Raw genomic sequence first — 57,671 nt, forward strand, 5'->3', positions numbered from 1 at the left:
GCTGGGTTTCTATGATTGCTTAAGCTTTTTCATCATATTTAAGTTAACAGCACCAACACAATATCATTACCAGCCAGACAAAAAATTCATTAAATCTTTTTCCATCTTTTCCAGTCGATGCATATAAGTATGTTTAGCTAATATCTCTTCTCTCCCCTGAAGAGCGATTTTATTTCTTTCCCAATCGTTTTTAAGAAAATAATCAACCAGTTCAAGGGTTTCTTCAGGCGAATTTGACCAGACCAAATGATAAAAATTTTTAAAAAGATTTGCATAAGCAGGAGTAAAGGGAGCAAGGTGAAAAGCTCCACATCCCATAATCTCATAGGTACGGCAACTGGTTTGAGTTAAAGAAGTGTTTACAGATTGCAGTCCCAGGACAATTTTAGCCGATGAATAAAGATAAGATGTTTCCCTGTAATCTATATAACCTGCATAAAATTCAGATGGAATAGTATAATCCGCATTGGGATTAGTCCAGTATGCTCCCCACACCTTAAGGTTATAGCCATGTTCTACCAGAGGTTTTAATACTAAATCTATCGATCTGCGGCGAAAATCCTTGTCAGGGGAAAACCAGTAGTAATTATTGGCAGCCAGAACAATATCATATTTATACTCATTTTTGGCAGGCATAGGCCTGAAAACCTCAGGATTACAGGCAAAAGTAAGAGTAGATGAAGGAATTTTTAGTTCTCTGTACCATAAATTACATTCTTCAGCCAGAGTAAAAACATAATCACAGTGAGGTGCAAAAACCAAAGATACTTCTTCAAAAAAAATCGGGTCTTCGGTAGCCCAGTAAATATGGGGAAGATTATATTCATGTATTATCTCGAGAAACTGCTCAGTTTCAAAGAGATTAATCGACCAGCCGGGAGTAAAAACAAAGTGTGGTTTAAATTTATCAAGCCAGTAAACCAAAATATCTTTTTGTTCAGCAGCAGGATATTCAGGTAAAGGCAAAATAAACACTTCATATCCCTTTTCTTCCATAGCCGCAAAAAGCCCAAAATTCAAATAATATAATAAATGGTTTACACACAAAACCCTTACCCTTTCTCCTCTTTCTTTTTCCTTTAAGGTGTGCAGCAGCTCATACATTTTAAGCTTTTTACTTGAATTTAAATTTAAAGTCATACCTCAAATACTTCCTTAAATCCTTTAATCATAAAATATGCCAATTTATTAACCAGGGTTACAAACTCAAAAAAATTTTTCAGAAGTAAAAAAATGAAAACTGCCCGATTAATTCGAGCAGTTAAAAATTAATGTAAAGCTTCTATCACCCACCATGTTAATCCATCCTCAATAAAATCAATAAAAGCTTCTTTAATTTATATTCTAACCCCCCTCATGTATTTTAAGATAGTTTTACTATAAAAACCGCTTTACTCCGGGTAATTTTAATGTAAAATTATTCTATAAAATGGAAAGCTTTTCTTAATAAATTATTTTTAGAGGTGAAAAAAATGCTGGCATCAGTAAATACTATGGTAATAAACGGAATAGAGGCCAAAAATGTCCGGGTAGAAGTTGACATTCAAAATGGTCTGCCCGGCTTTGAAATAGTAGGTTTAGCTTCAACTTCTGTCAAAGAAGCGCGGGAAAGGGTAAAAAGTGCCATCAAAAATAGCGGGTTTAAATTTCCAGGTCAAAAAATCATCGTAAACCTGGCTCCAGCCGATCTGAAAAAGGAAGGCAGCCATTTTGACCTTGCCATAGCATTAGGGATACTCAAAGCTTCCGAACAGATTGTCTCCGATATCCCCGACAGCTTTTACTGGGCAGGAGAGCTTTCCTTAGACGGCAGTATCCGCAGAGTTCCCGGAATTCTTCCTATGGCCCTTGAATTGGCGCGTTTTAAAAACAAAAATATTACTTTTGTAGTTCCCCAGGAAAACGCGGAAGAAGCCGGGCTAGTCGAAAAAATCAGATCTTTTTTTGCCCTGAATTTAAAACAGATTGTGGATTATCTGAAAAAAAACGATAAACTTTACGAAGTACCCCGAGGTAAAATAAAAAATATTTCAAACCAGAGCAATAAATACGACTTTGCTGATGTAAAAGGACAGGAAACTGCCAAAAGGGCTTTAGTTATTGCCGCAGCCGGAATGCACAACGTTCTCCTCATCGGTCCCCCCGGTGGAGGTAAAACCATGCTGGCGCGCCGGCTTCCCGGTATTCTCCCGGAAATGGAAAGGGAAGAAATCCTGGAAACCACCCGCATATACTCCGTAGCCAATCTGCTTACTGCCAAAAAACCGCTCATAGATACGCGCCCTTTTCGGGCACCGCATAAAAATGCCTCATCTGCCAGCATTATCGGAGGAGGCAGAATCCCCCGCCCCGGAGAAATAAGTCTGGCTCAAAATGGCGTGCTTTTTCTAGATGAACTGCCTGAATTTAGCCGTGATGTTTTAGAAGCACTGCGTCAGCCTTTAGAAGACAGAATAGTAACCGTAGCCCGAGCTCATTCAACCCATGTATTCCCTGCCGACTTTTTATTAATATGTTCCATGAATCCCTGCCCCTGCGGGAATTATGGCTCAGATATGGAATGCCGCTGTACTCCGCTGCAAATCCAAAGATATTTGAGCCGCATAAGCGGTCCTCTTTTAGATCGTATAGACCTGCATGTAGAAGTGCCTCGAATTAAATATGAACAGCTCAAGGAAAAAAACGGTGGGGTAACTTCCGCCTTTCTGCGGGAAAAGGTAAAAGAAGCCCGCAAAATTCAGGCAAAACGGTTTGCTGATGAAGGAATAAAACTGAATTCACAAATGGGGTCAGCTGAAGTAAAAAAATACTGTAAAATCGATGAAAAATCGGAAGAACTCTTAAAAACGGCCTTTAAACGGCTCAAACTCAATGCCCGGGCTTATGAACGTATTCTTAAAGTAGCCCGCACCATCGCTGACCTTAACGGTTCACCTCACATAAAAATGCAGCACCTGGCAGAAGCCATCCAGTACCGCAGCCTGGATCGAAAATACTGGGAACGCTGATATACAACTCTATGCAGGTTATTACTGTTGGAAATATATAAAGATGATAAAGCGGAAATAAGCAGAACACCCCTATTAATTAGCCCACTAAGACAGTAACCAATCTTAAATGTTATCTCCGCTTTTATCCAAAACTAAGATTCATGAAAAATCATCTGATAATCATTTTAATATTAAGATACGGTATTAAAATACTAAATATAAAATTTCTTAAAACCCGATATATTGTCTTCCCCAATCTTTATAAGTCCATTTTCTACTCCAATAAATACTTCAACCGTATAATCAAAATCTAACCGTAAATATGAACCCGGACTACCACCATTGTATAAAGTATTTCTTAAAATGTTTATCTCCTTTATTGAAACGACTGTTGGGAAATCAGCAGATGCTACCTCAATATCTCCTCCGAGTGCTTCCACCCAATAAGTATAGTGGGGTGGAGGTGGTTCAACATAATATTTGCCAGTAGCGAAATATCTCATAGTATAAGAGCCATAATCTGTGTCACTGTATACAGTCATAACTGGATAACTTTCCTTAACATTAGGTATTACTTCAATAAAAACATCCTCTGTATCAATCATTGTATGTGGCCTACGATTAAACTCCTCAATTTTTTTTTCTAAATCTCCCACTGTGACTATATTACTATTGCTATTTGGTTTATCTGTTTTTGTGAAAGCATTTGAATCTAAACCCACATATTCAAGAACCTCATAGATATTATCTTCTGTAATTAAAGTTTCAGATGATATCTGTTCTGATAACTGCGTATAATTAGCTTTTGAGGATAATACAGCCGCTGATGTAGGCAACGTAAATAGCAATACAAAAGCTACACATAGATTAAGTATTTTATACACTTTACTTATCATACTAACACTCCTTAATTTACAATCTGCTTTTTGTCTCACCCAAAACACCTGTCCTAAACTATACATAGAATAAACATCCATGTATAGTTGTAAAATAGTTATTTTTTCATATATCACCTTCTTGTATATTTTTTTATATATTGTATAATTTTAACATAGTATATATTTATTATTATATTTTATCAAGGTATTAAATGATTTTTTCGGTGAAAAAAGAATTTTCTATTAATCTCCGGATATTAGTGATTTATACATTAATTTGAATTTAATTCTATTTATTTAAATGATAAGAGGGATTGAAATATGGATATTTTATGTTATATTTTAAAATTTTTGATTCTTTTTTTTGCATTAATAATTATTACAAGAACTTTTATGAATTTAGCAAATTGGACGGGTGAATCGTTAGGCATTGGAGACTTTGTTATAAAACTATTACAGAAGATAGGTAATCTTGCTGTGAATTTATTGCAGAAGATAAAAAAAACTAGAACTAAATAGATTCTGTTTTTTGCTTAATTGCTGCACAGAACTCGGATGGGAAGTTAGGTTATTTAATGCCTTATGTGACCGTAATTCGTTATAAATTAATCGCCAAGATTTAACTATTCTTCTTCCTTCACTAAGGGTTCTAAATCCCTGCCCTTGCGGGAATTATGGCTCAGATATGGAATGCCGCTGTACTCCACTGCAAATCCAAAGATATTTGAGCCGTATAAGCGGTCCTCTTTTAGATCGTATAGACCTGCATGTAGAAGTGCCTCGAATTAAATATGAACAGCTCAATGAAAAAACGGTGGGGTAACTTCCGCTCCAAATGTTTTTACTATTTGACAAAATATTCATTATTTGTCCATCATTATATATTGAAGCAGTTAGGTAAACAAAATCCGGCATAACTATTGAAGGAGAAGAAGCGACGGAGGAAATTATAGACTGGTGTGAGCTGATCCTCTCCACTGGCAGTAGTTTGGCTAATGTTTTTCATATTACCTGGAAAATCTGCTGTAAGCTAATATATTGAATTAATTTACAGTATTTTGTTTTAAATTGGTAAATAGATAACTACAAATTTTAAAATTTTTAATAATAATGTTTGTATTTTGTGCATCTTTAGGTTATGTTATAAATAATATGAGGATTTATATTCCATTTTTATTCAAGCTTGTATCATAATAAGCATGGGGGTATATTGCAATCATGAACAAATATGAGGAAGGCACCAGAAAAGTCGAAATAAATATGCGGCTTTCAGAATTTGAGGTGCCCCCTATACAAGATGTGCTTGTAGTAGGCAAAAAAGCACCTATAGGACCAGAAGCAGCCAGGCGCATGGTAGATGTCCTATCACCAGAACAATACGATATAATAAGAATTGATCATCCTTTTATTGAAGCAGTTATCATTCGCAAAGCGTTGTGCCGAATAATCTCTCCTGATAAAATATTGAAGCTCATTATCGAAGAAAGTGAAAAAATAATGGATGAAGATATGCTTATTAAAATGCAGATGGATATTTCACTTAATATAAGCAAGGTGGTCGATTTATGATAAATGAACTCATGAACATAACATCTGCAAAATTTAAATTTATCGACGCCTGCACCAGTGTCCGCAAAACTATTCAACTACTCGACAAAGGATTTGACTTTTTTGTGGTTACCGAAGATAACTCAATCCTTGGTGTCCTCAGTGCCAAAGAGCTGCTGAAAAGTCATCCCAATCGGATAGCGGCTGACGCACTTAAAAGCGAATATGAAATCGTCCCTTCCGCACTGACCGTATGGGAAGCATATGAAAAGTTGGAACAAAAACCGGAAACCTACCTTATCGTTGTAGATAATGGGAACAACATAACAGGGATAGCAGATTACAGTATCATCCGTTTTGCTATTTCAAAATATATAGATCCATTAACCGGCCTTTTCAAAAGTGATTTTCTCTACTATCAAGGCATTCAATCCCTTAAAAATCATGAGGAAATTTCCGTTCTTTTTCTCGATATAAACGAATTTGGACTTATAAATAAGAAATATGGACATATCAACGGCAATATAATTTTAAGTGAAATAAGCAGTCTTTTAAAACAAAATACCCCTCCGTTTTCTTCATGGTGCAGATTCGGTGGAGACGAATTTGCTATGATAGCATCAATGCAATTGGAAGAAAGCATGGAACTGGCACAAAAAATAGTTGAAAGCATTTCTGAACACCGCTTCAGTATTGGTGTTCCGATATCTGTATCTATAGGTATTGCAAGCGGTCGCCGTAATAAAAACCAGCAGCTCAATAACTATATTAAAATAATAAATAACCTCATCAATAAAGCCAGCTTAGAATCAACCAAGGCTAAGAAAGCTCTCACCTGCTATCTTTCTTCATGTGGATGTCTCGATATAAACGAAATCGCTTAAAAAGTCCTATCTTAAAGAATAGGACTTTTCTTTATTATTTTTTCAAGGCTTGCTGCCTTTCCTGTTCCTGTTTCAGATATATCAGATTATTAAACAATTCTGCCACGGTTATAAGACCTACTCCCCCAGGAACTGCACTGGCAATTTTTGCTTTTTCTTTAGTCTCTGGATGAACATCTCCCACCATTTTCCCTTCTTCATCAAAATTAATCCCAGCATCAATTATTACCACATCTTCTGTTATCATGTCCGGCGTTACAAAATTAGGTTTACCGACCGCTGCTACCAGTATATCTGCCCTTCTTGTCTCTTCTTCCAGATTCACCGTCTTGGAATGGCACAAAGTTACTGTAGCATTTTCTGCCGTCATCATTACTGCCAATGGCTGACCTAGAATCGTACTTCTTCCTAAAATAGTAACCCTTTTGCCTTCGACAGTTATATTATGAGCTTTAAGCATGGTAAGAATGGCTTTAGGCGTAGCCGGTCTTATTCCCTGCTCATAGCTTATAAGTTTTCCCAGGTTGTAGTTGGTAATACCTTCTACATCTTTATAGGGATTAATTACATTAGCAAGAACCTCCAAACTGAAATTGGAAGGTAACGGTTTTTGCAGCATTATGCCGGTAATTTCAGGGTCATTGTTCATATATTCTATTATATGGACAATCTGTTCCTGGCTGTTGCCGGCTGATAATTTCAATATATCTGCATCAACTCCGGTTTCTTCCGCAAACTTGCATATTCCATTTACATACATTTGTGATGCAGGATCTTCTCCTATCTGAAGTATAACCATGTGCATTTTATTAAGCGTTGCATATCTTTTTATTTTTGCTTTGATGGAATTTCTTACCTCTTTGCCGTAAATCAGCATCAACATCATCTCCTTCCATTTCAGCAAAGATTACCCCAGCAACCTTATTTTCTCCCCTGCTTAATTTTTTTGTCAATTTTTTATTCTTAATCTATTCTACAAATCAAATATTTCGATAAGATTTAAGTTTTGCTATATCTTCACCAATTTTTTCATAAGGAGTTTCCAGAATAAAAGGAAGTTCTCTAAAAAATTCATTTTTAAACAAAGCTATAAAACCCTTTTCACCTATAAAACCTTCTCCGATATGAGCATGCCTGTCCCTTTTGCTTCCCAGCTCTTTCATACTGTCATTGGCATGAACAACCTTAACCTTCTCTTTTCCAAAAGTCCCTTTCATTTCAGATAAAATATTATTTATACCCCCAAAATCAGTACAGTCATACCCGGCTGCATATGTGTGGCAGGTATCATAACATATGCCAATATCATCCTTGCGTTCTATTTTCTCCATTATTTGATTTAATTCAGCAAAGTTCTTTCCTATTTCAGTCCCTTGTCCAGCCATAGTCTCCAATAAAACCATAGTATCACCGGTATATCTTTCTAATACACGGTTAAGAAGCTCTGCTACCCGTTTTATACCATTTTCTAAAGTAGAGCCCGTATAAGCACCCGGATGTAAAACCAGATAATCTGCCTTTATCAAATCACAGCGTTTTAAGTCTTCTTCTATTATTTCTTGGGCAAAGCTGTATAAATCTTCTTTAACTGAAGCAGGATTACATATATATGGAATGTGAACGACTACCGGACTTATATTATGTTCTTCAATTTTATCACAAAAATATAAAATTTCTTCATCTGCAAACTTGCGTGCCCCTCTTCTCCTAGGATTACGCAAAAAAATCTGCAAGGCCTCAACTCTCTTTCGAACTGCTTCATCTGCTACATTTTTCAGACCTTTGCCTATAGGAAGGTGAGCTCCGATAACTGGCTTAATTTTAATAATATCCACTCCTTCTTAAATTATTTGCTTAAAAACGAACATAGCTGGTATGCTCTTTGGGCTGCAGTATGATGAGCATAAACATAAGCCTGGCCTTCGCAAGCAATCTTATTTCTTATATCTTCATTATGCAAATAATATTCAACCTTTTCGATTACTTCATCGCTGTTTTTGACCCAATCCAAATGAATCCCTTTCTTAAACAAATGCTCATGGGCTTTAGTATACCAGGTGAGGTAAAAAGCTCCACATCCTAAAACCTCATAGGTTCGCATACTGGTCTGGGTAAATGAAGTATCATCCAAATGCATGCCTAAAACTATTTTAGCTGAAGAATACGCCTCAGGAAGCTTTTCATAAGGAATAAATCCTCCGTAAAATTTAGGATTAATCGTAAATGATTTATCCTGATTCAGCCACCAGTGTCCCCAGACTTTTATATCATATCCTCTTTCCATAAGCGGTAAAAGCATAGAGCGGGCAATTTTTTCCCTGTGTTCATAATTGCTGCCTACAAACATAATATCACATATATAATCGGAATTAGGTAAAGTTTTCTTATGAAAGTCCGGATTACAGCTAAAAAGGAGCAATTCCGACTTTTTCCCTCTTTTCACGTACTCGGGAATAAGCTCTTCGGCAGTTGTCCAAACATATTCTGCGGGTAAGCTTCGCAAAATCGATATTTCCTTAAACCATAAAGGATCTTCCGTTGCCCAATAAATGAGAGGAATTCCAAAAAATCTGCTACTATCATAGACTGCTTTCCAGTTAAGATTAGGAGGATCCCCGTCAGTAAAAATATAATCAGGTTTGGTCTCCTCTAATCTTTTTTTCAAGACTTCCTCCTGTTTATCCCAGGAAATCATCCACAGAGGTATTATGTCCACCTCTTCTCCTATCTGTTTTAAACCAGCAGCTATACCATAAGTTATATAAGGAGGATTGTTAACAAAAATTATCTTCACTTTTATTCCTCTTCTAAATTTATATTTATTACATAATATGAGATAAAACTGGAGTCAGTGTCAGATAATAAATTAAATTATTTTTGCAAGACAATTACCTGGGAAATTTTTATAAATTACAAAAAAATAAAAAGGGCAACAGGTACGTACATTAACCAGATACCTGCTGTCCCAACTATTTTAAAAAACTAAAAACAAAATCCGTTAATTATTTTTGCTGATATTTATCCGGCAGCCAAGTATTAACCAGATCCATATTTTCTTCTACCCATTTACGAGCTGCAGCCTTGCTGTCTCCCATTTCTTCTGCCATATTCATCGCCGAGCTTATATCCTTCTGTTCCCAGTAAAACTTATCAAAGAATTCATATACCTCTGGCATATCTTCTTTTAGACCTTTTCTAACAATGGTATTAATGGTTTCCTCTTCTCCGTAACAACCTTTAGGATCCTCTAAATACTTAAGATCCCACCGGGCAAACTTCCAGTGAGGGCTCCAACCGGTAACAACAACCCAATCCCCTTTTTCTATAGCTTGCTTCAAAGCAGCAGTCATAGTTGCTCCACTGCCTTCAACCAGTTCATAATCAAGTCCATATTCATTTATAGCCTTTTCAGTTGCTTTCATAATGCCTGCTCCAGGATCTATGCCTATGATTTGCCCGTTAAATTTATCTTTTACACTATTCATTTCTTCAATAGAATTAATTTCAACATAACTGGGTACTACCAATCCAATTTTGGCACCTCTAAAATTAGGACCTAAGTTTTCAATCTTGTCTCCTACTTTTTCCATATAGTCTTTATGTGTCCAAGGAAGCCAGGCACAAAACATTGCATCTGCTTCCCCCGCTGCCAAACCTTCATACATTGCTGCTGCTGAAACTGGAGTAAGTTCAACTTTATACCCCATAAAATTTTCTAAAACATCCGCTATTACATGGGTTGTTGCCCGTGCACATGCCCATTCAACATATAACAACTTAATCGTTTCCTTATTCTGCGAATCCTTAGCTACTTTATCCCCGCTTTCAGGGCTCTCCCCACATCCTGCTACTAACAAAGATGCCAGTATAAATACCATCAAAAATGCCAAAATTTTTTTGTTTTTAATCACCCGAAATCCTCTCCTTTCTTAATTAAATCACTTACTTTTTCCTAAACTCTGGGTTATTCTGTCCAATATTATAGCGAGTATAACTATCGCTACTCCGGCTTCAAAACCCATACCCATGTTCAAGGTTTGAATTGCTTTCCATACATCACCTCCCAGTCCTTTAGCCCCAATCATCGCAGCAATAACCACCATAGAAAGCGAAAGCATAATACACTGATTTATTCCTGCTAAAATCGTTGATCTCGCCAAAGGTAATTCAATCTTAAGCAACATCTGAAAAAAAGTAGAGCCAAAAGATCTGCCAAGCTCTATCAATTCTTCCGGCACCTGTCTTATTCCCAAAGCTGTAAGCCTTATAACCGGTGGCATGGCAAAAATAACAGTAGTTATCACTGCCGGAACCACGCCCAGTCCAAAAAAAGGAATAGCGGGAAGCAGATAGACAAAAGCAGGTAATGTCTGCATAAAATCCAAGATAGGTGTAATAATTTTGTAGGCTGTTTTATTTTTAGCTGCCAGTATACCTAAAGGTAGTCCCAATAATATACAAAACAAAACAGCAGATATTATCATCGCCAATGTAGCCATGGTAGCATCCCACAGTTGTATATTGTAAACAAAAAACAATCCAATAAGTGTAAAAATCCCCATGCGTCTACCTGCCAACCACCAAGCCAATGCAGCAACTATAAAAATAAACAGTTCTGGAGGAATCATAACTAAAAAATTTTTTATCCCCAGAATCAACTTTTCAAGAAAATCAGCTATCGATTGAGTTGTATCACTACAATGTAAGGTTAAATATGCAATAAACTTATCTGTCCACTCAGCTAAGGGAATCTTCGGAATATAATTCATGACTTTCCTCCTTCTTTCCTGCTAATCCAGCTATAACCGATCCGCGAACCAATGTACCAACAAGTTTATTATCTTCATCCACAACCGCAACTGGCACCTTAGTATAAGCCAAGACTTCCAATAAATCAGCCAGTAAAGTGTCGGGATGCGCCACCGGCATATCTTTTTGAATTACACGTTCTAATTGTCTATCTCCCTGATTGGCTATCTCTGCTACATCCTCAGCTCTAATATACCCAAGTAAATGTCCATCACGGTCAGTAACAAACAACGAAGATATTCCGTTTTTTTCCATGCTGCGCAATGCTGTACGTGGCCCGTCCTTGGGGAATATTACCGTGCGGGGTTTCACCATAACTGCAGAGGCGGTAAGTGCCTTTGAACGGTCAACGTTCTCAACAAATCTGGCAACATAATCATTGGCAGGAGATAAAAGTATTTCTTCCGGTTCACCAATCTGTACGATGCGTGCATCCTTCATAAGAGCAATTTTATCACCAATTTTTATAGCCTCATCTAAATCATGTGTAACGAAAATTATAGTTTTATGGAGTTTTTTCTGCAGTTCCAGCAGCTCTTCCTGCATTTCATGACGTATGAGTGGATCCAGTGCACTAAAAGGCTCGTCCATAAGCAGCAAGTCAGGATCAGTGGCTAAAGCCCGGGCAATTCCTACCCGCTGTTGCATTCCTCCGCTAAGATTATGCGGATAGTAATCTTCCCAGCCTTTCAAGCCAACCATTTCCAAGGCTTTTTTAGCTTTTTCAGCCCGTTCCTGCCTGTTTATATTTTGTATTTCTAACCCGTAAGCAACATTTTCCAAAACAGTGCGATTAGGTAAAAGCGCAAATCTTTGAAAAACCATTCCCATTTTTTTGCGGCGAATTTCTATCAGCTGTTTATCATTTAGTTTGGTCAAATCTTCACCATCAAGCAGTATTTCGCCTGCAGTTGGCTTAATTAACTGATTTATACAACGTAAAAGGGTCGACTTGCCGCTGCCAGACAACCCCATAATCACAAAACTTTCTCCACTATCAACCGAAAAGCTTACATCCCTTATCCCCACTACCTGTTTAGTCTTTTTACGAATCTCATCATTTCCAATTTCAGGATTTTTCTGTAGTAAGGCAATGGCCTTGTCCGGATTGCTTCCATATATCTTTACCACGTTTCTTACTTCAAGCTTTTTCAATATCTATCACCTTCTTAACATTAATAAAAAATAAAAAAATAAAATTTAATAACTGAGCAATCAAAACATTCCAATTCTACATTAAAAGGGATTACAAAAAGGGGATTTCAAAAATAAAAGTGCCAAGGCGGAGAAAATCGGAAGGCAGACAAAATCCCCATTCTCCCTTTATACTGCTTACGAGGTTAGCTGACGGGTTCGGGCTAAAGGGCACCCTACCAATACGGATTCACCCCACGACATTGGTTCCCCCGCTCTCAGCCAAACGCTGAGATTCAGCATACGAGAATGGTATACAATAATATCATATAGCTTCATTCACATAATCTAATTATAAACATAATTCATATTTTTAAGCAACAACACACCGAGTCAACATATATAAGACATTTAAAAATTTATCCTAAATCCTCTTTTAAATTCTATTTTACCCAAAAATCATTGAATTTTGTAAAAATCAATCACATTGATGCTCAAAAACAATTTTAAAAAGCTTCCTTAATGTGACTTAAAGAAACTCCCTCTTCATTTATTAAAATACTTATCACATCAAACCTTATTTCTTTATAAAAAACATCGGTTTGGCTTAGATAAATACCAGCTGCACGGCGTATATGATTTATTTTTCTCCAGGTAACCGCTTCTTCCGGTTCTCCATACTTTAAACTCCTGCGGGTTTTTACCTCTACAAATATCAGCACATCTTTTTTCGCGCATATTATATCAATTTCCCCATATCTGGTATAGTAATTACAGCCCAAAATCTTATATCCATGCTTTTTAAGGTATTCAACCGCCAGATTTTCTCCCAGCTTTCCCAGTTCCCTTTTCACAAATATCACCTAATATTTCTTGTCCATACGATAAATAAAAGCTAATATCTCCGCAATTACGGGGTAAAGTTCAGGGGGGATTTCTTCATATAAGTCTAATGCCATGAGATAGTCAGCCAAACCTTCATCTCTATGAACAGCTACTCCATACTCTTCCGCAACTGCCTTAATTTTATCAGCTATTATTCCCCGCCCTTTGGCTACTACCCGCGGAGCCGCATCTTTTTCTTCATCATAGCGCAAAGCTACGGCTTTCTTTCTTTTTATATCTTCCATATCTCTGCAACCCCACTTTTACTAAACCACAATATCAATGCTGAAAGGCTTTATATCTTCAACTGCCGGAACCAGTTTAACCGATTTAAGGACTAACTCATCTTTATCTTCAGCCACTTTTATCCCCAAATTATTCACTTTATAACCTAATGCTGATAAAGAAGACAAAAGCTCTTTTATGTTCTTTTCTATATGGTCTTTTACCTGTTCTGATTCGACTACTCCTCTTATATCTAAAGTTGCATTTCTAGCCCAGTTTATATGAAAAAGCACTTTCCCCAGCTTGGAAGTATTAAGTCCAACCACCAGGCTTAAATTATCGGCATTACGCATATCTTTTTGCCTGGAATCTCTTCTAATCTTCATTTCCAAAAGATACATGCCATCTTCCATCTGCACTGGCAGGGCAAAATAGTAACAATTAAAATTATTATCCGGCATATTGCGGCTTATAAAATTAAATAACCGCTGACCTATAAGCTCCTTTTCCCCGTCATTAAGATTTTTTATAAGTTCCTGACCTATAAAGGTTTTATTTGCTGACTCTTCATTTTGCAAAATTTCAAGGCTTAAAGACAAAACTTTCAGCAATTCCTTCTCCCCGGGCAAAACTTGCCTCAGCTTAAGTGGTAAACTATCCAGGCCTTTTTCATCTTTTAAATCTATCCTTATTTCCTCCAATACCTTTTTTAAAACTTGCAGCCAAGGCTTGAGAGGTTGAAAAAACCTGTTTATCTCATTTTTAGAAACAGGCTTTGCTTCCAGCTCAGAAAAAGACAAGTTGCCTGTTTTTACTATTTTTTCACCCTCAGACAATGTCGAAAAAACAAAGTTGTTAGGGCTTCCTATATTGCCTTCTCCTTCCAAAAGGCTTATTATTTTTAAAATATTATCGAACAGCTGGGATAAATCCGTACCCTTACCTGTCCAATGGGCCAATGTCTCCAAAATATCCTTATTAATTGGCAATCCTTTAGCCAAGGTAAAAGCAGCTATCTCCAAATTCTTCCGATTAAACTCACCTAAGATTTTAACTCCCCGCAAAAGCTCTTTGATATTTTCCTGGGTAACAGGCAAATTGTATTGCATAAGCTTCCTAGCAGCCTCAATCTCCTCTTTTCCTGCCGTTATACCTGCCCGCGAAAGATGCAAAGACAGGCTAACATCCTCGAGTTTGGTAAGCACCTCCGGGGTCAATACCTTAAGATAAGCCCTATTATCTTTAAAATTTTCCACCATCAGATAAAGCTGGTCTCCCGGCTTAACCACAGCCTCGCTCAAAGCTTCGATGATCTTTCCTTTAAGAAGAATAATAACTAGACCATTATCCTTTACATCCTTAACCTGCCCTTTAATTATTTCTCCTTTTTTCAGGTTAAGGCTCTGTCCTTCAGGGAAAGTTATATTAAGCTGTATATTATTCAAAGAGACACATCTGGACATCTTTTCCTCCACAGACCATGGATTTTACCGGTTCAAAACTTTTGCGGTGCATTGAACAGACGCCCTGTTTTACAAGCTCCTCAACATGCTTTCTGGTGGCATAACCTTTGTGTTCACTAAATCTATAACCCGGATAAATCATTTCAAAATTCTTCATGCTGTTATCCCTTTCTACTTTGGCTAAAATAGAAGCACAGGCAATGGATATACTCAAACTGTCACCTCTGGTTATATTCATTTGCTCAATATATATATCGGGTATTTTGACCGCATCAGTTAATACTAAATCAGGTTTCAGGCTAAGATTTTCTACTGCCAGCTTCATAGCCAGCCGGGTAGCATTAAGTATATTTATTTCATCAATTATATGAGGCCATACATAAGCTACCGACCAGCTTATCGCCCGCTTTTTAATCTCTCCTGCCAGTTCGGTTCTTCTTTTTTCGGTGAGTTTTTTAGAATCATTAACCCCAGGAAGAAAAAAATCACGAGGTAAAATTACTGCTCCTGCCGCTACCGGCCCGGCAATCGTTCCCCTACCTACTTCATCTACTCCAGCTATGTATTTAAAACCTTTAAGATAAGCCTCTTTCTCATATTCACTTAAAAGTTTAAGTCTTTTTCTCTCATCCTCTAAATTATATTTGCGCATATCCCGACTCCTTTAGTTTAAATGTGGTTCTTCTTATCCCTATAAAACGGAGGTCCTAATATTGAAGTAGTCTGATTCAAAACTGATTCCAATATTGGAACATAGCTCTTATCTAAATAAGGTTCCTTCCCTGTCATTATATTTTCTATAGTTTTTTGTACCGGAACCACCCGGAACTGTATTTTTCCATCAACATAATATGAATGTGAAAAAGTCGGAGTATAACTCACTTCATCCAAAACAGTAACCCCTTTTTCCATATCTTTTGTAAATTTAAGCTTTACTACTATACCGCTGTTGCGCTCTATCCCCCTTTGATGGCTTATGAAGTTCCCCATAGAATAAAAAATCACCTTATCCCTGCCATCTATATTGATTACTTCCATCGGCTGAATTACATGAGGATGACTGCCTAATATTACATCTGCCCCTTTTTCCAAAAATTTCCGTGCCATTATCCTTTGTTCTTCAGTAGGTTTAGTGCTATACTCTACCCCCCAATGCAAAACGAGAATTAATACATCTACCTTGGGCCTTAATTTCTCAATATCACTCAGTATTTTGTCCTCCTCTATGTAATTAAAAAAATATGCATGCTCTTCCGGAACCGGAATTCCGTTGGTGCTGTAGCTGTAAGCTATATATCCCACTTTGACCCCTTTAATATCCTTAATTAAAAACTTTTCGCTATCTTCCCTGCTTTTATATGTACCTACAAAATCAAGCCCTGCCTTCTCAATTACCTCCATAGTCCTTAAGGCTCCCTTATAGCCTCTGTCCATTATATGGTTATTGGCGGTAACTATTAAATCATATCCCGACTTTTTGAAGGTATAAATAATCTCATCAGGACTGTTAAAAAGAGGATAGCCGGTATAACCGGCATCACTCCCTGCCACGGGAGATTCAAAACATACCGAAGTATAATCACCTTCATTAATCAAATCCTCTACTTCCCTGAAAAAAAAATCAAAGTTATAGCTGCCGTCCGCCTGCTTTCCGGATAAAATCTGGGTATTGTGCATAAGGCAATCTCCAGTGGCAGTAAGGACAATAGTCTGCATTTTTTTGGGCTTAAAGTCTTTATTATCTGAAGAATCAGACGAAGGATTAAATACAGAACTTCCCCCATCCAAAGCTACATATGCATAATATACTCCGAATAAGCCTAATAATAAAAGAAAGCAAAATAAAAACAAAAATTTTTTCAAATATCTTCCCCCCAAGCTACATCTGAATATTATCCCGCATAAATCGTGAGATCTTGCTGCCAAAATATCGCATATTCCTGTTTTTTTTCTCATCTTCATCCGATAATACAAAAACAATGATTTTGCGCAAAGAATTTGCATTACGGCTTAAAACATCTTGTTCTGCCGTAATAATTTCAAGCTCCTTATTTTCACCTATACCAAAAAGAGGAATAATCTTATCCTCCTTAACCAAGTTCAAATATTTTAATGCCTCCTCCTCTTCTTTTGTATCTATAACCTCAATTTCCCCCCCATTGTTAAACTGACTGGTTATAAAGTCATAATTCGTTCTAAAATCAAAAAGAAACCTGCCTCTGAGATGACGGGGAACCTGATTCTGGTTCCGTAAAGGCAGCTGATAAACATTAGCTGTTCCAAACAGGTCAGTCAATGATAAAGTAGCCAAAGAATTTACTTCATCATTAGCCGTCAAAGCCAAAAAACGGCCTATCCCATTCAAATCCAGTTCTTGAACCGCATTTTCTGTCAAAATGTTTCCGTCATTGGCAGGTATTCCTGCTTCCTGAGCAAGCTTTACATTATTTATATTGCTGTCTATTAAACAAACTCTATAACCCTCCTGTATTAACAATATCGCTAATTCCCTCGCCCACATATGAGCTCCGGCAATAAGCACTCCCTGCGGATTAGGCTGAGCCAAATCAAGTTTACGGGCTAGAGGCAATGCAATTATACTGTAAAGCAAAACTGTTCCGATTACTACCAAAAAAGTAATCGGCACTAAATAATCAGCCTGCTCACAACCTACTTCCTGCAAACGCAGAGCAAAAACAGAGGATACTGCAATAGCAACAATTCCCCGTGGGGCTATACAAGAAAGATAAATTTTTTCATGCAACTTTAATCCGCTGCGAACAGTCGATGCAAAAACTGCAAGGGGCCGCACTATTACTACCAGAAAAACAATAAACAACAAACCCGGTCCTAAAATCGTCTGAAATTCATTTATACTCAATCGGGCGGTAAGAATTATAAAAAGCAAAGATATAAGCAACACCTGCAAAGTTTCCTTAAATTCAAGTATCTTCTTTACAGAAACATAATGCTGATTTACCAAAACTACTCCCATAACTGTTGCAGCCAGTAAGCCCGCCTCCGGCTGCAAGAGATTGGCAAACATATCAATACCTACTACCAGCATAAGGACAACTGGATTTATTAAATAATCAGGCAGCCAAAAATTCCACAAAGCAATAATTAATATAACTGCTCCCAATACACCAAGAGATGTGCCTATCAAAATTGTACGAACAAAATCCAGCACAGCATTAATTGTAGCCGATGACATATCAGAATTTCCCATAAATACAACCTGAAAAACCAATAAAGCAAAAATAGCCCCTACCGGATCAATAACTATTCCTTCCCACTGTAAAATTGATCCAACCGCGCCGGAGGGACGCACATGGCGTAATAAAGGAATTATAACCGTAGGCCCGGTCACCACTAAAATAGCTCCTAACAGCGAAGCAACCCTCAAGTCCAGATTAAACAACTTATAAGCTGCCAAGGTGCTCAAAATCCAGGTTATTAACAGTCCGACACTCACTAATCTCCTGACCGAACTTCCTATAAAGCGCAGTTCGCCTAATCTTAGATTCATTCCTCCTTCAAACAAAATAATTGCAACAGATAAAGAAACAATCGGAAGTAAAATTTCTCCAAAAAGCTGATCCGGATTGACTATGTTTGTCAGAGGACCTGCTACAAAACCGAACAGAACCAGTAAAATAACTGCCGGCAGCCGAAAACGCCAGGCAATCCATTGAGCGCCTATCCCCAAAATAACTATTGCCGATAAGGCAATTAATGAACTCTCCGACATCATCCTCACGATCCTTTACAATATGTAGTTTATTATAATGCACATACAGAATTTTAAAAGCGCATGCATTTAATTTCCCAACTAGTGGAAAACGCTTTTTTCAAGTTCTAATATATCATTTTAGACTATAAGTAGAAAACCCTCCTGGTTATTTTTAAAATACATAAACAAGTTTTGGGTGTCGCTTCGGCTTTTATAATTATTATTTTTAGCATTTTTTCTTTTTTGCTTTCTAAGGGGGACTGCTACTTTCCCTATTTAGGACTTTCACCCTATAGCCAACACCCATGAGGCATATAAACCAACACCCATGAGGCATATAAAAAAGAGGAAAGCACCAAGTGTTCTCCTCTTTTTTATCTTAATATGTTTTAACCAGGAAAGTTATTTTCTAAGCTCCATTTCCCAGTTATCCTTATTGTCAACCTTCATTATAACTTCATAGCCTTGAGATCTGGCAAGTTTAGTAACATTTTCCTTGGATACCTGGCTGGTTCCAACTACTAGTATTTCCTTAGCTCCACTATCCATAACCTTCTTGGTTTTTAATACCGGCATAGGACAGCTCAAACCTCTTACATCCACCTTTTCCATACTTTTCCCTCCTATTCTTCCCTGAAGCTAAAGCCCAACCAGAACATAACCAAAATGCCTACAACACATGCAATCTGTCCGTAAATTCCTACACCTTGAGGAGAAGCTGCAAACATAAAATTATGAGCAATCCCCGCTCCTACGATCATTCCTATTACTACTGCGGCGGCATCCATATCTCCTTCCCCGGAAAGAATAAGCTGTCTTAACGGGCATCCGCCGAGAAGAGTAGCTGTCAATCCCACCAGATAAAGCCCCAAGAAGTTCCATACTGACATGGTATGAGCTATCGGCTGATCAGCAAATCCCGGTTTGAAGAAACCAAAAGCGATATTTAAAATTAAAGCCCCAATAAAAATACCTATGAAACCTAAAAGCAGATAGCTGTCTCTTATAAGTATAAAATCCCTTATTCCCCCGCTCATGCAGAGCCTGGTTCTCTGGGCCAAAAAGCCAACTACTATCCCGGCCAAAAGAGAAATACCTAACGGAGCAAATTTAGAACCAGGTCCTTCTGTGCTGAAGAAGAGAGGTCCTCCTGCATCCGGACTAAATACAGTACCTTTAATCAAAAGGAAAAGAAATAGCAATAAAATAAGAGGCAATACTAATCCACCTGCATTAGAATGGCTGTATTCAGCACGCCCTAAGTTAAAACCGCGTTTCAGGAAGAAAACTCCGGTTGCAACCCCGCAAACAAAACCTATAAAACCAACTACTGCATTATAGTCCCCGCCTGCCATGCGCAGAACATCGCGCAGAGGACATCCTAAAAATACAAGAGCGCCAATCATCATAAAAATACCCATGATAAAGCGAACAAAAGTGGCAGATCCACCACGGGCTTTAAATTCTCCCGCAAAGATCGAAGTCAATAAAGCACCCAGAACTATACCTATAATTTCCGGCCGCATGTACTGAACTACTGCTGCACGATGCAGTCCGATAGCCCCTGCAATATCCCTTTCAAAACAGGCAATACAGAAGCCCATGTTAGGTGGATTGCCCAGTTTCACCAAAACTGCTGCAATAGCACCGATAATTAATCCCGTAGCTAAAATAAACCACTTACTCCTATCCACTAAATAATACCTCCTCTTAAATTGTTTTATTTTTAATATAACTGAGAGGAATCTCAGTTATATATAACCATAAGTTATATATATGATTCCTCTCTTGCATACACAAAAAATATTTATTCTTTAAAGATTGCAAAATTCCTCCTTTTTTACTTCATTATTATCACAAAAAAATTAATAACTCTTTTTATTTGTCGAAATGTTACTTAATCCACTGTTTCTCTGCATAAAAGCACGACATTTTGTCATAAAAAATAATAATTTGTATATATATTTTTTATCTACATAGCAGGAATAAAAGATATAAACCTTGTATATATACAAAAATTTTTAGAAAAATTTTTCAATAAATCTAAAATTTCCTTTAATTTGTTTCATTATTTAAATACCTTTTATTTTAAAAAGGGGAGGGGTTATAAAAATGGCAAATGGTTATTGGCAAATGTACCGTGAAAAATTACGGACTCCGGAAGAAGCAGTTAAGGTTGTGAAAGATGGCGACTGGGTAGATTATGGTTTTTTTAATGGCAAGCCTGTGACTTTAGACAAAGCGTTGGCTGCCCGTAAAGACGAACTAAAAAATGTTGTAGTTATAATGGCAGTTACTCTACCTCCTATTCCTGAAGTGGCTGTTAAAGACCCTCAAGGAGAAACTTTCACCATAATCGACATGCATTTCAGTCCGATTACACGCGCTATGCAGCAAATGAGGCCTAATGTTTTCTATAATCCTCTGCTTTTTGGGGAAGGAGAATTTTATTATGAAAAAAAAGCTATTTATCCTTATAAAGTAGGGCATCACAAAAATTACAAAGATGTTTTGTTTTTAAGAACAGGACCTATGGATGAAAATGGGTATTTTAACTATGGGATACATAATGCTATTACCCATGTTCAAATTAAGACAACTCCTATAGTAGTCTTGGAAGTAAATAATAATATACCTAAGGCTTTGGGCGGAGCCAGAGAACAGGTTCATATTACAGAAGTCAATTATATAGTAGAGAGTGAAAATGAACCTTTAGCTGAATTATCCCCAGTTGAACCGAGTGAGGTAGAAAAAAAGATTGCTTCTCATATTTGCGCATATTTACGCGATGGAGATTGTATCCAGCTCGGTATCGGTGGAATGCCAAATGCTCTGGGAAAAATGATATGTGATACTGACCTGAAAAACTTAGGGGGAAATACAGAAATGCTGGTAGATTCCTTTATCGACTTAGTCGAATCAGGAAAAATGAACGGATTAAATAAAGAATTTGAACGTGGCAAAGTGGTATATTCCTTCGCTTTGGGAACCAAAAGGCTTTATGAATGGATTGACAATAATACAGCCTTAGCTTCCCATGGAGTAGAATATGTTAATCACCCTTTGAATATTTCAAAAATTAAAAACCTGGTCTCTATTAATCAATGTCTGGAAGTTGATTTATATGGTCAGGTCAATGCAGAAAGCATTGGATTTAAACAAATTTCAGGTACAGGCGGTATGTGGGATTTTGTAACAGCAGCTTATTGGTCAGAAGGAGGTAGAAGTTTTATCTGTTTACCTTCTACCCGCACTGATAAGCACGGAAATACGCATTCAAGAATTGTACCTTATTTTGAACCGGGAACTATAGTAACCTGTCCACGCACTATGGTACATTTTATAGTTACTGAATATGGTGCGGTATGCCTTAAAGGTGACAGCACATGGAAAAAGGCCGAAAAACTCATTTCCATCGCACACCCTGATTTTAGAGACGATTTGATTAAAGCCGCCGAAAAACAAAAAATATGGAGACGAACCAACAAAATCAACTAAAATTCTGAAAAATCTCTTTCAAGATTCGGGTAGGTATTTAACTTTATACCTGTCCTTTTTATTTTAAGGCAGAGAAAAGCAAAAACATTCATACAGTCTTTCAAAAAACTAATCAAGGCTCATTTTACCCAAAACACCTTTGCGAAAATCTATAAGAAGCATCCGGGCAGTCTTACCTAAATCAACTTCTCCGCCTTTTACAAGGTATCCTCTTTTACGGCCAATCTCCTCTAGAAGATCTAGCTCCGTCCCCACAAAAGAAGAAATCTTAAATCTATTTTCTAAAACATCCGGCTTAAGTTCACGCAGTATTTTTATTAAGAAAAGGGCAACTTCTTCTTCCTGATAAGCATTCTCACCTATTATGTCTAAAAGGGACAATTTCAAGCCTTGCTCTTCACTTTCAATCTTAGGCCACATAAGACCGGGAGTATCCATAAACTCAATATCTTCACGTACCCTTATCCACTGTTTGCCGCGGGTAACTCCCGGCTTTGCTCCGGTATGGGCAATTTTCCTTCCTACCAAACAGTTAAGAAAACTGGATTTTCCCGTATTAGGAACTCCTACGACCATTACCCTAGCCGGCCGGAGTCTTCTGCCTCTGGCTATCATCCTATCTGCTATCGGTTTATAAGCTTCACCTATAATTTTGAGCACTTCGCGAGCTCCCCGCCCGGTAATCGAATCTATGCCGGCAGCTTTAAACCCTTCTTCTTTAAGTCTTTCTATATACCGTAAAGTCTTATCATCGTCAGCCAAATCTATTTTGTTTAATACCATTACTATAGGTTTTTTCCGCACCATTTTTTCTAAATCCATATTGCGGCAGGAAAAAGGGGCCCTTGCATCTAAGAGAACAACCACTAAATCTACCAGCTTAAGATTATTTTCAATTTCCCGCCTCGCCTTTACCATATGTCCAGGATACCAGTTTATTACCATTCTTTCATCCTCCAAAAAAAGAGAATACCATATATATGGTATTCTCTTAAATCTTATTATTTCATCATTAGTATCTGCCTTTTTCTTTAACTCTAGCCTTCTTACCTGTCAATTCACGCAGATAATAAAGACGGGCTCTGCGAACTTTACCTCTTCTTATAACTTCAATCTTAGCAATCTTGGGGGAATGTAAGGGAAAAGTTCTCTCTACTCCCACCCCGAAAGAAATACGTCGCACAGTAAAAGTTTTGGAAAGTCCTTCTCCTCTGATTTTAATGACAGTTCCTTCAAAAACCTGGATTCTTTCACGGTTACCTTCGACAACCTTTACATGCACCTTAACAGTATCACCAGGTCCAAATTGAGGCAAATCCTTTTTATAATATTCTTCTTCAATAGAACGGATTATATCCTGCATCTTCCTACCTCCTTCCACCAGGTGTTCTTGCATATTATGCAGCGGACCACCTTTATTACACATAACGTTTAAATTTTATCATAGAGAAAATTACTTAACAAGTATAAAATGCCTACAATTTTAATCTCAATACCACGCTTCCCCCAGCAGCCTATCTAAAATTATAGCTACTGCACTGCGCACTGACAAATGATTATAAGTACGTTCTGCCTCAATTGGCTCCAATATATAGTTGCAGCTTTCCATTATCTCTCTCTGTATTCCCCAACCGGTACCGAAAAGAATCAAGAAAACCTTATTTTCTTCCATAATTTCCTTTTTTAAATCTCTATAAGAAACCGTATTTGGATATATCCTCGCATCAGTTGCTACGGTTAATACCTCCTGGCCTGTTTCATTTTTTATATATTCCAAAGCTTCTTCCAGCTTATAAAAGGTCTTCAAAATACTGAAAGCCTCTTTACGATCGGGATTATACTGTCCTCCATAACCTTCCTGCCAGTAAGAAACTATCTCCTTTAAAAGAGCATGCTGATTCTCTGAGGGATGAACTACCAAAAACCCATCTACGTCATAAGTACGGGCTGCCCTTGCTATATCATGTAGATCCAGGTTGGTAATAGAAGTTGTTATTATATCCATGCGCTTGTTATACATAGGGTAATGTAAAAGTGCTATATATACCTTTGACTTTCTCAAGACACAACTACTCCCCGTTAAATAATATTTCCATTAACAGTTTTTTTTCTTCTTCATCATATTTTCGGTTCAAAAGCAATTCCGGCCGATTAAGAAGTGTTGTCAAAAGGCTTTGCTTCTTGCGCCAGAGCCTTATATTCTCATGGTGTCCGGACAACAGGACTTCAGGAACTTCCTTGTCTCTGAAAACACGGGGACGGGTATAATGAGGATATTCCAGCAAACCATGGGTAAAAGATTCTTCTTCAGTTGAATGCTCATCTCCCAATACTCCGGGAATAAGACGAACAACAGCATCCAGCAAAACCATAGCCGGAAGTTCGCCTCCGGTCAATATATAATCACCAATGGAAATTTGCTCATCCACAAAATCAAGAATCCTTTCATCAATCCCCTCATAATGTCCGCAAAGAATTACCAAATGAGGTTTTAATGCCAGTTCTTTTACTTTGTTCTGGTGCAAAGTCTTCCCCCGTGGCGACATATATACTATCCAAGAATTATCACATTTTACACTTTCAATAGACCGTACCACCACATCAGGCTTCATAACCATGCCGGCTCCGCCGCCATACGGATAATCATCAACCTGTCCGTGTTTATTTCTAGCATACTCTCTTATATCGTTAATCTTTATCTCTACTTTTCCCTTATCCTGCGCCCTTTTAATAATACTTTGATTTAAAGGTGATACAAACATTTCCGGGAAAAGAGTCAAAATGTCTACTTTCACCAAACTCCTCCCTGATAGGTTTTATACAAAATTATTATAACCTAATCTATAATCCCTGGAAGAAGCTTTACTTCCATTTTATTATTTTTTAAATCTACTTCCTTTATTACTTCTTTTATAGCCGGCAAAAGGATCTCTCCATACTGCTCAGAAACCACCACATAAACATCATTAGCCCCAGTTTCTAATATATCAGTAAGCTCACCTAAAAAGCCCTTTTCTTCATCATATACCTCAAGCCCTTTAAGCTGGAAATGATAATAATATCCTTCCGGGAGAGGATAAACCTCGCTTTCATCTATCATTAAAAATGCATTTTTATATTTAGCCGCCTCTTCTTTTGATTCTATCCCTTTAAACTTTAACAAATACAGATTATTATGTTCTCTAGCCTCTTCTACCTCAAACTCCATATTTATTTTACTTCCACACAGCCTTACTTTTTTAAGCTTTTTAAACCTCTCAGGAAAATCTGTTAAAGGAGCTATCTTTAAGGTGCCTTTAAATCCAAAGGTCCCAACAATCCTACCAATAGCAACCATTTCTTCGCGATTCACCCAAATCACCCCGAAAGAACCTTTAATAAAATTTATAGGGCTAAAATAGCCCTATTTAAGTATTTCAACAACAGCTCTTTTTCCTTGTTTAGTAGCTGCTGCTTTAGTAATGGTGCGAATTGATTTTGCAATCTTGCCCTGCTTTCCTATAACTTTGCCCATATCTTCAGGAGCAACCCGCAGTTCGAGGATAATAGATCTTTCACCTTCGATTTCCTTTACCTCTACTTCATCGGGGTTATCTACCAATGATTTGGCAATATACTCAACCAATTCCTTCACGATTATCACCCCCTGCTCCTCTAAAGCTATTTGCGGGCTTCAGCAAATTTAGCCAGTATCCCTTCTTTTTGCAGGAGGGATTTAGCTGTATCAGAAGGTTTAGCACCATTCTTGAGCCACTTTAAAGCCTTTTCTTCATCAATCTTTATAGTAGCCGGATTAGTAGTAGGATCATAATAACCTATTTCTTCAATAAACCTTCCATCACGCGGTGAACGGGAATCAGCCACTACAATACGATAAAACGGATTTTTCTTGGCTCCCATTCTTTTCAGTCTAATCTTCGTTGCCATATATTTCACCTCCTTCATATTGTTACCAAAATAAATTCTATTTAAAATGGAAATTTTATAGGCGGAATTCCGCCTCTTTTGCCTTTTTTGTTAGTTAAATCGGTCAGCTGTTTCATCACTTTGCGGGACTCTTCAAACTGCTTTAAAAGTCGGTTTACATCCTGCACCTTGGTTCCACTTCCTTTGGCAATACGCTTTTTTCGGCTTCCATTTATAATCGCAGGATTTCTTCTCTCTTCCAAAGTCATTGATTTTATGATCGCTTCTATATGCGAAATTTCTTTTTCATCAAATTCAGCTTTTATCCCTTTCATCTGTTTACCTAAACCAGGTATCATACCCAGCAAATCTTCTAAAGGCCCCATCGATCTTACCTGCTGCAATTGTTCTAAAAAATCTTCCAGGGTAAATTCTTGCTGGCGTATCTTACGTTCCATTTCCTTGGCCTTTTTTTCGTCCAAACTTGCCTGAGCCTTTTCTACTAATGTAAGGATATCTCCCATCCCTAAAATACGCGATGCCATACGATCAGGATGGAAAACCTCTAAAGCATCCAGCTTTTCTCCCATCCCCACAAATTTGATAGGACATCCGGTGACTGCCTTTACCGATAAGGCAGCACCTCCGCGCGTATCACCATCCAATTTAGTTAAAATCACCCCGGTAAGTCCTAAATCAGCATTAAAAGACTCAGCAACATTAACTGCATCCTGCCCGGTCATGGCATCAACCACCAGCAGGATTTCATCCGGGTTTACTGCTTCCTTTAAATTTCTAAGCTCTTCCATAAGCTCTTCATTTATATGCAGGCGTCCAGCAGTATCTAAAATAACTACATCTCGATTATGAGAGCGGGCATAATTTAAAGAGGCTTTGGCAATATCAACCGGATTTTCCTGTCCCATAGAAAAAACTGGAACTTCTATCTGTTCTCCTAAAACCTGAAGCTGCTTTATAGCTGCTGGACGATAAACATCACATGCTACCAGCAAAGGCCTTTTTCCCTGTTTCACCAAAGTTTTAGCAAGCTTAGCCACAGTGGTAGTTTTACCTGCCCCTTGCAGACCTACCGCCATAATCACAGCCGGAATTTTAGAACCTAAAGCGAGCTTGCTCTCGGTCCCCCCCATAAGTTCGGTCATCTCATCATATACAATTTTTATTATCTGCTGGCCGGGGGTAAGGCTTTGTAAAACTTCCTGTCCAACTGCTCTCGCGCTAACCCGGCTGATGAAATCCTTTACCACCTTAAAGTTTACATCTGCTTCCAGCAACGCCAGGCGCACCTCGCGCATAGCTGTTTTCACATCTTCTTCAGTTATCTTGCCTTTGCCGCGCAGTTTTTTAAATATATCCTGCAGTCTGTCGCTTAATCCTTCAAAAACCACTTTACCGCTCCTTTTCTTTTACAGTGAATCGACTATTCCTCTCAATATGTCCAAGGCCTCATTTACCCTCGGACAATTATCTGAAATTTCCTCATTTAATATTTCACATACCTCTTCTATCTTTTTTCGCGTAACCAGAAACCTTTTTACCAGCTGCAACCTTTCCTCATAGTCTTTTAAAAGGTTTTCCGACCGTTTCAAAAGATCATGAACAGCTTGCTTGGAAATTCCCATATTTTCCGCTATTTCTGATAAAGATAAGTCATTTTCAAAATACAGTTCCAGAACATACTGTTGCTTGTCAGTCAATAAAGAACCATAAAAATCCTTCAGCATTATAATATGTTCTCTTTTATCAAGCATATAATATCTTCTCCATAGAGTAAAGTAAATATCCTTTACTCACAAGATTTTACTCTTTTTTGTCATCATATGTCAAGAAATAAAAATTGCTAAAACAACTCAAAAACAATATAATTAACTAAAATATACAAAAAATAAGAGGTGAATATTTTGCGCGAAAAAATCGTTCTTTTAACTGATAGCGCCTGCGATCTCCCCCGTGAAATCATACAAAAATACGGTATAAAAATCCTGCCTTTGAAAGTGATATATGGTGAAAAAGCATATTCAGACCGTGAAGATATCCAACCGGAAGAAGTTTATGCTCGTATGCCGGAAGAAATACCTACTACCTCCATGCCAGCACCGGAAGAGATAAAAGGAACTTTCGAACAAATAAAAGAAGAGGGGTTTACCCATGTTTTAGCTCTTCATCTTTCCTCAAGTCTTTCCGGCACCTATCAGACCGTAAAGATGGTAGCCCAGGAAATCAATGATTTATGTATAAAAGTACTTGATACCAAAACCTTGTCAATTGGAACCGGATGGTTAGTCTTAGAAGCAGCACGTGGCATTGCTTCCGGTTTAAGCTGGGAAAAAATTAACGAAAACATTCATAAAATCCAACCCAAAATAAAAGTATACTATGTTATCGAAACCCTGGAATACCTGAGACGTGGTGGGCGTATAGGCCGTGTTGCTTCCATGATCGGGCAGTTCTTACACATTAAGCCCATAATATCAGTAGACGAAGAAGGCAAATATTTTACCTATGCTAAAGCTAAAGGACGCAAAAAATCAATTGAAAAGCTGGCAGAAATAGTCGAAGAAACCGTTCAAACCAAAAAAATAAATCTGGCTGTAATGCACGGCGGAGCCAGAGAAGAATTTGAAAAGCTGGTGGAAAGGCTGAGCAAGCTGCCAAATATCCAGGAATTTATATGTTCGGATATAAGCCCAAGCCTAGGAGTCCATACAGGTCCAGGACTTTTAGGAGTAAGTTTTTACGAAGTATAATCATCACAATTAAAGGCGGCTCTATATCGGCCGCCTTCATTTCATTAAACCTTATCTATACATATCATCAATCAAATCTTTATATTTTTCCATTACCACCTGACGCTTAACCTTCAAAGTAGGTGTAAGCTCTCCTGCTTCCTCAGTAAATTTGCAGGGAAGAATGCGGTAAGCTTTAATAGTTTCATAATCTTCTAAATACTGATTTATCCGTTTAATCTCTTCAGCCACCAGTTCCCTAACAAAAGAATTATTTATTACATCTTCGCCCACTTCTATACAGGTATTTATGCCGTTTATCTCTGCATATTTGAGCTTAGATTCATCCACTTTTATCCCTTTTTCTTTCAGTATGTAAAGAATCATATCAAAAGCCGGAACTAGCAAAGCAGAAATAAATTTGCGGTTATCTCCTAAAACTACAACCTGCTCAATAACCGGACTGTTGATAAACTTAGACTCAATTTTGGCCGGAGCAACATTCTTACCAGTGTCCATCACTATAATATGCTTTTTCCTCTCTACAATCCTCAAGAAGCCATCTTCATCAAATTCTCCAATATCCCCAGTTCTAAACCAGCCATCTTCAGTAAAAGAAAGGGCTGTCTCTTCAGGATTTTTATAATATTCTTTTATTACTCCTATTCCACGCACTAAAATTTCACCATCTTCAGCTAATTTTGCTTCTACTCCGGGAACCATCTTAGAAAGCCAACCTATCTTAGTAGCATTTGGATATCCATGACTTATACCGGCTGCAGTTTCTGTAAGCCCCCATCCGTTAAGCAGTGGAAAGTTGAGCACAAGATAGCTGCGATGCAAATCAGGTGGCAGATGGCCTCCTCCGGAATAAGGAATCTTAAGATTTCCTCCTAAAAGCTGTCTGAGTTGGCTGAATACCATGTCATCAGCTTTTTTAAAATCTTTAGCCATGTCTTCATCTAAATATTTAACTGGATCTTCAGTCAAATCTATCGCACCATTAAGCTTAGTTCTTTTTTCTAAAACTTTTTCCCCAACTTTATATGCCCATTCAAATAATTCCTTTCCTTCTGGACTGCTGCAAAAAGCGGCCTTAAAGCCCGCATATATTCGATCCCAGAGGCGTGGAACCAGCAGGACCCAGGTAGGTTTAATCTGCTGAATATCCTGAATAAGAGTAGTTGGCTTTTCCGCATAACCTATACACCCTCCTACTGCTATCATCGCCAGATAAGAATTATTTCTTTCCCATATATGGGCAAGCGGCAACAGTGAAAAAGCCACATCATTATATGTAACTGGATATCCTCCGATTTCCATATGTTTGAGACTGCGCGCCAAAGCGCCAACCATGTCTTCATGGGTTAAAAGACTCCCTTTAAGGTTTCCCGTAGTGCCGGAAGTATATATTATGCTCGAAGGATCGTTTCCTTTCAAAGATTCCTGACGTTTTCTCAAAATATCAGGATTTTGAAGAGCATAAGTCTCACCCTGACTGCGCAGATCAGACATGTTCATTATTTTTCTATTATTTCCCCCGTAATTTGAACTCATCACTATTATGTATTCTAATTCAGGCAAATTATGCCATACTGTTTCAATACGGGAAGCTATTTCAGGATTACCAACGAAGAGAAACTTAACCTCGGCGTGTTTTAAAATAAAAGAGGCTTCTCCTGCAGATAAAGAGGGATATATAGTGACGGTTATACCACCTGCAGTCTGTATCGCAAAATCTGCCCATCCCCATCTTTCACAGGTATGAGCCATAAGGCCGATACTGTCACCTTTTTTTATACCTAAACTTAAAAGTCCGTTGGCCAACTCCTCTACAATATCAGCAAACCCGCAGTAGCTTAAAGTTACATAAGTTCCTTCTACTTTAAACTTCATGGCTGGACGGTCAGGAAAATTTTCTACTGTATTATAAAACATTTGCGGCAGAGTTTTAACCTCCCGGGTAAATTTTTCGAGCATCTCCATCCTCATTCCCCCTAACCGATTTTAATTTAACTTTCTTATAACTAATTTTATCACTTTTTGATATAATATTACAATTATTCATAATCTTTTTATAGCCGGATGTATTCACTTTTGATTCTGTTTTTCTATAATCCGCCTTTTATACGACTCAAAACGCTTTTTTACATTATATGGAATCTTTTATAATTATCACATATAAAAATAAAAGGGGTTAAATATGAAAAAATTTTTTATTATATTTTTACTTTCAATCATATGGTTTAGCATCTTCGCAGCTAATGCTTCGGCATTAGAACAAAATACTCCATTTCCCTTGTCTTATTCTGAAGAAAACGTCCAAGATCCTATTTTGAATGAGCTTATATACGCTTACAATTTTTACAGTTCTTTTTTACAGGAAACTTATATTGAAAAGGGGTTTATCGTATCAAAATACGGGGCAAACTCCAGCGAAATAGAGGAATATCTAAAGAATGGATTTAGCAAAGATTTGGCCAAAGAAATAGTTGATTATTCAACTATATGGAATGAAGAAATAAAAAAACAGGTAATAATACCCGCAGGAAGCCTTCCCATAATTAACCAAAATGATTTTCCATTTATTAAATACAGAATTGAAAAAAATAAAATAATTTTTACGCGTACTTATATCGACTATTTAAAAACGGGAGAAACAGTAGATTTCAAAATCTATACCACCTTTACACCTACCGGCCTTAAGATTTTTAAGCTTGAATTAAAAGGAAAAAACGAATACATTATCTAAAACAAAAAAGCTCAAACCTCCTATGGTTTGAGCTTTTACTCTTTCAATTATGGTGGGCGATGCAGGGCTCGAACCTACGACCCCCTGCTTGTAAGGCAGGTGCTCTCCCAGCTGAGCTAATCGCCCTTATGGTGACCCCTAGGGGATTCGAACCCCTGTTACCGCCGTGAAAGGGCGGTGTCTTAACCACTTGACCAAGGGGCCAAAGATGGTGGGCCTACCAGGACTCGAACCTGGGACCAACCGGTTATGAGCCGGTAGCTCTACCAACTGAGCTATAGGCCCGGGTTTATTAAATCCCGCGAAATAAGTATATTAAATTTATCGTTAAAGGTCAATAGAAAACTTATTTCGAACGGGTTTAAATTCAACTAAAAAGCGGTAACCCGGTTACCGCCTTCATGTTCTTTAATGGCTCCCCGAGCAGGATTCGAACCTGCAACCCTCCGGTTAACAGCCGGATGCTCTACCGTTGAGCTATCGAGGAACGTCATCCAACGATGATTATTATATATCCTTAATTGAAAATTGTCAACATATCTTTTTATTTTTTTATTCTATATAGTCTTTTAATTTCTTGCTGCGCGAAGGATGTCTCAACTTGCGTAAAGCTTTGGCTTCAATCTGTCTTATTCTTTCTCTGGTAACCCCAAATTCCTGACCTACTTCCTCTAAAGTCCTGGGTCTTCCATCATCCAGTCCAAAGCGCAGTCGCAAAACTTTTTCTTCACGCTCAGTCAGGGTACTCAAAATACTATCTAAATGTTCACGCAGAAGCACAAAAGAAGCCGATTCTTCAGGAGATTCTGCATCTTCATCGGTAATAAAATCACCCAGGTGGCTATCATCTTCTTCCCCTATGGGAGTTTCTAAAGATACAGGCTCCTGTGCCACTTTCATTATTTCAATAACCCTCTCTACAGGAATATTCATTTCCTGCGCTATCTCCATCGGGGTAGGTTCCCTTCCCAAACTCTGCAAAAGATTTCTCTGCACTCTGGATAATTTATTTATAGTTTCTACCATATGAACTGGAATACGTATAGTACGTGCCTGGTCAGCTATAGCTCTGGTAATCGCTTGTCTTATCCACCAAGTGGCATAAGTACTGAATTTATAACCTTTGCGGTAATCAAATTTTTCAACCGCTTTCATAAGCCCTAAATTACCTTCCTGTATAAGATCAAGGAAAAGCATACCGCGCCCTACATAGCGCTTGGCAATGCTTACCACCAAACGAAGATTGGCTTCTACCAGCATCCTTTTTGCTTCTTCATCACCAGCTTCAATCCTTTTAGCCAGTTCAATCTCTTCATCAGCAGTAAGCAGAGGTACTCTCCCTATTTCTTTAAGATACATGCGAACTGGATCATCTATTTCAATCCCTTCAGGGATTATTACCTCTTCCAGCTCCATTTCTTCCGGATCTATCTCTATATCCGAATCTACTTCGGAATCGTTACCTATACTTATACCCAACGACTGAAGGTGCTCGAAAATATCATCAATATAGTCAGGCTCAAGATTAAAGCCCTGCAAATCTTCTACAATTTCATCGTAAGTAAGATTCTTCTTCTTTTTGCCTTTCTCAGCCAATGCACTGATAGACTCTGCCAGCTTTCTATCGAACTTCATTTTATCCCCCCTTCCTTTCTATTATTTAAAAATAAATCCAAATAAACCAAGAATCTCAACACTGCATTAAAATCCCCTTTATCCTTTAAACTGTTTAACTTTTGTAAAAGCTTTTGTAAAGCTGCTTCTCTTTTACGACTTAAAACCTCTTTGATAATCTTTTCTATTCCAGATTCATCAATAAGAACAATATCCTGCATCATCAATCTGGCATACTCAGCCATAAGTCCCTTTTCAATAAGCTGCTGTTCCAGCTTTTTTATTTTTTCCTCAGTTCCTCCTTCGAGGCCGTCATATAATATGCAGATTTCACGATAAGTCTGGTTTTTAAAAATTCCAAAACCCAGCTCGGTTTTTATGCGATTAAATATATAGCCATTTTTAAGCATAGAAGCTATTAATCTATCTTCCAAGCTAGAATTATCGTATCTTATATTATCCCTTTTTATTTGTTTTTTATTCCCATTAAAAACCAATTTTTTGGTGTTTTCCCGTTTTATTTCCCTGAACACTATGTTTTCTTCCAAAACAAGCTTTTGTGCCAAAATTTTTATATAATAATCGCGCAAAAGCTCACTTTCCAGCTCAGATATATCAGATTTAAGCATATTTATTATTTTTATCTTATCTTCCAAATCCAGTGATTTTTTATTTTTGAGATAATAATTAATTTTAAATTCAATATGGCTTATTTTATTATTCTTTATAAATGTCAAAAAATCCTCTTTTCCAACTAAATCCAAATACTCATCCGGATCCCGCCTCCCCGGAATAGAAGCCACATAAACCTGCAACTTTTCGCGGGTTAAAACATCTATAGCTTTAAGTGTAGACCTCTGTCCCGCTTCATCTCCATCATACAAAACTACTACCTTTTCAGCATAGCGACACAAAAGTCTAGCCTGTTCCTGAGTAAACGCGGTTCCTAAAGAAGCTACTACATTCTGGACACCTGACTGATGAAGCTTTATACAATCAGTATAACCTTCAACTAATATAGCTTCATTAGCGGAACGAATAGCCTCTCTAGCTTGAAAAATCCCATACAAGTTGCGGCCTTTCGAAAAAACTTCGGTTTCCGGCGAATTTATATATTTAGGCATGCTGTCATCCAAAACCCTTGCCCCGAAGGCAATAATATCACCATTATACTGAAAAACAGGAAATATTATGCGATTTCGGAATAAATCATAATAATTCCCCGTTTTATCGCTCTTTCTTAAAAGTCCTGACTTTTGAAGATAATCAAAAGGTATATTTTCGGCCAAAAGAAAATTTTTAAGACCTTCCCATTCATCCGGAGCATAACCCAACTTAAATAAATCAATTGTTTTATCACTGATACCCCTTTTTCTCAAATATTCTCTGGCCAAAAAACCCTTCGGACTCTTCAAATTATTATGATAGAATTCGGCTGCTTTTTTGTTAACCTGCAAAATAAATCGTTTTAAATCTTTTTGCTTTGTATTAAACCTTTCTAAAGATGGACTTACTCCCGCCTTAGAAGCTAAAAGTTCAAGGGCCTCCTTGAAGCTTATACCATCCCTTTTCATGACAAACGAAAAAATATCCCCTCCGGCATGACAGCCAAAACAATAGAACATTCCTTTTTCTGGGGTCACACAAAACGAAGGGGTTTTTTCCTGATGAAAGGGACATAATCCCCAATATCTGCTGCCTTTACGCGTTAAACGAACAGTTTCTGATACAATATCAACTATATCTAAACGCGCCTTAATTTCATCAACTATATCATCATAATACAAAGCCAATTACCTCACCTACAATTCTACAAGGACTTGCAAAATCCTTCTAAACATTCGAAATTTGTCATTAATTTTTAGTTCTTATTTATATCTTCTTTTTTTTCCTCCTGTAACTTAAAAGCTTCAGGAACTAATGACTGAGGAATATATATATCTTTAAAGACAGAAATACAGTAAGCATCACTCATGCCAGATATATAATCAGCAACTGCTCGTTTTAAGCCTTCTTCTTCAGCTATTTTCTGGTACACAGGACTCATTTTCTCCGGGTGTTTAAGATAATACTTAAACAAATGCTCTATAATAAAATAAGCTCTGGTCCTTTCCGCCTGACATACCGGCCCTGTATACACGGTTTCAAACATAAATTTTCTAAGTCCCTTAAGGGCCTTTTCAACTTCTTTGCTTGGCTCTACCTTTAATTCTCCCGATTCTTTCAATAACTTGCGGGTATTATAAATAGTATCCGTAACTAAAGTAGCTATTCTCTGACTGTGAGTTTTTCCCAACACTTCTAAATATTCTTGCGGAATATCCTCCAACCTTAAAAGACCTGCCCTTATAGAATCATCAATATCATGCTGAACATAGGCTATTTTATCGCTTAACCGAACAACTTTCCCTTCCATAGTAGAAGGCATCATATCATTATCATCATAACCGCTGTGATAAAGGACTCCATCTAAAACTTCTTTTGTCAGATTAAGCCCATTTCTTCCCTTGTGCTGTTCTACGCGTGTTAAAACTCTAATACTGTTTTCATTATGTTTAAATCCACCTGGCAGCAGTTCATTAAGCACCTGCTCACCAGCATGAGCAAAAGGAGTATGTCCCACATCATGGGCTAATGCAATAGCTTCAACTAAATCCAGATTGAGATTAAGAGCCGCAGCTATAGTTCGTGAAATCTGACTTACTTCAAGAGTATGGGTAAGCCGACTGCGGTAATGATCCCCGGGCGGGGCTATAAAAACCTGGGTCTTATGCTTAAGGCGGCGAAAGGACTTGGAATGAACTACACGATCCCTATCAACCATAAAACAGGTTCGTATGGGATCAGGTTCTTCATATATATGTCTTCCCTCAGAATTTGCCGCTAAAACTGCATAAGGGGATAGGATCTTTTCTTCCTTTATTTCCAATTCCCTTCTTATATTCACCTGATTCCCCCTTTAAACCAATTTATAGCCTTAAAAATATAAAGAATCCTTAAAGCTCTAAGCCCAAGGATTTCGCATAAAAATAATATCGCAATTTAAAGCAGGTACAGTTTAGCGTTTTCGTAAATGCTTAGTAGCTTTAGCAACTTCCACTATTCTTTTCCCCACAATAGAAGCCCTTAATAAAGCATTTTCATCTTCCGAAGAAGGCCTTTGAGCAGCAGCTCCCAAATGTCCACAATCATCCTCATAATAACCGTCACCTACAATTATCATACCCTGAACCATCATCATATCCTGCATCGCTCTAATAGTAGTTTCCTGCCCGCCAAATCTGGAAGCGCCTACCGCGATTGCCCCACCTACAACATTCAAAAGCTTTTTGTCATTGCGCAAGCCTCTGGTTTTATCCCAAAAAGCCTTGAGCTGGGCAGAAACTGTCCCAAAATACACCGGACTTCCCATAATAATCCCATCAGCTTTTGAAATAAGCTTTAAAGTTTTTTCCAATACTTTATCTTTAAAACACCTACCGGAGCAGGGAGAAGAACAGGCTACACAAAAAGGATTTGTCATATCCTTTAAAACCTGCTGACAGTGAATAAACTCTACTTTAGCCCCCATTTTTTCACATTCTTCTGCCGCTTTATGCAGCAACAATGCAGTATTTCCTTCGCGATTAGGGCTTCCATTTATTGCTACAATTAATAATTCAGACATTTTTTACACCTCCATTGCTATTTTAATACTACATTCTTAAACATATTCCTTTATTTTATGAAACAATTATTTATTTTATATCCTAAAAATATATAATGTAAAGAAAATTTTTCAGAAAGTTAAAAAGTCGGAAAAACCGCCATTATCGAAAAAAGAAGGCAAAAAGGTGATCTTAAAACCTGGGAGAAACCGCCCGCGAAACGATAAAAACAGTAAAGGTCATCAGCAGTTTTTATCTGCTGATGACCTTAAATCACGCCTTTAATATCTTCTCTATATCCGATAGCTTGCAGCCCTCATCACTGCTGCCTGATGGGCTTCATCCACCCTATTAGTTCCATGGGTTCTGCTGTTTTTAAAGTGAATGCAAAAATGTCCGTTAAAATTATTATTATAGATAGTCTGCGAACCATGCGGCATTCCATTCTGAGAAGCAGCAAAAACTCTGCCATTCACGCTTACTATAATTGCACGTCTCGCCCAGCTCCACTGACCACCATAGATCTTCTTCATTTTAGCGGTATCGGCTGCGGTCAGAGGCTCACAATCTGCGTGATTAGTCCCCCCTTTTCTCAATACCTTATAACTTATCCCCGTTTCAACATCAGTAACTGTTGCGACACTACCCCGTGGAAAAGCATATTGAACAACAGTCCACCAATCTGCGGCTTCCGGGTATCTCAAACCAGCCCGGGAAGGAAGTTTTATTTCAGAAACCGGAATAATCAGCTTTCGCCCCGGATATATAATATCAGATTTGAGGTTGTTTGCCTGCTTAATGGAAGCAATGCTCGTCCCATATTTTAAGGCTATTTTGTAAAGAGTATCTCCCGATTTCACAACATAAGTTCCTTCTGCTAATTTTTTATCGAGCATTCCTTTAGTCTTCTTCCCAACAATCCCATCAGGATTCAAATTGTTATCTTTTTGAAAACGAATAACCGCATTATAGGTTTTAGACCCAAAAATCCCATCAATACCTCCGGTATTATAGCCGAGAAAGGTTAAATCTCTTTGTAAATTTTGAACATATGTACCCCTGCTTCCATACCGCAGATTATAGTCCCCATACTGACCTGCTAAAGCAGTAAAAGTAAAAAATCCTGTAAACACAAAGGTCAAAAGAAGTAATAACGCACAAAACTTAAAATTTAGTCTCTTCACTCTCCTCACTCCTAAAATATTAATTTCACTTTATTTTAGACATATCAGGAGAAAAGAGACAAACCTCCTATAAAGTAACTCTTTTAATTCATGGAGGATGCCCAAAAAAGAAAATGTCAATCTGTCAGGATGAGTAAGAAATATTAACTTTAAAACATAGATGGTATATCATCCCTAAGAAAAATTTGCAAAAAAAAAATACCCACCATAAGGTGGGGAGGTTTTCTCTCATTTTATTTTTTGTTTTTAACCGCCGCCTGAGCAGCTGCCAATCTGGCAATCGGTATACGATAAGGCGAACAGCTTACATAATTGAGCCCTATAAGGTGGCAAAATTCAACAGAACTAGGTTCACCTCCATGTTCACCACAAATTCCAAGCAGTATATCTGGATTTTCTCCTCTTGCCTTTTCTACTGCAATTTCCATGAGTCCGCCTACCCCTTTGCGATCCAAAACAGCAAAGGGATTATTTTTTATTATTTTTTTATCTAAATAAACCGGTATAAACTTCCCTTCTGCATCATCACGACTGAAACCCAAAGTCGTTTGGGTTAAATCATTAGTTCCAAAGGAGAAAAACTCAGCTTCTTTAGCTAATTCATCCGCAACTATACATGCACGCGGCAACTCTATCATGGTTCCTACTGCATAATTAAGCTTTTCCCCTGTTTCCTGTTCAATTTCACGGTAAACATCATTAATTTCTTCCTTAAGCATAGCAAGTTCAGATATATCCATAACCAAAGGTATTTCAATTTCAGCAAAAGTCGGAATGTTTTCTTTTTTAAGCTGAACCATAGCTTCAAATATAGCCCTTGCCTGCATACGGTAAATTTCAGGGTAAGTCAACCCCAGCCTGCAGCCGCGATGTCCCAGCATAGGGTTAGCTTCAGACAAGCTATGTACCTTGGCAGCTAATTCTTCTTTTTCCTTTATGACTCCTGGATCAGCATTGGAATATTTAAGTTCGGCAATTTCTAAAAGAAGTGTTTCATAGTCAGGCAAAAATTCGTGCAAGGGCGGATCTAAAAGCCTTATAGTTACCGGATAGGGTGACATAGCCTTCAATATGCCGTAAAAATCTCCTCTCTGGAAGGGTAAAAGTTTATCTAATGCTTTCTTTCTTTCTTCTTCGCTATCTGCCAGTATCATTTCTTGAACTATTGGCAGTCTTTCAGTTTCCATAAACATATGTTCAGTTCGACAAAGTCCTATACCTTCTGCACCAAATTCACGTGCTTTTGCTGCATCCTGAGGATTATCAGCATTAGCTCTAACTGTAAGCATTTTAGTTTCATCTGCCCATTTTAAAAGGGTAGCAAATTCTCCCGAAAGAGCAGGTTCAATCATGGGAACTTCGCCTAACATAACTTTTCCGGTTGCACCATCAATCGAAATTATGTCGCCTTCTTTTACCACCAAATTATTAACCGTAAACTGCTTAGCAGCCATATCAATTTTTATAGATTCACATCCGCATACACACGGCTTGCCCATTCCTCTTGCTACGACCGCAGCATGAGAAGTCATTCCTCCGCGGGAAGTTAAAACACCTTGGGCCAAAACTATGCCGTGAATATCATCGGGCGTTGTTTCCGTTCTTACCAAAATTACTTTTTCTCCGGCTTCTCCAAGCTTTTCAGCTAAATCAGCATCAAAAACTACTTTTCCACAGGCAGCTCCCGGAGAAGCAGGCAGTCCCTGGGCAACAGGCTCTAACTTGGCATTCGGGTCAATCTGTCTGTGTAAAAGCTGATTCAGCTGTTCAGGCTCTACCTTCATAAGTGCTTCTTCAACAGTTATCAAACCTTCATTCACCATATCTACCGCAATTTTCACGGCTGCCCTGGCAGTTCGCTTGCCATTCCTGGTCTGAAGCATGTAAAGTTTTCCCTTTTCTACCGTAAACTCAATATCCTGCATATCCCGGTAATGCTTTTCCAACCTTTCGCAGGTATCAATAAACTGCTGATAAACCCCAGGCAGTTCTTCTTTAAGCTTAGATATAGGCATAGGAGTTCTTATTCCGGCTACCACATCTTCTCCCTGGGCATTTACCAAAAATTCGCCGTATAATTCCTTTTCGCCGGTAGAAGGATTGCGGGTAAAAGCAACGCCGGTTCCGCTGTCCTGACCCATGTTACCAAAAGCCATTGACTGAACATTTACTGCAGTTCCCAAACTATCGTCAATTTTGTTTATGCGCCTGTATACTATCGCTCTCTGATTATTCCATGAATTGAAAACTGCTTTTATCGCCATTATAAGCTGTTCCTGGACATCCTGCGGAAAATCAAAACCTTTTTCCTTTCTAACTAGGACTTTATATTCTTCAATCATCTTTTTAAGCTCTTCAGCCGGGATTTCATAGTCAAAAATTACACCCAGCTTGCTCTTGTATTTTTCTACAATTTCCTCAAATAACGAATGTTCAACTTCTAAAACTACATTGCTGAACATCTGGATAAAACGCCGGTAACAATCATAAGCAAATCTTTCATCATCAGTTAAAGAAGCAAGCCCAACTACTGTTTGGTCATTTAAACCTAAATTCAATATAGTATCCATCATACCCGGCATAGAAATGGCTGCTCCAGATCTTACCGAAACTAAAAGTGGATTGTTAGCATCGCCAAACACCTTGCCTGTCTTTTGCTCAATTTCTTTAAGGGCTGCATAAACCTGATCCATCATTTCATCCGGGAATTTTCCGCTTTGAGACAAATAAAAATTACATGCCTCAGTAGTAATAGTAAAACCAGGCGGAACTGGAAGCCCAATACGGCTCATTTCCGCTAAATTAGCACCTTTGCCCCCCAAGAGGTACTTCATCTCAGCATTTCCTTCTTCAAAAAGGTATACATATTTGTGGCTAGACATTGCTCAACCTCCTATAATAGATTTCTAAAATTTTGCTTGCCGTTTCTTCAACAGCCTTATTAGTTACATCTATTACCGGGCAGCCAATTTTTTTCATAACTTTATCGGCAAATTCTAGCTCTTCTAATATTCGTTTTTCATCAGCATAACTGGCTTGCCCTTTAAGACCTAAGCTTTTAAGCCTTTCGGCCCTTATATGGTAAAGCTGTTCCGGATTTATGGTAAGGCCAATAACCTTGCCTTTTTCCTGCTTAAATAATTCTTCAGGAGGTGCCACTTCTGGTACCAGAGGAACATTAGCCACTTTTATCCTTTTATGAGCCAAATACATAGAAAGAGGAGTTTTTGAAGTCCGCGAAACCCCTATCAGGACTATGTCAGCCAGGTTAATTCCGCGTGGATCTTTGCCATCATCATACCGAACAGCAAATTCTACCGCCTCTACCCGCCGATAATACATTTCGTCAACTTTTCTCAAGAGGCCCGGTTCCTTTTTAGGTTCTATCCCGCTTAACTTTTTAAAAGCATCAATAACCGGCCCTAATATATCTATACATACAACTCCGGCTTCCTCAGCTTTTTCCTTAAGAAACTGAGCCAGTTCATCAATAACCAGTGTATAGGCTATCATAAAATTATTGGCTACCGCCTGCTCTACCACATGGATAATTGTATCCCTATCTCCTATGTTAGGAACCCTTCTTATCTCCATATTGCCTGAATTAAACTGGCTGGCAGCTGCTCTGACCACCATCTCAGCAGTTTCCCCTATTGAATCTGAAACAATATATACTCCCGGCAAATGATGTGTCAAAACTTAAACCCCCTCAATTCTTTTAGTAGCCAGTTCCAAAAAGAGCCTAGCCACCGTTGTCTTGCTTATTTTGCCTACTACCTGCAGCTTTTCTTCGTTATCTTTATCGATAAAACATTTTACTACCGGCAGACTGTCAACTTCATGTTCTACAATCTTGCGAACTGCTTCAACTACAGTTTCATCCATTGTAGTAGTGATTATATTCGGCATCCGCGTCATTATTACGCTTATAGGCACTTTATTTATATCTACCTGTCCTAAAGTTGTTTTCAAAAAATCCTTGCGCGATACTACTCCTACCAGATAGTTATCGTCTCCCACTACATAAATGCTTCCAGTATCTTCTGTAAACAAAGCTACTATTGCATCATAAATGCTGCATGTTTCCTTTACCACTACCGGAACTGACTGGACATCCCTTACCCGATAGCGATTTAATATCTTGCGGATTTCACTTTCCACCGCTCCGTTGCGAAAAGTATAACCCACACGGGGTTTAGCTTCCAGATACCCGGACATAGTCAAAACAGCCAAATCTGGCCTTAACGCTGCCCGGGTAACATTTAGAAGCTCAGCAATGTTTTCCCCCGTAATAGGTCCATATTTTTTTACAATTTCCAGGATTTTTTCCTGCCTTTCAGTTAACTCTATCATGACCACCACCAAATTATGCTATACTTTTTGGGGGAATTTTGTTTAATTATACTATACTATATAGCACAAAAAAATCCTGTTTTTTAAAAAATTTTATTCAACAATTTTACTAAAATCAGCAATATTATCACATAATTTTACAATTGATTTTAAAAGCCCTAACCGGGTAGCTTTAAGCTGTTCGTCATCCACCATAACCATAACCCGGTTGAAGAAATTATCTACATAATTGCGCAAAGAAGCGATTCTTTCTAAAGCCTTCTCATAATCTCCCTTGTCCAAAATCCCTTCAATTTCGCCTTTTACCTTTAAATACTCATCATATAAAATTTTTTCACTTTCATCTTCTAGAACTGCACAATCAACTTCAACTTTATTCCATTTTTTTGAAAGATTGTTGCAGCGGCTGAAAACAGTCATAAAATCACTAAATTTTTCATCTTTCTTAAATTCTTGAATTAGCAGTGTCCGTTTCAATACATCATTCAAATCGCCAGTAGGAACAGCTAAAACTGCATCAATTACATCATATGATATATCTTTTTCTAAAAGAGCACCGCGCATTCTCTGAAGTATAAAATCTAAAACCTCTGCTTTCGTCTCATCTTCAGTTTTTTTCGGATTAAAGGGAACTACATTTTGATAAGCCTTAGCTATGACAGAAGCTAAATCAATTTTTAACCCGGAATCTATTATTATATTTACTATTCCTATTGCCTGACGTCGCAGAGCATACGGATCCTGGGAACCACTTGGCTTAATTCCCATAGCAAAGAATCCTGTTAAATTATCTATCTTTTCAGCCAAACTCAAAACTAACCCAGTTTCGGTTTTAGGTATTTCATCTCCGGCAAATCGCGGCAGATAATGTTCAAAAATTGCCTCACTTACTTCCCTATCTTCCCCTTGGTTTAAGGCATAATATCTCCCCATAATTCCCTGCAATTCAGGAAATTCATAAACCATGTTGCTTACCAGGTCAGCTTTGCACAGATTGGCACTTCGAATTATTTTATCCTTACTGCTCAGGCTGTAAGTCTCTCCTATAAACAATGCTATGTCCTCTATTCTTCCTACTTTATCCCTGATAGTTCCCAACCGCTCATGGAAAAGAATATTCTCTAATTTTTCTGCCATTTTTTCCAATGGTTGTTTTAAGTCTTCTTTCCAGAAAAAGAGCGCATCTTCCAGACGTGCTTTTAATACCCTTTCATTCCCAGCTCTTACCACATCTATAAATTTATCAGTTCCATTTCTAACCCCAATAAAAACATTCATAAGCTTTCCTTCTTTATCAAATACCGGTACATATCTTTGATGTTCGATCATAGTAGTAGTAAGAACTTCTTCAGGAACTTCCAGATAAGAAGGTGAAAAGCTGCCTGCAAAAGCAGTCGGATATTCTACTAGATAATTTAATTCTTCCAAGAGTGCTTTATCTTTAAGAGCTTTTCCCCCTAAATCTTGAGCAATCTTTTCAATCTGCTCCCAGATTATCTCTTTCCTCTTTTCCTGATTCAAAACTACATAATTATCAGCCAAAACCTGAAAATAATCTGCCGGACTTTTCACTTCGATCCTGCCTTTTGATAAAAACCGGTGTCCGTAAGTCCAATTGGAACTTATCAGATTTTCCAGGTTAAATTCGATTTTTTCTTTTCCATACAAAGCCAAAAGCCATCTTATAGGACGGGCAAAACGGAAGGCATACCTTCCCCAACGCATGGATTTTGGGAAAGATAAAGATTTAAGAAGCTCATAAAGTAGAGAAGGAAGCACATCTACCGCTAAAGCTCCCTTTTCCGTCTTTATTGCAAAAACATATTCTACTCCCCTAACATCCTTTATAGTAACTTCTCTTATATCTATACCCTGACTGCGGGCAAAACCTTCTAAAGCCTTGGTAGGTTTACCTTCGGCATCAAAAGCAGCAGCTTTTTTAGGTCCCCTGTTTTCAATAACCGCATCTTCCTGTTTTTCGTTAAGCTCCCGGACATATAAGGTTAAACGGCGGGGAGTCCCATAGGTCTTTACCTCTGTATAATTGAGTCTGGCCTTATTAAGAAGTGAAACAGCATTATTTTTTAAATCTTCTAAAGCCTTTGGCATATATGCAGCAGGAATTTCTTCCATCCCAATTTCAAATACTAAATCCCTGGTCATAGTTTAAACCTCCTCCGTTTCCAAAAGTTTAAGGCGCAAATTTTCGTCTTTAATAAGCGGATAACCCAGTCTTCGTCTTTGTTTCAAATATTCACTGGCAATCATACGCGCTAGATTTCGCACCCTTAAAATATAGCTCATCCGCTCTGTTACACTTATAGCTCCCCTGGCATCTAAAAGATTAAAAAGATGAGAGCATTTAAGAACATAATCATAAGCAGGAAGAACCAGATTTTTTTCGGCAATTCTCATCGCTTCTTTTTCACACAAATTAAACATGGTAATTAAGGTATCTATATCGGCATACTCGAAATTATAATAGGAATAATCTACTTCTCCCTGATGATGAACATCAGCATATGTTATGCCATCCACCCATTCAATATCGAAAACACTTTCCTTATTTTGAATAAACATGGCAATTCTTTCCAGTCCATAGGTTATCTCAGCACATACTGGATTACAGTCATATCCTCCGCACTGCTGAAAATAGGTAAACTGAGTCACTTCCATACCATCAAGCCATACTTCCCAGCCGAGTCCCCAGGCACCTAAAGTAGGAGACTCCCAGTTATCTTCCACCAGTCTTATATCATGCTTTTCCGGATCAATACCTAAATCTCTCAAACTATCCATATAAAGATCAATAACATTGTCCGGAGAAGGCTTCAAAATTACCTGATATTGATAATAATGCTGCAAACGATTGGGGTTTTCTCCATACCTTCCGTCAGTTGGACGCCGGGAAGGCTCAACATAAGCTACATTAAAAGGTTCTGGCCCTAATGCCCTGAGGAAAGTAGCCGGATTCATAGTTCCTGCTCCTTTCTCCACATCATAAGGCTGCTGAATAATACAGCCCTGCTTACCCCAATAATTCTGTAAACGCAAAATAATCTCCTGAAAATTCATTTCTTTTAACCTCCCTGGCAAGATTTTTTATAAACTACTTTAAAAATTATAAAACCCGTCCCCAAAACAGGGACGGGTTTACCCGCGGTTCCACCCTGGTTGGTGCTCAAAGCACCCTCCTCATTATTCTCGGGCTTTACTCACCGAAAGGCTTTCCTCCCGCAACTCCGAAGCGCCTTCAGAAAGTTTAGCCTACCGGCTTTCACCTGCCCCGGCTCTCTTTTAAGGCATCCCTTTCCTACTCCTCTTCTTCATCGTTCTCTTTTATTAAATTTTCCCAATTTATCATTTTGTATATTAGTTTAACAAGAGCTTTATCCCTTGTCAAATGTTAGGGGAAGGCTTTTCTTTAAATCAGATATTATATATTTAGTGTTAAATTTACGCTCTATATAATATTCCAGGTATTTTTCCAAAATCCTTTCAATCTTATTCAAAGCACCCTCGGATGCTTTTAATCTTTCTAAAGTCCTGATATTACTTTTGGCTAAAAATTTAAGCAGGCTTAGAGCTTCTCCAGACAGCACAAAATCCGGTTTAATTATTTCTGAACACTTTTCGCATAAAACTCCACCCCCGCTAAGACTAAACATGTTCATAACCGGAAACTTTTGTCCGCAGTTTACACAAACATCAAGTTCAGGTTTATATCCGAGCTCAATCAAAAGCCGCATTTCAAAATATCTTATAACAATAAAATTTAATCCCCTAGTTTCAATATACTCCAAAACTTCAAGAACATCCTTGTAAAGAAAAGGCATAGGTACTCTTTCTAAAAGGGATTTGTCCAGAAGCTCCATAACATAAGCAATATACAAAGTTTTTCCTAAATTTTCCCGAATATCAGCGTAAAAATCCATAATCCTGCCCTGGGTAATGAGATCTAATTCGCCCCCCCGACTCAGATATAAAAATGAATGGGCAAAAGGCTGGACACATATCCTAAGACTGCTTCCCGGCTTTTTAACCCCTTTAGCAATCGCTTTCACTTTACCTTCTTTTTCAGAAAACAAGGTTACCAGCTTATCTGCATCCCTGTAATCGGTAGATTTTACTACTACTGCCCTGGTTCCATAGTACATTTATCCTTTCCTCCATAAAACATCAAAAACCGTAAAAGGCTCATTTACAATATTAACAGGAATATTTAAGTCTGTCTCTAAAGCATTGGCATAAACCAATGCATCTTCCTGACTTATTTTATTATAATCAAAAGCCAGATATATTTCAGTTATATCATTTTGCCCCCCTCTTTTTATCAGGCCTTCAAGTTTATCCTTATTCTCATAATATTCATAATTAATATAAGCAAATACCAAACCGTTAAACTTGCTGATTCTTTTATCAGCCCAAAAATTAAAAGCTGATGCAGATGAACTCCTTTTTTCCAACTGTTCTAAAACCCTCTCAACCATTAATCTTAGATTAGCGTCATCTTTTACCAAAGCCCAGCGGGGAGCAACTGCTATTACTGTTTTTAAATCAGCTTTCTCAGCTAAAGCTAACACCGCTTTTATTTTTATTGCATCATGCATATAGCTGTGGGCAGTATAGCCTTTTATTTCAGGCATAATTATTATATCCGGATTCATCCCTAAAGTAGGCAGATGATGGCCTCCATCAAATATCACAACCCTGTACGCTTTATCACGCATATTTTTAAGAAGGATTTGTCCTTCCGAAGTAGTATGGAAAGAATCAAAAGCAGAACATTCAACTAATGTATTATATCCTTCTCTTAAAGCCCGGTTAATTTGAACTACAAAATCACCTTTATCAACCGGCAAAAAAACTTTTACCCTGACTTCTTCTTTTTCAATCCCTAAATCGCGAAGACCAGGGTTATAAACAACTTTAATTTCAGCAAAGTCGCTTATATTACTCCCATAAAAGCTTAAAGCTTCTTTATACAGGCTATTTTGCAAAAAGGAATAAGGATAATTTATAAGGCAGTAGATATAGAAGCCTAAAATAATAAGAAGAAGATAAAAAGTTTTTCTGAACATAACAATATTAACCCCTCATATTCCTTTCTTACCTTAATATAAAAAAATAAAGGGGCAACTCCCCTTTCTATAAAACCCCTATTATTTTCAGTGGATTGCTACTTCCTATACGATGCACCCCAGCTTCTATAAGCCTTCTGGCAAAATCAAGCTCTTTTATTCCTCCACTGGCCTTTATTTTGAGTTTATTACTTTTATTTTCCTTAATAATTTCTATATCTTCAATACTGACCCCCCGGCTGGAAAAACCGGTAGAAGTTTTTATAAAATCAGCACCGGTTTCACTTATTATTTTAGTAGCAACTGCCAACTCATCCTCAGAAAGCAAGGCTGTTTCCACAATAACTTTAAGCACATAATCAAAATCCTGTTTTAAACGAAGAAGTCCTTTTATTTCATCTTCAACCAATTTATAATCCCTATCTTTAAAAGCCCCTATGTTCATAACCACATCAAGCTCTAAAGCTCCTATTTTCAACGCTTCTACCGCTTGAACCCTTTTAACATCAGGCAGTTCTGCTCCTAATGGAAAACTTATTACAGTGCAAGGTTTAACCGGGGTTTTCCTTAAAATAGAAACAGCTAAAGGGAGCCGGCAGGGATTTATACAAACTGCTGCCATATTATACTTCACCGCTTCTTCACATAACTTTTTTATATCATCACTGGATGCTTCTGGTTTGAGATTGGTAGCATCTATATATTGTGCAAGCATATGAACATCTCCCCTAAAAATCACAACCTAAATCCTAACTGACGCAAATTTGCTTCATTATCCCGCCAGTTCTTCTTAACCTTTACCCATAAATCCAAATAAACTGGCATCCCAATCATCATTTCAATATCTTTACGCGCTTTTTCCCCGATACTCTTTAACATCTGTCCATTCCTTCCAATTATTATCCCTTTTTGGGAATCCTTTTCAGTATAAATAACTGCTCTTATATATATTTTCCTTCCTATTTCATTTTTAAATTCTTCTATCTCAACTGCAATCGAATGGGGAACTTCATCCCTAGTTAAAATCAAAACCTTCTCTCTTATAAGCTCAGCTACAATAAAAGATATCGGCTGATCGGTAAAGTCTTCTTCAGGATAATAAAAAGGGCCTTCCGGCAAAAATTCAAATGTAGACCTCAAAAGTTCTTCTATATTCTGGTTGCAGGCAGCAGATATCGGTATTATCCGGGTAAAGCTCATTTCATTCCGGAAATTCTCAATATATTCATCAACCCTTTCAGGAGAAACCAAGTCTATTTTATTAACTACGAGAAATACTGGCACAACAGCATTTTTAAGCTGTTCTATTATGAACTGCTCTCCCCCGCCAAAAGGTTTGGTGACATCTATCATATAGTATATGAGATCTACCTCCTCTATACTGCGGGTAGACAATTTAACCATATACTCTCCCAAAAGATGTTTAGGTTTATGAATGCCAGGGGTATCTACAAATACTATCTGACCTTCATCACAGGTATAAATACCTTGAATACATGTTCTGGTTGTCTGCGGCTTTTCTGATACAATAGTAATCTTCCTTCCAATTATTGTATTTATCAAGGTAGACTTCCCAACATTCGGCCGTCCTACAATGCTTACAAATCCTGATCTCACTTATATTACCCCTCCTATTTATCAAAAAGAAAAAGGTTTGGAAGCATATCTTTTAACAGATATTCACAATAGTTATCATTCTCATCAGTAACAATAACTCGAATATGGGGAGAAAACTCGGCTAAAACCTGCAAACATGCCCCACATGGATATACAAAACCTTTGCCTGAACTCGTAACACAAATAACATTAAAATCTCTTTCCCCTGCTGTAACCGCCTTAACTATTGCAGTTCTTTCTGCACAAATCGTCAGACCATAAGAAGCATTTTCTACATTAGCACCAGTATAAATATTTCCACTGCTAGTTAGCAAAGCTGCTCCCACTCTAAAATTAGAATATGGTGCATAAGCATATTTTTCTGCTTTTCTCGCTTCTTCAATAAGTTTTTTAATATCCATAAACATTATCCCTTCTTATAATAACCAGGATAAAAAATAAGGGCCAAAAACAATTAATCCAATAATGACTGCTATTAAAGCGCTAAAAAAAACTGCTCCTGCTGCTATATTTTTAGCTTCTCTAGCCAGAGGATGATAATTCTCAGTTACAAGGTCAACCGTTCTTTCTATTGCTGTATTTAAAGTTTCAGCAACTATCACAATACAGATCGTAAGTAAAAGTAATCCCCATTCTGTACGGTTAATACGAAGGACAAACCCCAACAAAACTGCACATACAGCAGCTGATAAATGAATTTTCATATTCCTTTCACTTATCACAGTTTTCTTCAATCCTGATATTGCATAGGTAAAACTTTCCTTTAAGCTCCTGGTTTTCATAATATTTTACCTTTCCAAATTTACTGCTGACATTATTTTTTCCTCTTTATCACGCATAATCCTTCTTTCTTCCTCATTTTTATGATCATAACCTAAAAGATGCAGCATTCCATGCGCAGTAAGATATCCTAACTCTCTTTCTAAAGTATGGCCATATTCTTTACTCTGCTCGGCTGCCTTTTCTAAAGATATCACAATATCCCCTAAAATATTTATCTCCTCTTTTCCTAAAAAATCAGGTTCGTCTTCACCCGATTCGTTCATAGCAAAGGAAAGCACATCGGTGGGCTTATCCTGTCCCCGGTAATCTAAATTCAACTTGTGAATAAAAATATTGTCCGTTATAAGAACACTTATTTCACAGTTTTCCTCTATTCCTTCCATCCCGGCAGCAGCAGTTATAACATTTTCCACGATTTCTCTCATTCCATCGGTAAATTCAATCTTTTCCTGTTCATTTGTTATTACAATCTCCATCTAATTCGCTTCCTTTCAATTCGCGTGCTATGTTTTCCGGATATTCTATCCTTTTGTGATAAATCCCGTCTAAAACTTTGCAGAATGCTTCCGCCGCAACATTAAGATCCCGGAAAGTAAGCTCACAAAGATCTAGCTGTCCGTCATCTAATTTTTCTTTTATTACTTTGTGTACCATTTGTTCTATATTCTCTGGCGTAGGATCAGAAAGAGATCGGACAGCTGCCTCTACTGAATCAGCCAACATAACTAAAGCTACTTCCTTACTTTGCGGCTTCGGACCTTCATACCTAAAACTTTCCTCACTTATCTGTTCATGTTCTTCTAAAGCCCGACTGTAAAAATAGCGTGCCAGGCTGGTTCCATGATGCTGTTCGATAAAATCCATAATTACCCGGGGCAGTTTTGCCTCTCGGGCTAACTCTAACCCTTCTTTAACATGTGAAGTAATAATAAGGGCACTCAATGCAGGGGCAATCTTTTCATGAGGATTTTCTCCTCCCCGCTGATTTTCAATAAAATATTCCGGCCTTTTAAGCTTGCCAATATCGTGATAATATGCTCCTACCCTTACCAGTAAAGAATTGGCTCCTATCGCCTCAGCTGCTGCTTCTGCCAGATTTCCCACTAAAAGACTGTGGTGATATGTGCTGGGAGCCTCCAGCAAAAGCCTCCTTAAAAGATAATGGTTCGGGTTTGATAGCTCTAAAAGCTTTATCATGCTGGTTATAGAAAAGGCAGTTTCTAGATAAGGCAGAGCTCCTATCATAAGTACTGCCGAAAGCAAACCATTGACAGTTCCTATGGCAATACCTGTAAAAACCAGACTGAGGCTGATGTTTCCGCTTATAAAAATAAGGGTTATTATTGTTATTATATCAGCTAAAGCCACATAAATACCCGCTTTAGCTAGGTCAGAAGTCTGGCTTAATTTATAAACCTTAAAAACCCCTACCGTTCCCCCAACAAAGGCTACAATGGCATAAAAAAGCTGGTTGCCCTCAGTAAGCAACCCCACATATAAAGCCATAATCATAGTTATAAAATAGGCCAAACGGTTATCCAAAAGAATAGCAATAAGCATAGAGCCTGCCGCCACCGGAGCGGCATACCCCATAAGACTGTTAAGTTCTGGTTTAGCCCCTATCTTTATGATAGTAAGAAAGCGGGTGATGAGCAGTATTAGAATAAAAATAAGTCCAATAAGTAAAAGTAAAGGCGAGCTGTCATATATATGCTTATAATACCGGCGTAAAAACTCAATTATGAGCCAAAAGGTAATAAGCACAAAAATCCCTGCTCCAACCAGGGTTAAAGGATAGCTCTTGCTCTTTTGAAGGCCTAACTGTTCAAGAATAGATATCTGCTCCTCAGTAACCCGATCTCCTTCTCGGACGATTATCTCTCCTGCTTTAATCGTTTTCTGTACCGGCTGCACTGCATCAGTGGCTTCTTTTATCGCTTTTTCCGTTGCCTCTTTATTATAAATCATATTGGGACGCATAAACCCAGCAACCGTTATTTTTATTATTGCTTTAGCCTGTGCAGTATATGGAAGAGCATCTATTTCACTTTTTACCTGTTCCAAAGTAGCAGGAAGGGCCTCTTCAGTTATAGGTTTCTGCATTGTCTTATAAATTACAGTCCATGAAGCCTGATGAATCTGTGCTAAATCAGCATTTCCCACTTGTAAAATATAGCGGGCAAGCTCATAATATGAAAACTCCGGTTTAAAATCTTTATCAGCAACTGCTCCCTCAAGAATCTGCTTAATCTTTTGCTCCTTATCTTCTGCTTCACTGTTTAATACATGGCTTAATGAGGTATAAAAACTGTCAACTTCTTCCTTGGCATTAGAAAGTGCAAAATTATCCTCCTGATACACCTTCTGAACCTTACTGGCAGCCTGAGCTTTAAGCTCAGCGGTTTTCTTCTCATCAATTACGACAGCAGTTACATTAGATTGTATGTCACGGGTAGCAACTTCATCCGGTTTCAGAGAAAGCTGATGAGGACTGAAGTTGCTAAAAAGAATAGCAATAGTTATACTAAAAAAGAATAAGACTCCAAGGGTCTTTTGAACCTTGGGATTAGTAAAAAATTCTCTTATCTTACAGGAATTTAATTTCAAGATATCACGCAGCATAAATACTCTCCCTCAATCAAAAGCTTTTAAAAGGCTTCTATTCTTTAGCCTCATAAGCTTCATAAGCATCAATAATTCTTTGCACCAGGGGATGCCTTATAACATCTTCTTTAGTCAGATACTGAAATGCAATCCCTTTAACACTTTTCAATATCTTCTGAACTTCAACTAGCCCTGAATAATCTTCCTTTGGTAAGTCTACCTGAGTTACATCTCCAGTTATTACAGCCTTAGAACCAAATCCAAGTCTGGTTAAAAACATCTTCATCTGCTGCGGTGTAGTATTTTGGGCCTCATCTAAAATAATAAAGGCATCATTTAAAGTTCTTCCCCTCATATAAGCTAAGGGAGCAATTTCAATAACATTCTTTTCCATATACCTTTGGGTAACATCTACCCCTAATACATCAAAAAGCCCATCATACAAAGGTCTTAAATATGGATTTACCTTTTCAATAAAATCACCGGGCAAAAATCCCAATTTTTCTCCGGCTTCTACCGCCGGCCTTACCAATATAATCCTCTCCACTTCCCGGTTTTTAAGCGCACGAACAGCCATAACTACTGCCAGATAAGTTTTTCCCGTACCTGCTGGTCCAATTCCAAAAACTATGTCATTTTCCAGGATAGCTTCTATATACTTCCTCTGGCCTAAAGTCTTGGCTTTTATTAGTTTTCCTCGTGCTGTCTTCAAAAGTGTACCTGAAACAATATCCTGATGTTTTACCTTATCTCCACATCTTATCAAATTGCTGTAATAATTTATATCATTTATTGTTATCTGTCCTTCACTCTCCAATACATCCATAAGGCGATGTAAAAGTTCATAAGTTTCTTCAACCTCTTCTTCATTTCCCCGAATATATATGTCTCCTCCCCGGGCAAAAATATCCGCTGAACAAACATCTTTTAGATGGCGTAGATTTTCATCATTTACTCCAAAAAAAGCTGCTGCTTTACCATTATCCTGAATAGATATTCTGGCTTCCTTTTCCGTCAAAAACAATCCCCCTATTTATTTAGTAATTTATATCTTACTTATTATATCACATGATTTTTGTCAATCACCAATTTTACATAGAATGGTAATAAATCTCTCAACCTAATCTTTAAAACTCATTGACCTTAATTTTTATAAGTATTATAATTATCCTCAAATTTAATACCGAGGGGAGCTGGACCTTTCCGGCTGAGAGTGGGCAAAAAGGAGCCCTGACCCTTGAACCTGATCTGGGTAATGCCAGCGTAGGGAATAATTAGCCAAAAAGGCTGCTTATTACCTTTCCAGCTGGTAAAAGCAGCCATTTTTATTGGGAAAGGAGGTAAATTAACATGCCGGAAGCCCATTTAAGCCTGAAAATATTGCCGGTAGTTGAAGAAAACAAAATATATGAAATGGTAGATAAAGCTATTGAAGTCCTTATTGATTCAGGCCTCAACTATGTGGTAGGCCCTTCCGAAACTACGGTAGAAGGTGATTTAGATACCCTTTTAGATTTAGTTAAAAAAGCAAATCAGATTTGTATCGAAAACGGTGCGCCCAGAGTAGTATCAGTTATAACCATCGACTATAAGCCTGGCGGAGTGACTATAGATGAAAAAATCGGCAAATATCGCCCATAATGCAGCTCCAGCTATAGCCCTGCTCTTTTTATTATTTTTATGGGAATTCGGAGTTAGGTTTTATGAAATTAAGCCCTGGATTCTTCCCGGTCCGGTTAAAGTTTTGTCTTCACTTATCAAAGAGCATAATCTGCTTTTAATGCATACAGGGATAACCCTTTTTGAAGCATTAACCGGATTCTTGCTTGCCGTAATCCTGGCATTTATAACAGCTTTTTTGCTTACCCATGTGGAGTGGCTTAACCGGGCATTTTATCCGCTCCTTATTATATCCCAGACCGTCCCTCTTATAGTCCTGGCAGTGCTTTTTACACTGTGGTTCGGCTGGGGATTAACTCCTAAAATAATAATCGTAGTTCTGGTATGTTTTTTCCCGGTTACCATCAATTTTATTGAAGGCATTAACTCGGTAGACCCGGATCAGGTCCATTTATTCCGCTCCATGGGTGCAAATAAATGGACCATATTCAGACTGGTAAAACTGCCTTCTGCCCTCCCTGCCTTCTTCTCCGGCCTCAGAATTGCTGCTACTTACAGCATTATGGCAGCAGTAATCGGAGAATGGCTGGGAGCACAAAAAGGCCTTGGTTATTTTATGACTTTAAAACAGAAAAGCTTTGCTATAGATGAAGTCTTAGCTGCCGTCTTTATTATCTGTCTTATGAGTTTTTTACTCGTAAAAGCAGTAGATTTTTTAGAATACATCATGTTGCCCTGGAATCGCATAAATGAAAATGGAAAATATTAAAAAGGAGGAATAAAATGCGGCGAAAGTTAAGTTTTATCTTGATTTTAACCTTAATTTTATCTCTGCTTCCCGGCTGCAGCTTGAAGCCAGAAAAAAATCAAAGCCTTACCAAAGTAACCGTAGTCTTGGACTGGTTTCCAAATACAAACCACAGCGGACTTTATGTGGCTAAAGACAAAGGTTTTTATAAAGATGAAGGACTGGATGTAGAAATAGTTCAACCTTCAGAAGGAGGCACCCCGCAGCTTATAGCTGCCGGAAAGGGAGATTTTGGCATAAGCTATCAGGAAGAAGTAACCTATGCCCGGGTTCAGGATATCCCTATAGTAGCTATTGCTGCTGTTATTCAGCACAATACCTCAGGATTCGCCTCCCCCAAAAGCAAAAATATAAAAACCCCTAAAGACTTTGAAAACAAAACTTACGGCGGCTGGGGATCTCCCATGGAAAATGCCATGATAAAAACCTTGATGGATAAATATGGCGCAGATTTTAATAAAGTCCACATTGTTAATATAGGCTCAGCCGACTTTTTTACCAGCATAGAAAAAGACATTGACTTTGCCTGGATATACTACGGCTGGACCGGTATAGAAGCTGAACTTAAAAAAATCGACTTGAACTTTATAAAGCTGCGAGATGAACATGAAGCATTCGATTTTTACACACCAGTGATTATAACAAGTGAAGACAAAATAAAAAACAACCCAGAGCTGATCAAAAAATTTATGCGGGCAACAGCTAAAGGCTATGAATTTGCAATAAAAAACCCGGAAGAAGCAGCAGACATCCTGCTCAAAGAAGTGCCTGAACTTAACCCGGATTTAGTAAAAGCCAGCCAAAAATATTTGGCAAAAGAATATAAATCTGACGCTCCGCGCTGGGGAGAAATGAAACTGGAAGTATGGGAAAAATACGCTGATTTCATGTATGAAAATAAAATCATAGAAAAAAATATAGATCCCCAAAAGGCTTTCACCAATGATTTTCTGCCTTAAAACAAATAAAAAGGGAGCCTTCTTCTTATGTCCAAAGTCCAAGTAATAGAGATATGTAAAACTTTAGATCAGCTTTATACCCTGGATAATATATCCTTGACATTGAACCCGCAGGAATGTGTTGTAATTTTAGGGCCTAGCGGATGCGGCAAAAGCACGCTTTTTAACATAATATCAGGGCTAATAAAGCCTGATAAAGGGAAAATAATCATCGATGGTCAGGATTACACCGGCAAAACCGGAAGGGTTGGCTATATGCAGCAAAAAGACCTTTTGCTGCCATTTCGCACCGTTCTCGACAACATAGCCCTTCCTCTGGTGGTTAAAGGAGAAAGCTTAAAACAAGCAAGAAATAAAGCAAAAAGCTACCTTTCAGAATTCGGGCTTGTCGGTTTTGAAAACTACTATCCCCGCCAGCTTTCCGGGGGGATGAGACAGCGGGCAGCCCTGCTTCGCACTTATCTTTTTGCCAGTGATATTATGCTTTTAGATGAACCATTTGCTGCATTAGATGCTATTACCAGGCATAAAATGCAGCTCTGGCTCATAAACCTGCGCAGCCAGTATAATCCTTCCATACTTTTTATAACGCATGATATTGAAGAGGCTTTGCTCCTGGGGGATAGAATTTATGTCTTTTCCCCCCTTCCCGCCCGGATAATCGGCGAATTCAATGTTAAAGGCTTATCCGAACCTGAAAAAAACAAATACAAAAAGAAAATCATAGAGCTTTTATAAAATATAAGACGCGGGGTTTCCCGCGTTTTACACTACCTTTAAATTTCTCCTGTCTCCTTTATTAAGCGAAGTTTCCCACCTGCGGCAACGGTCTCCCCAGTAAGCTAATGGCTTATCATCCCTTTTGATACATACCACTTCGCAAAGGTTGGGACAGCCTCCGCATTCAAAACTTTTAGAAACAAATTCACCCTCTAATATGAACTCCTCACCCTTAAAAGCTGTTTTGATTCTTTTCTGTTCTATATACTCCTTGGCCAATACAGCTGCTCCAATAGCTCCCATTACATTATAATGTTCCGGTACATTTATTTTCATTTCAAGAAAATTTTCAAATGCCTTTCTAAGCCCGATATTAGCTGCAACTCCTCCCTGAAAAACTACCAGTTCTTCGATACGCTTTCCTTTGGCCACATTATTCATATAGTTTCTGACTAATGCCTCACATAATCCCATTAAAATATCCTCGACCGGATACCCCATCTGCTGTTTATGAATCATATCTGATTCGGCAAATACCCCGCAGCGCCCGGCAATTCGCACCGGCTGACTTGACAAAACTGCCTTTCTGCCAAATTCCTCAATAGGTATATTTAGCCTGGCTGCCTGCTGATCCAAAAAAGAGCCGGTTCCGGCCGCACATACCGTATTCATGGCAAAATCAGTTACAATTCCTCTATCGAGTATAATTATTTTAGAATCCTGCCCCCCGATTTCAATTATAGTTTTAACCTCCGGATAAAGGCAGGAAGCAGCTACGGCATGGGCAGTAATTTCATTTTTAACTACATCTGCCCCCAGCAAAATACTGGCTAAATGTCTTCCGCTTCCGGTAGTCCCTACCCCTCTGATTTCAAATTCTATTCCTTCTCCTTCTTTCAGCATTAAATATCCTTCTTTGATAGCCTTAACCGGATTTCCCTGGGTTCTTATATATACCTTTTTTTTAAGCTTGCCAGTCTGATCTATCAGAACAAAATTGCTGCTTACTGAACCTATGTCTACTCCCAGATAACAAATCAAAATTATCGCACTCCTTTTCTAACCGAAAATTTCAACGGGAACTTTTGTCCCTTCTCTCTCCTTTTTGCGGCCCAGCATATCTACAAAGGCTTCCAACCGGGTAGATATACCAGCTGTTCCCGCATGTTCATCAAAATATAAAGTTATGCAGGGAATATTTTCTTCACCTTTTACCCGGTTTAGAACAG

57 protein-coding genes, 4 tRNA genes, 1 pseudogene, 2 riboswitches and 1 other annotated feature (1 of these 65 running past the window's edge) are annotated in these 57,671 nt (G+C 38.0%); of the genes and pseudogenes, 11 read left to right on the forward strand and 51 right to left on the reverse strand.

Features of this window, described 5'->3' with window-relative positions:
* Window positions 1–66: 66 nt before the first annotated feature.
* Window positions 67–1,140 (reverse strand): glycosyltransferase, encoded by a 1,074-nt coding sequence (locus H0Z36_RS03545; RefSeq protein WP_296863878.1) that lies wholly within the window; start codon window positions 1,138–1,140, stop codon window positions 67–69.
* Window positions 1,141–1,472: 332 nt separating this feature from the next.
* On the opposite strand from H0Z36_RS03545, the gene H0Z36_RS03550 reads away from it, so the two are divergent.
* Window positions 1,473–3,008: a YifB family Mg chelatase-like AAA ATPase gene (locus tag H0Z36_RS03550; protein WP_296863879.1), complete on the forward strand. Its 1,536-nt coding sequence runs from the start codon at window positions 1,473–1,475 to the stop codon at window positions 3,006–3,008.
* 194 nt (window positions 3,009–3,202) lie between these two features.
* Here H0Z36_RS03550 and H0Z36_RS03555 read toward each other — a convergent pair whose 3' ends face one another.
* On the reverse strand, window positions 3,203–3,886 hold the full coding sequence (locus H0Z36_RS03555) for a hypothetical protein (RefSeq protein WP_296863880.1): 684 nt from the start codon (window positions 3,884–3,886) through the stop codon (window positions 3,203–3,205).
* A gap of 634 nt (window positions 3,887–4,520) precedes the next feature.
* On the opposite strand from H0Z36_RS03555, the pseudogene H0Z36_RS03560 reads away from it, so the two are divergent.
* From H0Z36_RS03560 to H0Z36_RS03570, 3 genes and pseudogenes are all read left to right on the forward strand, one after another.
* Window positions 4,521–4,670, forward strand: a pseudogene (locus H0Z36_RS03560) (ATP-binding protein); the annotation flags it as partial.
* A 416-nt stretch (window positions 4,671–5,086) separates the two neighbouring features.
* Window positions 5,087–5,437 (forward strand): hypothetical protein, encoded by a 351-nt coding sequence (locus H0Z36_RS03565; RefSeq protein WP_296863881.1) that lies wholly within the window; start codon window positions 5,087–5,089, stop codon window positions 5,435–5,437.
* On the forward strand, window positions 5,434–6,300 hold the full coding sequence (locus H0Z36_RS03570; RefSeq protein ID WP_296863882.1) for a GGDEF domain-containing protein: 867 nt from the start codon (window positions 5,434–5,436) through the stop codon (window positions 6,298–6,300). Before H0Z36_RS03565 ends, H0Z36_RS03570 begins: the two co-directional genes overlap by 4 nt.
* 34 nt (window positions 6,301–6,334) lie before the next feature.
* Here the strand turns inward: H0Z36_RS03570 and H0Z36_RS03575 are convergent, their stop codons facing one another.
* From H0Z36_RS03575 to yedE, 14 genes are all read right to left on the reverse strand, one after another.
* Window positions 6,335–7,204 (reverse strand): bifunctional 5,10-methylenetetrahydrofolate dehydrogenase/5,10-methenyltetrahydrofolate cyclohydrolase, encoded by an 870-nt coding sequence (locus H0Z36_RS03575; RefSeq protein WP_296863883.1) that lies wholly within the window; start codon window positions 7,202–7,204, stop codon window positions 6,335–6,337.
* Between the two features lie 76 nt (window positions 7,205–7,280).
* A complete protein-coding gene (locus H0Z36_RS03580; protein WP_296863884.1) occupies window positions 7,281–8,135 on the reverse strand; it encodes a deoxyribonuclease IV in 855 nt (284 codons plus the stop codon).
* Between the two features lie 11 nt (window positions 8,136–8,146).
* Entirely contained in the window at window positions 8,147–9,094 is a 948-nt protein-coding gene (locus H0Z36_RS03585; protein ID WP_296863885.1) for a glycosyltransferase, read from the reverse strand.
* A 208-nt stretch (window positions 9,095–9,302) separates the two neighbouring features.
* Window positions 9,303–10,211 (reverse strand): glycine betaine ABC transporter substrate-binding protein, encoded by a 909-nt coding sequence (locus tag H0Z36_RS03590; protein ID WP_296863886.1) that lies wholly within the window; start codon window positions 10,209–10,211, stop codon window positions 9,303–9,305.
* 27 nt (window positions 10,212–10,238) lie between these two features.
* Window positions 10,239–11,069, reverse strand: a complete 831-nt coding sequence (locus H0Z36_RS03595) for a proline/glycine betaine ABC transporter permease (protein ID WP_296863887.1) — start codon at window positions 11,067–11,069, stop codon at window positions 10,239–10,241.
* Window positions 11,038–12,264 carry a glycine betaine/L-proline ABC transporter ATP-binding protein gene (locus H0Z36_RS03600; RefSeq protein ID WP_296863888.1) on the reverse strand — a complete coding sequence of 409 codons (1,227 nt, stop codon included), beginning with the start codon at window positions 12,262–12,264 and terminating at the stop codon, window positions 11,038–11,040. Before H0Z36_RS03600 ends, H0Z36_RS03595 begins: the two co-directional genes overlap by 32 nt.
* Window positions 12,265–12,423: 159 nt before the next feature.
* A riboswitch (cyclic di-AMP (ydaO/yuaA leader) is annotated at window positions 12,424–12,555 on the reverse strand.
* A 194-nt stretch (window positions 12,556–12,749) separates the two neighbouring features.
* The gene (locus tag H0Z36_RS03605; RefSeq protein WP_296863889.1) at window positions 12,750–13,097 is read right to left on the reverse strand and encodes a YraN family protein; all 348 of its coding nucleotides are present in this window, start codon (window positions 13,095–13,097) and stop codon (window positions 12,750–12,752) included.
* A 9-nt stretch (window positions 13,098–13,106) separates the two neighbouring features.
* Window positions 13,107–13,373 carry an EscU/YscU/HrcU family type III secretion system export apparatus switch protein gene (locus tag H0Z36_RS03610; protein WP_296863890.1) on the reverse strand — a complete coding sequence of 89 codons (267 nt, stop codon included), beginning with the start codon at window positions 13,371–13,373 and terminating at the stop codon, window positions 13,107–13,109.
* Between the two features lie 21 nt (window positions 13,374–13,394).
* Window positions 13,395–14,816, reverse strand: a complete 1,422-nt coding sequence (locus H0Z36_RS03615) for a flagellar hook-length control protein FliK (RefSeq protein WP_296863891.1) — start codon at window positions 14,814–14,816, stop codon at window positions 13,395–13,397.
* Window positions 14,791–15,468 (reverse strand): ribonuclease HII, encoded by a 678-nt coding sequence (locus tag H0Z36_RS03620; RefSeq protein ID WP_296863892.1) that lies wholly within the window; start codon window positions 15,466–15,468, stop codon window positions 14,791–14,793. Before H0Z36_RS03620 ends, H0Z36_RS03615 begins: the two co-directional genes overlap by 26 nt.
* Before the next feature lie 17 nt (window positions 15,469–15,485).
* On the reverse strand, window positions 15,486–16,679 hold the full coding sequence (locus H0Z36_RS03625) for a CapA family protein (protein ID WP_296863893.1): 1,194 nt from the start codon (window positions 16,677–16,679) through the stop codon (window positions 15,486–15,488).
* Between the two features lie 16 nt (window positions 16,680–16,695).
* Window positions 16,696–18,570 carry a sodium:proton antiporter gene (locus tag H0Z36_RS03630; protein WP_296863894.1) on the reverse strand — a complete coding sequence of 625 codons (1,875 nt, stop codon included), beginning with the start codon at window positions 18,568–18,570 and terminating at the stop codon, window positions 16,696–16,698.
* Between the two features lie 381 nt (window positions 18,571–18,951).
* On the reverse strand, window positions 18,952–19,161 hold the full coding sequence (locus H0Z36_RS03635) for a sulfurtransferase TusA family protein (RefSeq protein WP_296863895.1): 210 nt from the start codon (window positions 19,159–19,161) through the stop codon (window positions 18,952–18,954).
* A gap of 11 nt (window positions 19,162–19,172) precedes the next feature.
* Complete coding sequence (yedE, locus tag H0Z36_RS03640) at window positions 19,173–20,243, reverse strand: YedE family putative selenium transporter (RefSeq protein ID WP_296863896.1); 1,071 nt, start codon at window positions 20,241–20,243, stop codon at window positions 19,173–19,175.
* A 418-nt stretch (window positions 20,244–20,661) separates the two neighbouring features.
* On the opposite strand from yedE, the gene H0Z36_RS03645 reads away from it, so the two are divergent.
* Window positions 20,662–22,047: an acetyl-CoA hydrolase/transferase C-terminal domain-containing protein gene (locus H0Z36_RS03645; RefSeq protein ID WP_296863897.1), complete on the forward strand. Its 1,386-nt coding sequence runs from the start codon at window positions 20,662–20,664 to the stop codon at window positions 22,045–22,047.
* Between the two features lie 108 nt (window positions 22,048–22,155).
* Here H0Z36_RS03645 and ylqF read toward each other — a convergent pair whose 3' ends face one another.
* The 9 genes from ylqF to ylxM all read right to left on the reverse strand — a co-directional run bounded on the left by ylqF (window position 22,156) and on the right by ylxM (window position 27,725).
* Entirely contained in the window at window positions 22,156–22,992 is an 837-nt protein-coding gene (gene ylqF / locus H0Z36_RS03650) for a ribosome biogenesis GTPase YlqF (RefSeq protein WP_296863898.1), read from the reverse strand.
* 67 nt (window positions 22,993–23,059) lie between these two features.
* Window positions 23,060–23,410, reverse strand: a complete 351-nt coding sequence (rplS, locus tag H0Z36_RS03655) for a 50S ribosomal protein L19 (RefSeq protein WP_296863899.1) — start codon at window positions 23,408–23,410, stop codon at window positions 23,060–23,062.
* Window positions 23,411–23,536: 126 nt separating this feature from the next.
* Window positions 23,537–24,109, reverse strand: coding sequence for an RNA methyltransferase (locus H0Z36_RS03660; protein ID WP_296863900.1), 573 nt, complete (start codon window positions 24,107–24,109; stop codon window positions 23,537–23,539).
* Window positions 24,110–24,116: 7 nt separating this feature from the next.
* Window positions 24,117–24,842 (reverse strand): tRNA (guanosine(37)-N1)-methyltransferase TrmD, encoded by a 726-nt coding sequence (gene trmD / locus H0Z36_RS03665; RefSeq protein WP_296863901.1) that lies wholly within the window; start codon window positions 24,840–24,842, stop codon window positions 24,117–24,119.
* Between the two features lie 41 nt (window positions 24,843–24,883).
* Window positions 24,884–25,399, reverse strand: a complete 516-nt coding sequence (gene rimM / locus H0Z36_RS03670) for a ribosome maturation factor RimM (protein ID WP_296863902.1) — start codon at window positions 25,397–25,399, stop codon at window positions 24,884–24,886.
* Between the two features lie 51 nt (window positions 25,400–25,450).
* Entirely contained in the window at window positions 25,451–25,681 is a 231-nt protein-coding gene (locus tag H0Z36_RS03675; RefSeq protein WP_296863903.1) for a KH domain-containing protein, read from the reverse strand.
* 26 nt (window positions 25,682–25,707) lie between these two features.
* Window positions 25,708–25,974, reverse strand: coding sequence for a 30S ribosomal protein S16 (gene rpsP, locus H0Z36_RS03680; protein WP_296863904.1), 267 nt, complete (start codon window positions 25,972–25,974; stop codon window positions 25,708–25,710).
* A 41-nt stretch (window positions 25,975–26,015) separates the two neighbouring features.
* Window positions 26,016–27,362, reverse strand: coding sequence for a signal recognition particle protein (gene ffh, locus H0Z36_RS03685; RefSeq protein ID WP_296863905.1), 1,347 nt, complete (start codon window positions 27,360–27,362; stop codon window positions 26,016–26,018).
* 18 nt (window positions 27,363–27,380) lie between these two features.
* Entirely contained in the window at window positions 27,381–27,725 is a 345-nt protein-coding gene (gene ylxM, locus H0Z36_RS03690; protein ID WP_296863906.1) for a YlxM family DNA-binding protein, read from the reverse strand.
* 141 nt (window positions 27,726–27,866) lie between these two features.
* On the opposite strand from ylxM, the gene H0Z36_RS03695 reads away from it, so the two are divergent.
* Window positions 27,867–28,721 carry a DegV family protein gene (locus H0Z36_RS03695; RefSeq protein WP_296863907.1) on the forward strand — a complete coding sequence of 285 codons (855 nt, stop codon included), beginning with the start codon at window positions 27,867–27,869 and terminating at the stop codon, window positions 28,719–28,721.
* Window positions 28,722–28,772: 51 nt separating this feature from the next.
* On the opposite strand, the gene H0Z36_RS03700 is transcribed toward H0Z36_RS03695, so the two are convergent.
* Window positions 28,773–30,686, reverse strand: coding sequence for a long-chain fatty acid--CoA ligase (locus H0Z36_RS03700; RefSeq protein ID WP_296863908.1), 1,914 nt, complete (start codon window positions 30,684–30,686; stop codon window positions 28,773–28,775).
* Window positions 30,687–30,903: 217 nt separating this feature from the next.
* Here H0Z36_RS03700 and H0Z36_RS03705 point away from each other — a divergent pair, with 217 nt between their 5' ends.
* Window positions 30,904–31,452, forward strand: coding sequence for a hypothetical protein (locus H0Z36_RS03705; protein ID WP_296863909.1), 549 nt, complete (start codon window positions 30,904–30,906; stop codon window positions 31,450–31,452).
* A gap of 50 nt (window positions 31,453–31,502) precedes the next feature.
* Here H0Z36_RS03705 and H0Z36_RS03710 read toward each other — a convergent pair.
* From H0Z36_RS03710 to H0Z36_RS03820, 23 genes are all read right to left on the reverse strand, one after another.
* Window positions 31,503–31,578, reverse strand: a tRNA-Val gene (locus H0Z36_RS03710).
* Window positions 31,579–31,581: 3 nt separating this feature from the next.
* A tRNA-Glu gene (locus H0Z36_RS03715) sits at window positions 31,582–31,656 on the reverse strand.
* A gap of 5 nt (window positions 31,657–31,661) precedes the next feature.
* Window positions 31,662–31,737 (reverse strand) — tRNA-Ile (locus H0Z36_RS03720).
* A gap of 127 nt (window positions 31,738–31,864) precedes the next feature.
* A tRNA-Asn gene (locus tag H0Z36_RS03725) sits at window positions 31,865–31,939 on the reverse strand.
* A 65-nt stretch (window positions 31,940–32,004) separates the two neighbouring features.
* Window positions 32,005–33,087: an RNA polymerase sigma factor RpoD gene (gene rpoD, locus H0Z36_RS03730; RefSeq protein ID WP_296863910.1), complete on the reverse strand. Its 1,083-nt coding sequence runs from the start codon at window positions 33,085–33,087 to the stop codon at window positions 32,005–32,007.
* Complete coding sequence (dnaG, locus tag H0Z36_RS03735; protein ID WP_296863911.1) at window positions 33,084–34,853, reverse strand: DNA primase; 1,770 nt, start codon at window positions 34,851–34,853, stop codon at window positions 33,084–33,086. The genes rpoD and dnaG overlap by 4 nt, the downstream gene beginning before the upstream one ends.
* Before the next feature lie 74 nt (window positions 34,854–34,927).
* Window positions 34,928–36,013, reverse strand: a complete 1,086-nt coding sequence (locus tag H0Z36_RS03740; protein WP_296863912.1) for a deoxyguanosinetriphosphate triphosphohydrolase — start codon at window positions 36,011–36,013, stop codon at window positions 34,928–34,930.
* A 111-nt stretch (window positions 36,014–36,124) separates the two neighbouring features.
* Window positions 36,125–36,733: a flavodoxin family protein gene (locus H0Z36_RS03745; RefSeq protein WP_296863913.1), complete on the reverse strand. Its 609-nt coding sequence runs from the start codon at window positions 36,731–36,733 to the stop codon at window positions 36,125–36,127.
* 273 nt (window positions 36,734–37,006) lie between these two features.
* Window positions 37,007–37,897 (reverse strand): peptidoglycan-binding protein, encoded by an 891-nt coding sequence (locus tag H0Z36_RS03750; protein ID WP_296863914.1) that lies wholly within the window; start codon window positions 37,895–37,897, stop codon window positions 37,007–37,009.
* Between the two features lie 233 nt (window positions 37,898–38,130).
* A complete protein-coding gene (gene ppdK / locus H0Z36_RS03755; RefSeq protein WP_296863915.1) occupies window positions 38,131–40,779 on the reverse strand; it encodes a pyruvate, phosphate dikinase in 2,649 nt (882 codons plus the stop codon).
* Complete coding sequence (locus H0Z36_RS03760; protein ID WP_296863916.1) at window positions 40,772–41,593, reverse strand: pyruvate, water dikinase regulatory protein; 822 nt, start codon at window positions 41,591–41,593, stop codon at window positions 40,772–40,774. Before H0Z36_RS03760 ends, ppdK begins: the two co-directional genes overlap by 8 nt.
* Before the next feature lie 3 nt (window positions 41,594–41,596).
* Complete coding sequence (locus H0Z36_RS03765; protein ID WP_296864124.1) at window positions 41,597–42,247, reverse strand: helix-turn-helix transcriptional regulator; 651 nt, start codon at window positions 42,245–42,247, stop codon at window positions 41,597–41,599.
* 96 nt (window positions 42,248–42,343) lie between these two features.
* The gene (gene glyS / locus H0Z36_RS03770) at window positions 42,344–44,413 is read right to left on the reverse strand and encodes a glycine--tRNA ligase subunit beta (protein WP_296863917.1); all 2,070 of its coding nucleotides are present in this window, start codon (window positions 44,411–44,413) and stop codon (window positions 42,344–42,346) included.
* 3 nt (window positions 44,414–44,416) lie between these two features.
* Window positions 44,417–45,325, reverse strand: coding sequence for a glycine--tRNA ligase subunit alpha (gene glyQ, locus H0Z36_RS03775; protein ID WP_296863918.1), 909 nt, complete (start codon window positions 45,323–45,325; stop codon window positions 44,417–44,419).
* A 65-nt stretch (window positions 45,326–45,390) separates the two neighbouring features.
* Window positions 45,391–45,589 (reverse strand) — a binding site (T-box leader).
* Window positions 45,590–45,639: 50 nt separating this feature from the next.
* On the reverse strand, window positions 45,640–46,407 hold the full coding sequence (recO, locus tag H0Z36_RS03780) for a DNA repair protein RecO (RefSeq protein WP_296863919.1): 768 nt from the start codon (window positions 46,405–46,407) through the stop codon (window positions 45,640–45,642).
* The gene (locus H0Z36_RS03785) at window positions 46,408–47,331 is read right to left on the reverse strand and encodes a hypothetical protein (RefSeq protein ID WP_296863920.1); all 924 of its coding nucleotides are present in this window, start codon (window positions 47,329–47,331) and stop codon (window positions 46,408–46,410) included.
* Window positions 47,332–47,398: 67 nt separating this feature from the next.
* Complete coding sequence (gene deoC / locus H0Z36_RS03790) at window positions 47,399–48,046, reverse strand: deoxyribose-phosphate aldolase (protein WP_296863921.1); 648 nt, start codon at window positions 48,044–48,046, stop codon at window positions 47,399–47,401.
* Window positions 48,047–48,066: 20 nt separating this feature from the next.
* Window positions 48,067–48,948 (reverse strand): GTPase Era, encoded by an 882-nt coding sequence (era, locus tag H0Z36_RS03795; RefSeq protein ID WP_296863922.1) that lies wholly within the window; start codon window positions 48,946–48,948, stop codon window positions 48,067–48,069.
* Window positions 48,949–48,962: 14 nt separating this feature from the next.
* Window positions 48,963–49,349, reverse strand: a complete 387-nt coding sequence (gene cdd / locus H0Z36_RS03800) for a cytidine deaminase (protein ID WP_296863923.1) — start codon at window positions 49,347–49,349, stop codon at window positions 48,963–48,965.
* A 15-nt stretch (window positions 49,350–49,364) separates the two neighbouring features.
* The gene (locus tag H0Z36_RS03805; RefSeq protein ID WP_296863924.1) at window positions 49,365–49,730 is read right to left on the reverse strand and encodes a diacylglycerol kinase family protein; all 366 of its coding nucleotides are present in this window, start codon (window positions 49,728–49,730) and stop codon (window positions 49,365–49,367) included.
* 6 nt (window positions 49,731–49,736) lie between these two features.
* Entirely contained in the window at window positions 49,737–50,207 is a 471-nt protein-coding gene (ybeY, locus tag H0Z36_RS03810) for an rRNA maturation RNase YbeY (RefSeq protein ID WP_296863925.1), read from the reverse strand.
* Complete coding sequence (locus H0Z36_RS03815; RefSeq protein WP_296863926.1) at window positions 50,185–52,353, reverse strand: HDIG domain-containing metalloprotein; 2,169 nt, start codon at window positions 52,351–52,353, stop codon at window positions 50,185–50,187. The genes ybeY and H0Z36_RS03815 overlap by 23 nt, the downstream gene beginning before the upstream one ends.
* A 37-nt stretch (window positions 52,354–52,390) precedes the next feature.
* Window positions 52,391–53,353, reverse strand: coding sequence for a PhoH family protein (locus H0Z36_RS03820; RefSeq protein WP_296863927.1), 963 nt, complete (start codon window positions 53,351–53,353; stop codon window positions 52,391–52,393).
* Window positions 53,354–53,511: 158 nt separating this feature from the next.
* Window positions 53,512–53,623, forward strand: a riboswitch (TPP riboswitch).
* 62 nt (window positions 53,624–53,685) lie between these two features.
* On the opposite strand from H0Z36_RS03820, the gene H0Z36_RS03825 reads away from it, so the two are divergent.
* From H0Z36_RS03825 to H0Z36_RS03840, 4 genes are read left to right on the forward strand one after another with little or no spacing between them, the layout of a single operon-like run.
* Window positions 53,686–53,976: a thiamine-binding protein gene (locus H0Z36_RS03825; protein ID WP_296863928.1), complete on the forward strand. Its 291-nt coding sequence runs from the start codon at window positions 53,686–53,688 to the stop codon at window positions 53,974–53,976.
* On the forward strand, window positions 53,948–54,724 hold the full coding sequence (locus H0Z36_RS03830; protein ID WP_296863929.1) for an ABC transporter permease: 777 nt from the start codon (window positions 53,948–53,950) through the stop codon (window positions 54,722–54,724). The genes H0Z36_RS03825 and H0Z36_RS03830 overlap by 29 nt, the downstream gene beginning before the upstream one ends.
* Window positions 54,725–54,738: 14 nt before the next feature.
* The gene (locus tag H0Z36_RS03835; RefSeq protein WP_296863930.1) at window positions 54,739–55,722 is read left to right on the forward strand and encodes an ABC transporter substrate-binding protein; all 984 of its coding nucleotides are present in this window, start codon (window positions 54,739–54,741) and stop codon (window positions 55,720–55,722) included.
* A gap of 27 nt (window positions 55,723–55,749) precedes the next feature.
* On the forward strand, window positions 55,750–56,460 hold the full coding sequence (locus H0Z36_RS03840) for an ABC transporter ATP-binding protein (RefSeq protein WP_296863931.1): 711 nt from the start codon (window positions 55,750–55,752) through the stop codon (window positions 56,458–56,460).
* 27 nt (window positions 56,461–56,487) lie between these two features.
* Here the strand turns inward: H0Z36_RS03840 and H0Z36_RS03845 are convergent, their stop codons facing one another.
* A complete protein-coding gene (locus H0Z36_RS03845) occupies window positions 56,488–57,483 on the reverse strand; it encodes an acyl-CoA dehydratase activase (protein ID WP_296863932.1) in 996 nt (331 codons plus the stop codon).
* A gap of 18 nt (window positions 57,484–57,501) precedes the next feature.
* A protein-coding gene (locus H0Z36_RS03850; protein ID WP_296863933.1) for a CoA protein activase crosses the window boundary here: on the reverse strand, window positions 57,502–57,671 show its 3' portion. Its footprint extends 940 nt past the window's final position; only the last 170 of its 1,110 coding nucleotides appear in the window; its start codon lies beyond the right edge, outside the window; the stop codon is at window positions 57,502–57,504.

The sequence above is a fragment of the Thermosyntropha sp. genome (genome assembly GCF_017656155.1).
GTDB lineage: Bacteria > Bacillota > Syntrophomonadia > Syntrophomonadales > Syntrophomonadaceae > Thermosyntropha.

Coding starts and splice junctions, on each gene's coding strand:
- H0Z36_RS03645 (WP_296863897.1), top strand. CDS start 20,662: ATGGCAAATGGTTATTGGCAAATGTACCGTGAAAAATTACGGACTCCG.
- H0Z36_RS03745 (WP_296863913.1), bottom strand. CDS start 36,733: ATGTCTGAATTATTAATTGTAGCAATAAATGGAAGCCCTAATCGCGAA.
- H0Z36_RS03815 (WP_296863926.1), bottom strand. CDS start 52,353: ATGCTGCGTGATATCTTGAAATTAAATTCCTGTAAGATAAGAGAATTT.
- H0Z36_RS03565 (WP_296863881.1), top strand. CDS start 5,087: ATGAACAAATATGAGGAAGGCACCAGAAAAGTCGAAATAAATATGCGG.
- ppdK (WP_296863915.1), bottom strand. CDS start 40,779: ATGTCTAGCCACAAATATGTATACCTTTTTGAAGAAGGAAATGCTGAG.
- H0Z36_RS03785 (WP_296863920.1), bottom strand. CDS start 47,331: ATGTTCAGAAAAACTTTTTATCTTCTTCTTATTATTTTAGGCTTCTAT.
- H0Z36_RS03610 (WP_296863890.1), bottom strand. CDS start 13,373: ATGGAAGATATAAAAAGAAAGAAAGCCGTAGCTTTGCGCTATGATGAA.
- H0Z36_RS03805 (WP_296863924.1), bottom strand. CDS start 49,730: ATGAAAACCAGGAGCTTAAAGGAAAGTTTTACCTATGCAATATCAGGA.
- ylqF (WP_296863898.1), bottom strand. CDS start 22,992: ATGGTAATAAACTGGTATCCTGGACATATGGTAAAGGCGAGGCGGGAA.
- deoC (WP_296863921.1), bottom strand. CDS start 48,046: ATGCTTGCACAATATATAGATGCTACCAATCTCAAACCAGAAGCATCC.
- H0Z36_RS03830 (WP_296863929.1), top strand. CDS start 53,948: ATGAAAAAATCGGCAAATATCGCCCATAATGCAGCTCCAGCTATAGCC.
- recO (WP_296863919.1), bottom strand. CDS start 46,407: ATGTACTATGGAACCAGGGCAGTAGTAGTAAAATCTACCGATTACAGG.
- H0Z36_RS03835 (WP_296863930.1), top strand. CDS start 54,739: ATGCGGCGAAAGTTAAGTTTTATCTTGATTTTAACCTTAATTTTATCT.
- rplS (WP_296863899.1), bottom strand. CDS start 23,410: ATGCAGGATATAATCCGTTCTATTGAAGAAGAATATTATAAAAAGGAT.
- H0Z36_RS03555 (WP_296863880.1), bottom strand. CDS start 3,886: ATGATAAGTAAAGTGTATAAAATACTTAATCTATGTGTAGCTTTTGTA.
- glyQ (WP_296863918.1), bottom strand. CDS start 45,325: ATGAATTTTCAGGAGATTATTTTGCGTTTACAGAATTATTGGGGTAAG.
- H0Z36_RS03635 (WP_296863895.1), bottom strand. CDS start 19,161: ATGGAAAAGGTGGATGTAAGAGGTTTGAGCTGTCCTATGCCGGTATTA.
- H0Z36_RS03705 (WP_296863909.1), top strand. CDS start 30,904: ATGAAAAAATTTTTTATTATATTTTTACTTTCAATCATATGGTTTAGC.
- H0Z36_RS03630 (WP_296863894.1), bottom strand. CDS start 18,570: ATGATGTCGGAGAGTTCATTAATTGCCTTATCGGCAATAGTTATTTTG.
- H0Z36_RS03615 (WP_296863891.1), bottom strand. CDS start 14,816: ATGTCCAGATGTGTCTCTTTGAATAATATACAGCTTAATATAACTTTC.
- H0Z36_RS03825 (WP_296863928.1), top strand. CDS start 53,686: ATGCCGGAAGCCCATTTAAGCCTGAAAATATTGCCGGTAGTTGAAGAA.
- H0Z36_RS03545 (WP_296863878.1), bottom strand. CDS start 1,140: ATGACTTTAAATTTAAATTCAAGTAAAAAGCTTAAAATGTATGAGCTG.
- ybeY (WP_296863925.1), bottom strand. CDS start 50,207: ATGGAGATTGTAATAACAAATGAACAGGAAAAGATTGAATTTACCGAT.
- rpoD (WP_296863910.1), bottom strand. CDS start 33,087: ATGAAGTTCGATAGAAAGCTGGCAGAGTCTATCAGTGCATTGGCTGAG.
- H0Z36_RS03620 (WP_296863892.1), bottom strand. CDS start 15,468: ATGCGCAAATATAATTTAGAGGATGAGAGAAAAAGACTTAAACTTTTA.
- glyS (WP_296863917.1), bottom strand. CDS start 44,413: ATGACCAGGGATTTAGTATTTGAAATTGGGATGGAAGAAATTCCTGCT.
- rpsP (WP_296863904.1), bottom strand. CDS start 25,974: ATGGCAACGAAGATTAGACTGAAAAGAATGGGAGCCAAGAAAAATCCG.
- cdd (WP_296863923.1), bottom strand. CDS start 49,349: ATGGATATTAAAAAACTTATTGAAGAAGCGAGAAAAGCAGAAAAATAT.
- H0Z36_RS03840 (WP_296863931.1), top strand. CDS start 55,750: ATGTCCAAAGTCCAAGTAATAGAGATATGTAAAACTTTAGATCAGCTT.
- H0Z36_RS03550 (WP_296863879.1), top strand. CDS start 1,473: ATGCTGGCATCAGTAAATACTATGGTAATAAACGGAATAGAGGCCAAA.
- H0Z36_RS03595 (WP_296863887.1), bottom strand. CDS start 11,069: ATGAATTATATTCCGAAGATTCCCTTAGCTGAGTGGACAGATAAGTTT.
- H0Z36_RS03700 (WP_296863908.1), bottom strand. CDS start 30,686: ATGGAGATGCTCGAAAAATTTACCCGGGAGGTTAAAACTCTGCCGCAA.
- H0Z36_RS03570 (WP_296863882.1), top strand. CDS start 5,434: ATGATAAATGAACTCATGAACATAACATCTGCAAAATTTAAATTTATC.
- ylxM (WP_296863906.1), bottom strand. CDS start 27,725: ATGCTTGATAAAAGAGAACATATTATAATGCTGAAGGATTTTTATGGT.